Raw genomic sequence first — 56,583 nt, 5'->3', positions numbered from 1 at the left:
GGTTTTGTAGCGGCGGGCAGGCACTGGAAAGCTCCTTTTGAATAGCAAGCCGTGATTTTAACCTTAAAGAAGGGATACTTTCACAGCCTCGATGCCCACCCTACGAGTTAGAACTGGGCTACGCGGTTGATGAACTTGGCCGGGTCGACCGATTTGCCCCGGTGAAGGACCTCAAAGTGGACGTGCGGGCCTGTGGATCGGCCGGTACTGCCCATCAGGGCGACCACATCGCCTTTCTTGATCACATCGCCGACGTCGACCAAGAGCTCTTTGCAGTGGGCGTAACGGGTCACGTAGCCGTTGCCGTGGTTGATCTCGATGAGGTTGCCGTAGCCGTAACGGTCCGATGACCAGGTCACCACACCGGCGGCGACTGCAACGATGTTGGAGCCGTCCTTACCGGCGAAATCGACCCCGTCGTGCCAGGCGACCTTGCCGTTGAAAGGATCGTTCCGGTAGCCGTAGCGAGAGCTCATCCAGCCACGCTGGATCGGGCGACCGGCCACGAAGGTGGCGGACTGGATCTTGCGATCTCCCAACAGGGAGTTCAGGACGGATAACTGCTGCTCGCGATCGTCGATCAGGGAAGAGAGTTGATCGAGAGCGGTGACGAAATCGGGCGGGTTATAGTCGCCGGTGTCGGTTTCGGGGCCACCGACGGCGGGCGGTACGGCAAAATCGAACTCACCGTCTTCGAGTTCCGCCACATCCACCAGGCGCTCGCCCAGAGCATCCAGACGGGTCAGTCGGGATTGCAGTTCCGCCAGTTTGACGGTCAGGGCGCGGATCTGTTCTTCGGTGTATTCACGGGTGCGGGCCAGTTCTTTTTCCTGTCCGCTGATGCGTTTCTGCCACTGACTGACCGCATAAGGATCGATGATGCCATCGCCCCCCCGGGACTGAAGTTGCAGCGTCAACATGACGCCCAACGCAATCAAGCCCGCTAACAGCAGGCTTGCCAGAATAATCAATGCGGACAGTGAAATCGTTCGGGACCGACCATGGCGCCGGCTGACCAGAATGATGTTCATACTACGTCGCTACCTAGTTAGTGACCAGGACGGGTGCGTACGCGATCGGCACCGAGTCGGTATCATCCTCCTCAAAGGTAGCAAATTCCCAGGCATCTTCCTGCTTCAGCAATTCACGCAGCAGGAGATTGTTCAGACCATGCCCGGACTTGTGGCCGATAAACCGTCCGATCAGACTGTGGCCCAACAAGTAGAGATCACCGATGGCGTCCAACACCTTGTGTTTGACGAATTCGTCTTCGTACCGCAAGCCATCTTCGTTCAGGATCTTGTAATCGTCAACTGCAATTGCGTTATTGAAGCTGGCACCCAGCGCCAGATTATTGGCGCGCAGGTATTCGAAATCCCGCATGAAACCAAAGGTTCGGGCACGGCTGATCTCTTTGACAAAGGCTGTGGTGGAAAAATCAAGCTCGGCCGTCTGGGACCGGTCACGGAAGACCGGATGGTCGAAATCGATGGTGAAACGTACGGCGAAGCCGTCGTACGGTTCGAAACGGGCCTCTTTGTCGCCATCGACGACCGCGACCGGTTTCTTGATGCGAATAAATCGTTTGGCCCGGCTCTGCTCCTCGACACCCGCCGACTGCAGCAGGAAAACGAAGGGGCCGGCGCTGCCGTCCATAATGGGCACTTCAGCCGCGCTGACCTCGATGTAGGCGTTGTCCACGCCGAGGCCGGCGCAGGCCGACAGCAAATGTTCGACGGTGTCGATGCAAACGTCACCTTTAACCAGCGTGGTGGACAGCGTGGTATCGCCCACATTCAGGGCATGGGCAGGAATTTCCACGGCCGGATCAAGATCCGTCCGGACAAAAACGATACCCGTGTCCACGGGAGCCGGTTTCAATGTCAAATACACCTTCTTGCCGGAGTGCAGACCCACTCCCGTCGCGCGAATGGTGTTTTTCAGTGTTCGTTGCTTAACCATGGGGTAATTGACCCTATCATCGGTGCCAGCAGACTGGCCGTGCACCGTCAAACGTTGCTCAGAGGGCGAGCATTCTAGCAGAAGGCCGCCCCTGAACAAATGTTGCTGCCTTTGGAGTAATGTTCCATTTTTGTCAGTCCGCCTGGCGCCGCAAAAAGGCCGGAATGTCGAGATAATCCAGATCTTTCGCCGAGCGCACCGGCTTTCTGTCCTCTTCCGGTTCGGCCGCCTTGGCATTTCGCACCGCTGTGGGGCGCTCCAGGGCTTTGTAGTCCGGGCTACCGTCGGCCTTGCGGGTGTTGTCCACCGCGACCTTGGGCTTTTCGGCCCGGGCCACTTCCTGGCCGATGCCGGTGGCGACCACCGTGACGCGGATTTCATCCTTCAGTTCCGGATCAATAACCGTGCCAACTACGACCGTCGCTTCCTCGGAGGCGAATTCCTCGATGGTGTTACCCACCTCGGTGAACTCGTCCAGACCCAGATCGACGCCGGCGGAGATGTTGACCAGGATGCCACGAGCACCGTGCAGGTCGACGTCTTCCAGCAGCGGGCTGCGGATGGCCATCTCGGCCGCGCGCTGGGCCCGGTCCTCGCCGGAGGCGATGCCGCTGCCCATCATCGCCATGCCCATTTCGGACATCACGGTGCGCACATCGGCAAAGTCGAGGTTGATGGTACCGGGACGGACGATCAGGTCGGCCACACCCTGCACCGCGTTTTGCAGCACGTTATTGGCTTCGGAGAAAGCCTCCAGCAGCGTCACATTCTTACCCAGAACGGTCAGCAGCTTCTCGTTCGGGATGGTGATCAGGGAATCCACGTTTTCACGCAGCATATCCAGACCTTCCATCGCCACTTTCATACGGCGACGGCCCTCGAACGGGAATGGCTTGGTCACCACGGCCACGGTGAGAATACCGAGGTCCTTGGCGATTTCCGCCACGACCGGCGCCGCACCGGTTCCGGTGCCACCGCCCATACCGGCGGTGATGAACACCATATCGGCGCCCTTTAATACCTCGGCGATGCGCTCGCGGTCTTCCAGCGCCGCCTGACGGCCGATTTCCGGGTTGGCACCGGCGCCCAGACCTCGGGTAATGCCGTTGCCGAGTTGCAGTTGAGTGGTGGCTTCCACGCCGCGCAGCGCCTGAGCGTCGGTGTTGGCGCAGATGAATTCCACCCCGTCGATGTGGGACTCCAGCATATGCCGAACGGCGTTACCGCCACCGCCGCCACAGCCGAAGACCTTAATCACCGCCGATTGCGGCTGTTCGTCTACAAGCGTGAACATGTCACCTCCGTTCAGCTCTGGATCATAGTTGGACATCTTCCTGCTCCTTCCTTCGTTGTTATGAACGACCTCCGAAGAAGTCGCGCCCTGAATTCAGTTTCTTTTTATCGTGATGACCCCGCGCGGGGGCTCTCTCCTCTTTAAAAATTTTCCGCAACCCATTGCTTCAGCTTTGACAGGGCGCCCGGACCCTCTTTGGGTTTGCGCACCTTGGCGGCGGAAGCCGGCTGTTTGCCGCTTTGCATCTGTCTCAACCCGTACTGCAACAGACCGACACCGGTGGCGTGGATCGGGTTGGAGACCACATCCGACAGGCCGGACACACCCTGAGGTATGGCCAGACGAACCGGCACATGGAAGACTTCCTCGGCCAGTTCCACGGCCCCTTCCATCTTGGCGGTCCCGCCGGTCAATACGATGCCGGCCGGAATCATTTCCTCGAAACCGCTGCGGCGCAGTTCGGCCTTGATCAGGTTGAACAGCTCCTCGTAGCGTGGCTCGACCACTTCGGCCAGCGCCTGACGGGTCAGCTCGCGCGGACTGCGGTCGCCGACGCTGGGCACCTTGATGGTTTCGTGCTCGCCGGCCAGTTGTGACAGCGCGCAGGCGTACTTGATCTTGATTTCCTCGGCATGCTGGGTCGGCGTCGCGAACGCCATGGCGATGTCGTTGGTCACTTGGTCGCCAGCAATCGGGATCACCGCCGTATGGCGGATCGCGCCTTCGGTGAAGATCGCCATATCGGTGGTGCCGCCACCGATGTCGACCAGGCAGACACCGAGTTCTTTTTCGTCCTCGGTCAGTACCGATTGTGCCGAGGCCAGTTGTTCGAGAATGATCTGGTCCACTTCCAGACCGCAACGACGTACACACTTGTCAATGTTCTGCACCGCGTTTTGGGCGCCGGTCACCAGGTGCACCTTGGCTTCCAGGCGCACGCCGCACATGCCCAGCGGTTCCTTGATGCCTTCCTGGGAGTCGATGATGTACTCCTGCGGCAGAATGTGGAGGATGCGCTGGTCCGCCGGGATGGCGACGGCCTGGGCGGCGTCGATGACGCGCTCGAGGTCGGCGTCGATCACCTCCTTCTCTTTGATGGCGACGATGCCGTGGCTGTTGAGGCTGTTCACGTGACTGCCGGCGATGCCCACATAAACCGAGTGGATATCACAGCCGGACATCAGTTCGGCTTCCTCGACGGCGCGCTGAATGCTCTGGACGGTGGATTCGATGTTGACCACCACCCCTTTCTTGAGCCCGCGCGACGGGTGCGAGCCGAGACCGACGATCTCGATCCCGCCGTCGGCGGTCACGGTGCCGACGATGGCGACGACCTTGGACGTTCCGATATCCAGGCCGACGATCAATTTTCCTTTAAACGGCGATGTCATGGTTCACCTCATGCCGATGGTTCGGTGTTGTCGCGCTGGCCGACGGCCAGGCCGTTCGGGTAGCGCGCATCTATGTAATCAATCGTGTTCGGATCCAGTCCGCCGCGCTCCAGCAGGGCGACGACGCGACGGGTCCGTTCCAGCATGTCGCGCGAGCCCAACGCGACGTCGATGCCGTTATCCAATGTCAGATCCCAGGCTCCGCGCGGGTGCATGCGCACCCCTTTCAAACGGTATCCGGAGTCCGAAAAGACCCGCGAATACTGCAGATACTGCTCCATGACGCGTTTGGCCTGCCGGTCCGGCCCGTTCAGCTCCGCCAGGACCAGGTCGGCGACCGGTCGCGCCAGTGGTTCGCCATCGCTGTTCAACACCTGGTCGCCGTTCCAGCGAGCGACCGGCTCATGTTCACGCACGGCGATCAACAACCGGCTCGGCCAGGCCTTGGTCACCGTGGCCGCGTCGATCCAGGGCAGCGCTTCGACAGCGTCCTGGACCTCCCCCGGCGACAGCGTCAGCAAACTGGAGCCTTTAAAGGTCTCCAGAGTCGCGTCCAGACGGGCGCGATCCTCGTACACCAGAGTGCTGTCCACCTGCCAGCCGGTCAGTGCCATGGGCTGCCATTCAATGTCGAGTAACCAGCGCCCGGCGCTGATCACCACCGCCACTGCGATACCGCCGGCCAACAAGCGCATGCCCCGTCGCAGCGGTGTGCGCCAGTCGATCGGTTGGCGGCGCTTGGTCGCGCCGCGCTTGACGGGCTTCTTGCGCTTGGTCATTCACGACGCTCCGGTACGGTCGCCAGGATGCGGTGCATCAGTTCGGCCAGAGACCATCCGACCGCGTTCGCCGCCTTGGGTACCAGACTGTGATCGGTCATGCCCGGGATGGTGTTGGCTTCCAGCACCAGCGGTTGCCCGGCCTCGTCCATCATCAAGTCGACCCGTCCCCAACCTTCGCAACCCAGGGCGCGGAAGGCGCGCAAGGCCAGGTTCTGAACCTCGGTCTCGCGTGCCTCGCCCAGGCCCGAGGGCAGGCCGTACTCGGTGTCGTTCTTCTCGTACTTGGCTTCGTAGTCGTAAAAACCGGTGGCCGCCTTGACTCGGATAACCGGCAGTGCGACATCCCCCACCACCGCGACCGTGTATTCCTGGCCGGTGATGAATTGCTCGATCATCACCTCCCGGTCGTAGCGGAACGCCAGGTCGCAGGCGGCCTTCAGGCCGTCGGCGTCGTCCGCCCGGCTCATGCCGATGCTGGACCCTTCATGCACCGGCTTGACCATCACCGGATAGTCCACCTGATGTTCCAGCGCCGCGCGTTCCTCCTCGGAGCGGATCACGGCGAATGTCGGTGTCGGCACATTGGCACTGCCGAACACCCACTTGCTGCGCAGCTTGTCGATGGCCAGCGCCGACGCCAGCACGCCGCTGCCGACATACGGCAGGCCGCACCACTCCAGCAGGCCCTGCAGCACACCGTCTTCGCCGCCGCGACCGTGCAGCACCGGAAAGATGACGTCCGCTTTAACCTGACGCAGCCAATCCATCAGTCCGGCGCGGCTGGTGACATCGTGAGTCAGCACTTCGTAACCGGCGTCTTTCAGCGCCTGGATGACCGTCTCGCCGCTGCGCAGCGCCACGGCCCGCTCGGCGGATTCGCCGCCATAGACCACACCCACGGTGCGGAAACGTCGCTGTTCGGGTTTCAAAGTCGTCATTTGGCCAACCCCGTCATTTCTTGAAGCCCAGCTGGGCCTTGGCGATTTCGGCGGAAATCGTACCGATGTCGCCTGCCCCCTGGGTCAGCAGCAGATCCCCGTCCTGCAGCACATCCGGCAGGATCTCCAGGACCTTGTCCTTGTGTTCGATAAAGATCGGATCGACCCGACCACGCAACCGGATACTGCGACTCAGGCTGCGACCGTCGGCGCCGGCGACCGGCTCCTCGCCGGCCGAATAGACATCGAGCAACAGCAGGACGTCGACCTTGGACAGGACATCGACAAAGTCCTCGTACAGATCGCGCGTCCGGCTGTACCGGTGCGGCTGGAACAACACCACCAGCCGCTTGTCCGGCCAGCCCTTGCGAATGGCATCGAAGGTCACTTCCAGTTCGCGGGGATGGTGGCCGTAATCGTCGACCAGCATCACCTGACCGTCGGGGATCGGATAATCACCCTGCACCTGAAACCGTCGGCCGACGCCGTCGAAGGTGTTCAATCCTTCCCGGATGCCGTCGTCGGACACGCCCTCGTCGGACGCCACGGCGATCACTGCCAGAGCATTCAGCACATTGTGTAGACCCGGCATGTGCAGCACGATTTCCACTGGCGCCATGCCGCTCGGCCGGGTCACGGTGAACTCGGTCTTGATGCCTTTCTGACGGATGTCGACTGCCCGGTAGTCGGCTTCCTCGCTGAGCCCGTATGTCACGAACTGCCGGGACAGACGCGGCAGAATGGTGCGTACGTGTTCGTCGTCGATGCACAGGACCGCAAGCCCGTAGAACGGCAGGTTGTGCAAAAACTGGATGTAGGTGTCCTTCAGCCGCTCGAAGTCGCCCTCGTAAGTGCCCATGTGATCGGCGTCGATGTTGGTGACGATCGCAGTCATCGGCTGCAGATGCAGGAAGGACGCATCGCTCTCATCCGCCTCGGCGACCAGATAGCGACTGGTCCCCAGTCGCGCATTGGCGCCGGCACTGTTCAGCTTGCCGCCGATGACAAAGGTCGGGTCGAAGCCGCCCTTGGCCATGACCGACGCCATCAGCGAGGTCGTCGTGGTCTTGCCGTGGGTGCCGGCCACGGCGATGCCATGTCGATAGCGCATCAGTTCGGCCAGCATCTCGGCGCGGCGCACCACCGGCACGCGCCGGTCCAGTGCCCATTTCACTTCCGGGTTTTCCGGGTTGATGGCGCTGGAGACGACGACCACATCGGCCCCGGCGACATTGGCTTCGGCGTGATCGATAAAGATCTGAATCCCCAGCCCCGCCAGCCTATCGGTCACGGCGCTGCTCTTCAGGTCCGACCCACTGACTTCATACCCCTGGTTGTGCAGCACTTCGGCAATGCCGCACATACCGGCACCGCCAATGCCGATAAAATGGATCCGGCGGATGCGGCGCATCTCCGGGATCGGAAATTCTTGTCCCTGGTTCAGGTCCAGACTGCTCATGCGGCTTGCTCCAGTATCAATTCGTTAACAACCCGGACCACACGTTGGGCCGAGTCCCGAATGCCGCAGCGCCAAGCGGCTGTTGCACCCGATTTCAATGCGTCACGATGGCTGTGCCAATAGGCCAGCCGCTGGCCGAGTCGTTCGGCCGTCAATTCGTTCTGGTCGATCACTTCCGCCCCCTGGCAGTCCACCAGCCATTGGGCGTTGCGGTATTGCTGGCGGTCCTTGTGCCAGGGATAGGGCACCAGCAGGCTGTACAACCCGACCGAGGCCAGTTCGGACACCGTCGATGCACCGCTGCGGCAGATCACCAGGTCGGCCCAGCCATAGGCCTTGGCCATGTCGTCGACAAATTCGACCACGCTCGCCTCGACACCGGACTGGCGATAGACGGCCAGCGTCGGCTCCACCTTGTCGCGTCCGGCCTGGTGCCAGATCTCCGGCTGGTTCCCGGTCGTCATCGTCGCCACAGCCGGTCCGATCACCTCATTCAGGGCTTTGGCGCCCTGGCTGCCGCCCATAACCAACAATCTGAGACGCCGATGGCCGCCGACACCGCGCTTGGCCGGTTCCGGCAGGGAGCGCAGGGCTTCACGGACCGGGTTCCCGACCACTTCAACTTCGCCCGAAAAGGTGTCCGGAAAAGCCTGCAGCACCCGATCGGCCCGCTTGGCCAGACGGGCATTGGTCAGGCCCGGCACCCCATTCTGTTCGTGCAGGACCAGGGGTACCCGACACAGAATCGCGGCCAGGCCGCCCGGCGCGGAGGCGTAGCCGCCGAACCCGATCACCGCGACGGGCTTCAGTCGCTTCAGGATGCCCAGTGCCTGCCACAGGGCGGACACCAGATTGATCGGAGCCTTTACCTTGCGTACCAGGCCTCCACCCTGCCAGGCCGAAACGGCCAGGCCCTGAAAATCGTATCCGGCCTTGGGGACCAGTTCTTTTTCCATGCCCCGGTTCGCGCCCAGCCAGCTCACCGCGTAGCCCTCGGCCTGCAGTGTCTCGGCGACAGCCATGGCGGGGAAAATGTGTCCGCCGGTCCCGCCGGCCATGATCAACACCCGCTTCATGACTTCGCCTCCCCGGCCAGACGCAGGGTCTCGCCGTAAACGCGGTTCACCAGGGCCACCAGCGACAGACAGACCAGCAAACTGGTGCCGCCGGCGCTGAGGAACGGCAGCGTCAACCCTTTGGTGGGCAACAAGCCGGTGTTCACACCGATGTTGATCAACCCCTGGATCGCGAACAACAGCGCGATGCCGTAACAGACAAAGGCGCCAAACAGGTAATCCTTCTGCTCGGCCAGGCGACCGATGGCGAACATCCGGTACACCAGTACGGCGTAGAGCGCCAGAACGGTCAGTACGCCGATCAGCCCCAACTCTTCGCCGATGATGGCCAGGATAAAATCGTTGTGGGCTTCGGGCAGATAGAACAGCTTCTGCATCGAATTGCCGAGCCCGACACCGACCCATTCGCCGCGACCAAAGGCGATCAACGACTGGGTCAGCTGGTAACCGCTGCCGTACACATTTTCTTCGGACCAGGGATCGAGGAAGGCCAACAACCGCTGCACCCGGTAACTCTGCGAAAAGGCCATCGACGCCACAGCCCCGGCGGCGGCGATCACCGCGAGGAAAAACTGCCCGGCCTTGACGCCGCCCAGGAACAACATGCCCAGGATGGTGCTCAGAACCACGACCACGGTGCCGAAGTCCGGCTCCAGCAACAGCAACACCACCATGACCGACATCACCAGCAAAGGCTTCAGAAAGCCGGACCAGCGACTGATCACCTCATCCCGGCGCCGCACCAGATAGGAGGCGACGTAGAGAATGATGGCGACCTTGCCGAGTTCGGAGGGCTGAAACCCGACCGGACCCAGATCGATCCAGCGAAAACTGCCTTTGACTTCCTTGCCGATGCCCGGAATCAGGACGATGACGAGCAACGCCAGGGCGGCGAACAATAACAACCAACTGGTGGCCTGCCAGACCTTCATCGGCACCGTGGACAGAACCGCAGCGAGGCCGATGCCGGCGGCCAGATAAATCACGTGACGAATCACGTAGTGATAGGGCACTCCGAATCGCTGTTGACTGACGTCGATCGACGCCGAGGCAATCATCACCAACCCGAGCACCAGCAGCGCCAGGCAACTGCCCAGCAACCAGCGATCCGGTTGCCACAGCGGTTGGTACGCTTCGCTCAAGCGATCGGTCAGCAGGGGCAACGCTTTGGCTTGTGCCGTCATAAACGCCCCTCCACCCAGGTCCGGAACGCATCGCCCCGGTGTTCGAAATTACGGAACTGATCGAAGCTGGCGCAGGCCGGGGACAACAGAATCGTGTCTCCGGCTTCGGCCAGGTCGCTGGCCTGCTGCAAGGCTTCTTCCATCGTTGCGACTTTATGGGTGGTATCGCCCAGGGCATCGGCCAGCACAGCCTGATCTTCGCCATAGGCGAACACGGTCTTGCACAGAGTCCGGACCGGCTCGGCCAAAGCCGTGAAATCCGCATCTTTGCCCTGGCCACCCACCAGCAGGATCAGACGGCCGGGTGCTTCGCGACCCAGTCCGTCGACGGCCGCCAGAGTGGCACCGACATTGGTGCCTTTGGAATCGTTGACGTAGCGAACGCCGTCCACGGTCGCCACGAGTTCGCAGCGATGCGGCAGCCCCTTGAAACCACGCAACGATTCCAGCATCGCAACGCGCGGCAACCTGATGGCATCGCCCAGCGCCAGGCAGGCCAAGGCGTTGGCCAGATTGTGGCGACCGGGCAATGCCACCTCGGAAATCGGTAGCCAGGCATCGTTGCCGCGCGCCAGCCATTCGACCCCGTCTTTCTCGATCAGGCCGAACTGATTCGGATCCGGTGCATCCAGCCCGAATGAGGTGGTCGGCACATCGTTCGACACCAGCGGCGTGGTCAGTGCGTCTTCCCGGTTGAAGACCGCATGGCGGCAGCCGTGGTAAACGCGTTGTTTGGCCTGGTGATAGGCCTCAAAACTGGGGTAACGGTCCAGATGATCTTCGGACACGTTCAACACCGTGGCCACGTCGGCGTTCATCGCCGGCAGCAACTCGAGCTGGAAACTGGACAGTTCCAGGATCGCGAGATCGGCTTCCTGATCCAGCAGCGTCAACGCGGGTTGGCCCAGATTTCCGCCGACCACGAAGGACGCCTTGGCCAGACTCGCCATGTCCGCGAGCCAGGAGGTGACGGTGGACTTGGCGTTGGAACCGGTGATCAGTACCTTGCGTCCCTCGAACGCCCGGCTGAACAGTTCGATATCGCTGGTGATGCGTGCGCCCCGTTCGATCGCCGCGGCAATGACCGGCGTCGCCAGCGGCACACCCGGGCTCATCACCAGGACATCGGCGGTGGCGATCACAGCCTCGTCAAAGCCGCCGGTGTACACCGGCACCTCGGGCCAGGCCTGCGCCATCTCGGCGAGGCCCGGTGGTTGCTCGCGGCTATCGATCACGGACACCCGCTTGCCCTGTTCACGCAAAAAGCGCACGCAGGACAGGCCCGTCGCGCCGAGGCCGACGACCAGGTAATGTGTGTCCGCGGTAATCAATCCCATATCAGCGTATCTTCAACGTTGCCAAGCCAATCAAAACCAGGATCACCGTGATGATCCAGAACCGCACAATGACCCTGGGTTCGGGCCAGCCTTTCAATTCGTAGTGGTGGTGCAGCGGCGCCATCCGGAAGATGCGCCGGCCGGTCAACTTGAACGAGGCGACCTGTAAAATCACCGAGACCGTCTCGGCGACAAAGACCCCGCCCATGATGAACAGCACCAGTTCCTGTCGGATGATGACGGCGATTACACCCAGGGCCGCGCCCAGAGCCAGTGAGCCGACATCGCCCATGAATATCTGCGCCGGGTAGGTGTTGAACCAAAGAAACCCGAGTCCGGCGCCGACCAGGGCGCCGCAGAACACAATCAGTTCGCCGGCGCCGACCACATAGGGAATCTGCAGGTATTCCGAATACACCGCGTTCCCCGCCGCGTAGCAGAACACGCCCAGAGCCCCGCCGATCAGCACGGTCGGCAGAATCGCCAGCCCGTCCAGGCCATCGGTCAGGTTGACCGCGTTGGAGGTGCCGACGATGACGAAGTACGTCAACACCACGAAAAACACGCCCAGCGTGATCGCGATGTTCTTGAAAAAAGGCACATACAGCGTGTTTTCGACGCCACCGCCCGAGGTCAGGAACAACGCCAGGGCCGCGCCCAGGCCGATGACCGATTGCCAGGTGTATTTCCAGCGCGCCGGCAGGCCGCGACTGTTGCGCTGCACCACCTTGCGATAGTCGTCGACCCAGCCCACGGCACCGAAACCGGCGGTCACCAATAAGGTGATCCAGACATACCGGTTGCCGAGGTCGGACCAGAGCAAGGCCGAGACGATGATCGAAATCAGGATCAGCGCCCCGCCCATGGTCGGCGTACCCGCTTTGCTCAAATGGCTCTGCGGACCGTCGTGGCGAACCGACTGGCCAATCTGGTAATGACGCAGTTTTCTAATCAGCCAGGGGCCGACGATGAGCGACACGAACAGCGCCGTCAGAACACCGAAAATCGCTCTCAGCGTCAGGTACTGCAGCACCCGGAAGCCGGAATCGAGCTCAAGTAGGTATGGAGTCAACCAAACAAACATCAGGGTTTCCTTTTCAGGGTCTCGACGACCCTTTCCATGCCCGCACTGCGCGATCCCTTGACCAGTACTGCGGTGGTTTCAGTCAAGCGTGACGGCAACGCCGCCAACACAGTTTCCAAGGTATCGAAATGCCGACCGCCGAAGGCGTCGGCCGTGTGCCGGGACAGGGTCCCGACCGTCCAGAGATCACCGATTCGCCCCCGGGCATACTGCCCGACTTCCCGGTGCAGGGACTCGGCGAGATCTCCCAATTCGCCCATGTCCGCCAGGATCAACAAGGTGTCGTCACCCTGTTCGGCCAACACATCGATGGCCGCCTTGACGGCCGCCGGCGCGGCGTTATAGGCATCGTGAATCAACAGGCCGCCGTGCTGGCCGGCCATGGGTTCCAGCCGGCCCGGCTGGGGCTTCATTCGGGACAGGCCCTCGGCGATGTCGAGTGGCGACACCCCGGCGAGCCAGGCCGTGGCCGCCGCCGCGGCCGCGTTCAGGGCCATGTGCCGGCCGAGCATGGGCCATTCGACGGAAATATCCCCGTCCGGCAACGACAACGAGAACGCACTGCCGGCGTTCGTCGGTTGAAATTCGATCAGGCAGACATCGGCCCGGCTGTGCTGACCGAAGCTGATGATGCGCCGGTCACCGGCCCGCTTCAGCCAGGCCTGGTAGGCCGGATCATCGCGATTGAGCACACAGCCGCCTTCGCGGTCGGTCGCCTCCAGTATCTCGCCTTTCGCCTCGCGCACTTTCTCCAGTCCGCCGAAACCGCCCGCGTGTGCCTCACTGGCATTCAACAACAGGCTGATGTGCGGCCGGCTGAACCCGGCCGTCCAGGCGATCTCGCCAACGGCGTTGGCCCCCAACTCGAGCAACACCCGCTGATGCCGGTCGGTCAGACGGAACCAAGTCTTGGGCACGCCGATGTCGTTGTTGAAGTTGCCTTCGGTGGCCAGCAATCCCGGCTGCTGGCCGAAAATGTGTTGCAGCATGGCCCGCGTCGAGGTCTTGCCGGCACTGCCGGTTAACGCCACGACCTGCCCCTGGAAAGCCTGGCGCAACAGACCGGCCAGATGCCCCAGAGACTGGCGACCGTCCGGTACGATCACCTGGCTGATCGGACAGTCCGCCTGCGGCTGTTCGACCACCAGGGCGCTGGCCCCTTTATGCAAGGCCGTGGCGGCGTAGTTGTGACCGTCGAAGTAGTCGCCTTTCAACGCGACGTAGACATCGCCGGTTTCCACGGTTCGGCTGTCGGTCGATACCGTACCGATCACCTGGTCCTCGCCCTGCAATTCGCCGCCGCAGGCCCGGGCCCACTGACTCAAAGTCGGGTCACTCCACATACCGTTCCTCCTGCCACGCCAGTACCGTCTCCTGATCGGAAAAGTGGTGGCGCACGCCCTGAATCTCCTGATAGGACTCATGCCCCTTGCCGGCAATCAGGACCACATCGTCCGGCGAGCAGCGGCTTAGAGTGTCGAAAATGGCCTGTCGACGATTGGCGATTTCGACCACCTTCTCCGGCCGGGCGAAGCCCACCCGGGTATCGGCGATGATGTAGGCGGATGCTTCGCTGCGCGGGTTGTCGTCGGTCACCACGACAAAGTCGGCGCCGCGCTCGGCCGCGGCCGCCATTTCCGGCCGCTTGCCCTTATCGCGATCACCGCCGCAGCCGAAGATCACCCCCAGTCGACCCTGAACATGGTCGCGGCAGGCCCGCAGAGCTTTTTCCAATGCGTCCGGCGTATGGGCGTAATCGACCACCACCGTGGGGCCGTTTTTTATCAGCACCCGCTCCATCCGGCCTTTGACCGGATGAACATTGGACACAACCCGGGCCGCTGTGGATAACGGCACGCTCTCGGCCAAGAGGACGGTAAAGGCTGCCAGGGCATTGCTCAGGTTGAACACACCGAGCAACGGCAAATTCAGTTCGACCGCGCCCCAGGGCGTGCTGACCTGGGCATCCAGACCCGTCGGGCGACAGCGGTGGTCGGTGACGCGGACGTCGGCATCCCCGGCCAAGCCATAGGTGAGTACGGAATCCGCCCGGACGCTGTCCAAATGGGCACGTCCCCAGTCGTCATCCAGGTTGATCACAGCGTTGACCAGGCCCGGCCACTGGAACAGACGCCATTTCGCGGCACCATAGGCGTCCATGGTGCCGTGATAATCGAGGTGATCACGGCTCAGATTGGTGAAGACGGCGGTGTGAAAGCGCACGCCGTCGACCCGACCCTGATCCAGCCCGTGGGAGGAGACCTCCATGGCGCTGAACTGACCGCCCTGCTCCAGCTGCCGCGCCAGTTCGCGATGCAGGCGAATGACGTCGGGCGTCGTGTTCAGCGTTTCCTGCAGGGCACCCCACAACCCCTGGCCGTTGGTGCCGATGATGCCGCACCGTTTGCCCAGAAAATCCAGCGACTGGGCGATGTATTGGCAGGTGGATGTCTTGCCGTTGGTACCGGTGATGCCCACCATGGCCAGATGATCGGTCGGATTGTCGTAGAATCGGTGCGCCAACTCGCCCAGGCGGGTACGCAGGTCGTTCATGACGATGACGGGAACCGCTTTGTCACCGACTGAACGCTCGGCCAGAACGGCCGAAGCGCCGGCCGCGATAGCCGAGTCGATGTAATCGTGACCGTCGAAGGCGCGCCCGGACAGTGCGACGAAAACATCATTTCGCCCCACTTCGCGACTGTCCAGCGTCAATTCCCGAGCCTTCAGGCCCGCCAATTCGGGATGATCGGGCAACCAGTTCAGCAAGGATTTCATGAGTCACCTCCCAACCGGGCCTGGGGCGGAATCCGGTCCGGCTGCACGCCGAGCAACGGCAACGCCTGGGTCATGATGCCGCGAAACACAGGCGCGGCCGCCTCCCCGCCGAAATAGGCATCCGTCGGCGGCTCGTTAATGACGATCACAGCGACGATTCGGGGCTCATCCGCCGGAGCGATACCGACGAAGGACGCCATGTATTTTTCATCTTCATACCCCTGCGCACCCACCTTGTGGGTCGTACCGGTCTTGCCGGCGACGCTGAACCAATCCAGTGCCGCCCGGGTACCGGTACCTTTGGGCTCGACGACGGTTTCCATCATGCCCAGCACCTGGCGGGCCACGTCTTGCGGCACCACCTGTTCACCGATCACGGCGGGAGTATCCATCAGGATGCGGGCGTTAACCTGCCGTCCGTCGTTGGCCAGGGTGGCGTAGGCCTGAGCCAGCTGCAGCGGCGTGACCGCCAGGCCGTAGCCGTAGGACATCGCCGCTTTATCGACCGCATGCCAGTTCATCGGGTTGGGCAAACGACCGGCGGCCTCGCCCGGGTAACCGATCCCAGTGGTTTGACCGAAGCCCAGACCGTAGAGAGTCTCCCACATGCGCTGACCGTCCAGTTGCTGGGCAACCTTGGCGATGCCGACGTTGCTCGACTTGGTGATAATCCCGGTCATGTCGAGCACGCCGTAATTGCGGAAATCGCGGATGGCGTAGTCACCCACCCGCAAATAGCCGGGATTGGTATCGATGGTTGACGAGATGGAAAACTGCTGACTGGACAGCGCCACCGCCATGCTGATCGGCTTCATCACCGAGCCGGGTTCGGCCTGGTCGGTCATGGCTCTGTTGCGGGTCGCCGTCGGGTTCAACTGAGCCCGGTTGTTCGGATTGAAGCCCGGCTGGTTGACCATGGCGAGGACATCGCCATTGCGCACATCCATGATCACCACCGAACCGGCCAGGGCGTCCAGCTGGGTCACGGCTTTCTTCAACTCCCGATAGGCCAGGTATTGCAGGCGCAGATCGATCGTCAGACGCAGATCCTGACCGGCTTTCGGTGCTTCGATCAGCCCCACGTCCCTAACCGAACGTCCGAGCAGATCACGAATGACTTCTTTCTTTCCGGATTCGGAACGCAGCTGGTTTTCGAATGCCAGCTCCACCCCTTCCTGGCCATGGTCGTCGATATCGGTGAACCCGACGACATGAGCGGCCACTTCGCCGGCCGGGTAATAGCGCTTGTACTCGGTCAGACCGTAAACACCGCGAATATTTCGGGACAGAATTCGCTCGGCCTCATCCGGCGTCATGTGCCGGTTGATATACATGAAAGCCCGGTGCTGCTGGCGCCGGGCTTGGAGGGTTTTCGCGGAGACGTCGGCGGCTTCCGCCAGCCTAGGGATGTCCGCCTCCCGAAGCTCCCTCGGGTCGGCCCAGACCGAGACGACCGGGGTGCTGACCGCTACCGGTTCACCGTGGCGGTCGGATAACATGCCGCGCGGTGCGTTGATCACTTCCAGACGCTGCCAACGCGATGTCCCCTGCTCAATGAGGAAATCTTTTTCCAACACCTGCAAACCGACCACGCGCCAGACGACGATGGCGAGCAACGCCACCAGTACCGTCTGCACGAAGTAGAACCGCCAGTTTGCCAACATGTGGTGTTATCCCCTCTTCTTTATTTGGTGATGGGTCATGCCCACCCTATGGATCCCGATTCAGATCCAACCACCGAACCTGATCTGCCCCGGGTTCGGACATCTTCAACTCATCCCGGGCCAGTCGTTCCACTCGGGACGGGGAAGAAAACGCACTCTCTTCCAACAACAACCGCCCCCACTGCTCGTCCAACTGTTGATTGCGCTGGCGTAACTGCTCCAGTTCGGCGAACTGGACCCGGGTCTGATACGTCACCAGCACCACCGCGAAGGCCGATGCCAACACCAATCCCATCAACCCGACCGTCAACCAACGCGCCGGCCGGGTCATCAGGCCGCCTCCGTCTTCATAACTTCTCCGCCACCCGAAGCGTCGCGCTGCGGGAGCGCACATTCACGTCGATTTCCGCCGCGCTGGGCTTGATGCCTTTACCCACGCGTTTCATGGTGCGCCGGATCTCGGAATCCGGTACCGGCAGGTCCGGCGGCAGATCCGGCCCCTTTTCCTGGTTGCGGACAAACTGTTTCACCATCCGGTCTTCGAGGCTGTGAAAGGTGATCACCGACAGTCGCCCGCCCGGCGCCAACACGTCCACGGCATCGTTCAACAGCGCTTCCAGGTCGCTCAGTTCGCCGTTGATGAAGATGCGTATAGCCTGAAAACTGCGTGTGGCCGGGTGCTTGTTGCGCTCCCAGGCCGGATGCGCGACCTTGATGATCTCGGCCAGCTGCAATGTCGACGTTAGCGATTGCTCACCGCGCGCCTTGACGATGGCACGGGCAATGCGCCGACTGTGGCGCTCGTCGCCGTATTGATAGAGCACATTGGCCAGCGTGGTTTCATCCACCCGGCTCAACCAGTCGGCCGCGCTTTCGCCCTGGCTCGGATCCATGCGCATGTCCAGCGGACCGTCGGACCGAAAGCTGAACCCACGGGACGCGTCGTCCAGCTGCGGCGAGGAGACACCCAGGTCCAGCAGCAGACCCTGCACTTGCCCGACCAGGCCCAACTCAGCCAGACGCGTCTTTAATTCGGCGAAGCTGGCGTGACAGACAACAACCCGGTCATCCTCTTTCGCCAGAGCCTGCGCCTCGGCAATGGCCTGGGGGTCCTTGTCGAACACCACCAATTGACCGTCGGCCGCGAGTTGCTCAAGCAATAACCGGCTATGCCCGCCTCGCCCGAAAGTGCCGTCGACATAAACACCATCACCCACGCGCAACGCATCCACCGCTTCATGCAGCAGTACCGTTTCGTGGCTGAAGTCGGGCGCTGTCGCGCTTGTCCGATCGGTGCCTTTCTTCACAGTGAAATTTGCTCCAATTCGGCGGTCATGGCGTCGTCGTCGCCGGCCTCTTCCAGGTAGGCGTCGCGGGTTTCGGCCCATAGATCTTCGGACCAGAGTTCGAATTTATTGCCTTGCCCCAGCAGCACGACCTTCTTGTCCAGCTGGGCGTAGTCGCGCAGCGGTGGTGGCACCAGAACGCGACCGTTGCCGTCCATCTCCACATCGGTGGCATGCCCGATCAGCAAACGCTGAATGCGGCGCGCGGCCCGATTGAAGCTTGACAACGAGGAAATTTTTTCCTGAATCACTTCCCACTCGGGAAGCGGATAAATCAGCAAACAGCGTGCTTCGGTGTCGATGGTGATGACCAATTCACCTTCCGCCAGGGACTGCAGCGAAGACCGGTACCGGCTGGGCACGGCAAGACGACCCTTGGCATCGAGAGCCAGGGTGTGCACGCCCCTCAGCATGATGGTGTCTGTCGTCCGCGCCATGTGAATGGTGTCCGCTGTTATTGGTCGATGGGCGGCCTAGTCGCCCTGCCTGTCCTGGCCGGGTTAGCGGTCACTCACAGCCCCGATAACCCACTTTCTTCCACTTTTCTCCACTAGCCGACACTATAGGAGCCGTCTGCCCCACAAGCAAGTGGTCACTAGCCTGGGAGGCCAAAAAAAATCCTATAAAAACAGGCAGTTAGGAATTGGATCACAACTTTGGCAGGTAAAGTTAGCGAGTACTGACATACTAATTTCAAGCATCGCAAGCCACTTGCGATCAAGAGTTAAAGTAAGACTTTAAGTTAAAGATTTTTTTCGAATAAGGAATTAGACATTCAGGAAGGATTGGTTTTAAAAACGGCACGAACAGTGGTTAGATGTGACGAACCTCACAGAAAACCTCCGATTAAGGTTCAACAGAGGCTTGACTGACATTGCATTGTCCGGCTTTTCGAATTATCCACAAGCGCGGATAGGAAGGGCCGATGTAAGGAAGGTGAAAAGCCTAGAATGAACGATGCAACGATGAGCATGGGTAGGTCAAGGCTCGATCGTTGTGGTACCGACGGGTAAAGCAAGAGAGTGTGAGCCGGCCGGTAAGCCGGGTTCTGTCTTGGGCAATCATTCGTCTAGCCTTGAGGTCACCCTCAAGGTCAAGCAGCCTACCCGGTCCCAGCGCGGGCCACGCCTAATGGGACCCTATTTGGCCTTGCTCCGGGTGGGGTTTACCATCGCCAGCCCTGTTACCAGGACTGCGGTGCGCTCTTACCGCACCTTTTCACCCTTACCGCCCTTGCGGACGGCGGTTTCCTTTCTGCTGCACTTTCCGTCGGCTTTCGCCGCCCAGACGTTATCTGGCACCCTGCCCTGTGGAGCCCGGACTTTCCTCTCCTTCTTACGAAGCAGCGATTGCCTGGCCGACTCACGGGGCGAACCATAATGGTTTTCGTTCGATTCGCAAGCATTATCGTGGTTGGGATTGTTTCGTGCCTGTGGCCCGCGGCCGGAGGTGGGGTATGGCCCTGCCGGGGTCGCCGTGAATACGTCCATGTAGGCTAGGCCGCAGCATCCCTGCTGCGGACTACCCCTGCAGAGCCATACCCCACCTCCGGCCACTCACCCCCAGCCTCATAACGCTCTATTCCCTCTCCCTTGTGCGGTCCGACGCTTCGGGAGGGCTAGGGAGTACCTTTATCCAATCCCGTAATCAACTCATACCACTGCTTCTTCCTTCCCCCGATCAACTCCACCATCGCAGCAGCCGCCTGCTTCGGCGGCATCAGGGGCCCGAGTGTCTCGGCCAGTTTCCTCGGATCCAGGCCGAAATCCTCCGGCTCATCCGTGGTGCCTCCTACGACCAGCACAAATTCCCCCTTTTGCTGGTTCGAATCGCTCTCCACTTGTGCTACTACCTCTTCCAACGTGCCCCGCAACACGGTTTCGAAGGTTTTTGTCAGTTCCCGGGCCAGCGTGATCGGACGCTCGGATCCGAAGACGGTTTTCATGTCGTTCAGGCTGTCGAGAATGCGGTGGCTGCTTTCATAGAACACCAGGGTTCGGGTGTCACGGGCCAGTGTTTGTAGCCGTTTTTGCCGGGCACCGGTCTTGGCTGGAAGAAAGCCTTCGAAGACCCAGCGGTCGGTTGGCAGGCCGGAGACGCTGAGGGCGGTGATGACGGCGCTTGGGCCGGGAATGGGGTGGACAGTGTAACCGGCTTCGGCGACGGCTTTGACCAGATGGTAGCCGGGGTCGGAGATGAGCGGGGTGCCGGCATCCGAGATGAGTGCGACGGATTGATCATCCCGGAGTAAAGAAAGGATAAAGCCGGTACGGTCGCGTTCGTTGTGTTCGTGCAGGGAAACGAGTTTTGGGCGGGCGTTCAGGTGGTCGAGCAGGCGCTTGCTGTGACGCGTGTCTTCGGCACAGCACACGTTAACGCCCTGTAAGACGCGGGTGGCGCGCATGCTGATGTCGTCGAGATGGCCGATAGGGGTGGCGACGACGTAGAGAGCCGGGTGAAGGGTGACGCTGTCTGTCATGAAGGACCTGCTGGGTATTGGGTGAAGCGCGTTTCAAGGCGCGGGCTTTGTAGAGTAGAATGCCCGGTCACAGATTGTAACCAGCCCAGAGTCGATGTTGAAAATATCCTTTTGTAGGCGCTCGGTCCGGCTGTCGGCCTGGCTGATGGCCGCCCTGTTGGCCGGTTGCGCCGGTCAGGCAACGAAAACCGATCAGGCCGAGCCGGTCGAGGACGCGGCGAGCAGCGAAGCCTTGGTGACCGAGCGCCTGGACACCGCGCGCGACTTGATCGAGCAGCAACGTACCGAAGAGGCGGAAGTGGTTCTCAGTGCGCTGCAGTTCGACCGCCTGAACACAGCCCAGAAAACCGACTATGCGGAGTTGAAGGCGGAAATCGCTCTGATTCTGGGGGATGGCCAGGAAGCCTTGAACTGGCTGTCCGGCGACCGCGCCTATTTGTTCGACGGTCTGCCGATGGAGCGCCAGATTCAAATTCGCTTCAAGCGAGCCGAGGCGCACGAATACGCTGGAGAATACCTGGCTGCATCGCGCGAGCGCATTTTTCTGGCGCCGCTGCTCGACGGCGATCAGGCGACCTACAACCACGAGCAGATCTGGTTCGATCTGCAACTGGTGCCGGAGGAATCCCTGCGGACCCTGGCCGAGTCCGAATCCAGCCCGGACCTGACCGGCTGGCTGGACCTGGCATTGATCGCGCGTGAAAACGTGGAAGACGTCCGCCAACAGGTATTGGCCATCGATGACTGGATCAATCGCCACCCGAGCCACCCGGCGGCGCAACAATTACCGGGTGACCTGACGCTGCTGCGTCAAATCGCTCGCCAGCAGCCGCGGAACATCGCGGTGTTGCTGCCTCTGACCGGCCCGCTGGAGAAAGCCGGCAAGGCGATCCGTTCGGGCATACTGGCCGCCTGGTACGAGGCCCGGAGCCTGGGGCGGGAAACGCCGTCGCTGACCTTTTTCGATACGGCACTGAATCAGGATGCCTACAACGTCTATAAACAGGCGGTGTTCGAAGGCGCCGATCTGGTGATCGGCCCATTGGACAAAGCCAGTGTCCAGCGCCTGCAAAGCCAGGAAGTCTTGTCGGTTCCGGTGCTCGCGTTGAACTACAGCGATAACCGGAATGAGGCGCCGCACAGTTTTTATCAGTTCGGGCTGGCACCGGAAGACGAAGCGGAGCAAGTCGCCAACCAGGCCTGGCAACAGGGAATGCGACGGGCCATGGTACTGGCACCGGACAGCGACTGGGGTCGCAAGGTCAGCGACGCCTTTATCCGCCGCTGGGAAATCCAGGGCGGCCACATCACCAGCAAATCACTGTTCACCCGGCCCGACCAATACCTGAATACCGTCAAGCGGGCGCTGAACGTCCACGACAGCGAACAACGCCACCGCAATCTGCAACAAATCCTGGGGCGCAACATCGTGTTCGAACCGCGCCGCCGCGAGGACATCGATGTGGTCTTCATGGTGGCGTTCCCGTCCCAGGCCCGGCAGTTGAAGCCGGTGCTGAACTATCAGTTCGCGTCCGATCTCCCGGTCATGGCCACGTCTCACCTCTATGGCGGTTCGGACAATCCGGACCGGGACAAGGACCTCAACGGCGTGTCCTTCGTGGAAATGCCGTGGAAACTGCGGCAAACCCCGCTGGAAAACACCGTCGAGATCGCGTTCGACGAGCTCTATACCGGCTATGAGACCCTGGTGGCGCTCGGCGTCGACGCCTACCGGCTCTATCCGCGCCTGCCCCAGTTGCAGCGATTCCCGGATGCGCGCGTCTACGGTGTGACCGGCACCTTGCGGCTGGACGAGAAGCGCCGGGTTCATCGCGAACTGACCTGGGCCGAGTTCATCGAAGGTCGCGCGGAAACCCGGACCGGTCTGGACGATTCATTGTCTCCGGACACCTGGCGCTGATGGTTTGGCGGCCAACCAAAGGACAGGCAGCGGAAACACTGGCCGAGCAGTGGTGCGTTCAGCAGGGCTGGAGTCCGATCACACGTAACTTCCGGGTAAAGGGCGGTGAAATCGACCTCATCTGCCTCGACGATAATACCCTGGTCTTTATCGAGGTGCGCCAGCGTCGCAGCGAGCGCTACGGCGGTGCCGGCGCCTCGATCACCGCCGCCAAACAGCGTAAGCTGATCATCGCGGCGCAACAGTTTCTGCAGGGCCATCGCGAACACGCATCGCGCCCCGCCCGTTTCGATGTCATTACCCTGGGACGGGACGACGACCTGAACTGGATTAAAAGCGCTTTTACCGCCGGATGAAGATATTCCACCGGCTTGGGAGCCTCTGAATAATTAGGCGGATATGAACCCGGACGACATCATCTACGAACAGATCGGTCTGAGCCTGGAGACGTTTCAGTTGGCGGCCGAACAGCTCGACGAGCTGATGCACCACGGTGCCGACCTGCTGACCGATGCCTTGCTGAACGATGGCAAGATCCTGGTGTGCGGCATGGGCACCTCGGCCGCCAATGCCCAGGGCTTCGCCAGCCGCATGCTCAGCCGATTCGAACGCGAGCGTCCGGGATTACCGGTGCTCGCCCTGTCCGGCGACGGTACATTAATGAGCGGCATCGCCCACGACACCAACCCGAACGATATCTATGCCCGACAGGTACGCACCCTGGGCCATGAGCCGGACGTGTTACTGGCGATTTCCGCCACCGGTAATGCACCGGCGGTGATCAAGGCCGTACAGGCCGCCCACGAAATGGGGCTGTGCGTCGTCGCACTGACTGGAGAAAACGGCGGTGACATCGCGGCACTGCTGGAAGAGAACGATGTTGAGTTGCGCGTGCCGGCCGATAAACTGGGTCTGATTCAGTTGACCCATCATCTGTTGTTGAATTGTCTGGGCGAATTGATCGAACACCAACTTTTTGGAAGCGAACTGTGATGAAAATTCTGAGCTCACTGTTGCTGGTATTGATGCTGACCGGTTGCACCACCCTGATGGGCAGCGCCACCGGAGACAAACCCATCACCCCGGACCCCGAAGGCCGTAGCATGGGGCAAGTCATCGATGACAATGCCCTGGCCACCCGCTTGACGGTCAACCTGACCAAGATCGACACGCGCTTCGATCAGGCGCAGTTCGATGTCCACGTGAATGATGGCGTGGTTTTGCTGGTCGGCCAGGTCCCCGATGGTTCGATGATCCCCAAGGCCACCGACATGGCCCGAAACGACCCCCAGGTCGAAGCCGTACACAACCATCTGGAAGCGGCGACGCCGACCTCGGCCGGCGTTCGCGCCAATGACACCTGGTTGGCGGTCAAGGTCCGCTCGCGCATGTTCACCACCGACCATTTCCCGTCCTCCAACGTCAATATCATTGTCGAGGAGGGCGTGGTGTATCTGATGGGTCGCGTCGGCGAGGCTACGGCAAAACAGGCGGTCAAGCTCGCCGCCGAAGTGAATGGCGTGCAGAAAGTGGTCACCGTCTTCACCCTGGTCCAATAGTCGGACAGCGTTCGCCGGTGACTGGGCGATTTGCTCCCCAGGGTCTACGCTTTAGGCATGACACTGACGTCGACCCTTGGGAGAGTCGCCATGTTTGCACAAAAACACATCGTGGTTCTGATCGATCCGGCCGAGGAAAGCGCTCTAGCCGTGCGCAAGGCCAGCCGCCTGGCCCGCATTGACAAGGCGCGCCTGACCTTGTTCGCCAGTGGCTACAACGCGACCCTGGCGTCCAATCACCCGCTCAATCCGGACACCGCCGACCAGGCCAAGGACGCCTATATGCGACGTCTGATGGAAGGCCTGGAAACCATCGCCGATATCGCTCGCAACGACGGCGTGGAGGTGACCACCAAAGGCGTCTGGGACAAACACGCCGGTCCGGCGTTGATGAACTTCATCGAGGAAGAACCGGTCGACATGGTGGTCAAGGCCACCCACCACCAGAACGTCATTCAACGGACCTTTTTCAGCCAAACCGACTGGGAACTGATCCGCCACTGTCCGGTACCGCTGTTGCTGACCAAAGCCAACGCCTGGAACGACCCCATCCGACTGACCGCCGCCGTCGATCCGGTACAGGCCAATGACAAACCGGACACCCTGGACGAACACATCGTCCGCTGGGGCAAGGATTTCGCCACTCATCTGGGCGGCCGACTCGAACTGCTCCACGTCTACGACCCGACACCACTGCTGATCTACCTCGACCAACCGACGATCGACAGCGCCGACATCAGCGAGGAGATTCGCGAACAACACGAGCAGGCGCTGGCCAAGCTGGCACAGGACCATGACATCCCGAAAGACCAGACTGTGCTGGAAACCGGCTCAACCCTGTCAGTCATCCCGGAACACCTGCATCAGACCAACACCGACATGGTCATCATGGGGGCCGTCGCCCGCAGTGGCCTGGAGCGTTGGCTGCTCGGGCATACGGCGGAGAAGATTCTCGACCGCATCACGGTGGACATCTTAATCGTCAAATAACGCAACACTATTATTCAGGTCGTTGCCCTGGATGCAAGATGACCCCAAGCTGGCGTACAATCGGGTAATCGGACCCACCCAGAACATGGATCATCATGCACAGCCTGACGCTTCCACACCTCACGCACGCCCGGGGAGAGGTTACCATCCCCGGTTCCAAGAGTTTGTCCAATCGCATTCTGCTGCTGGCCGCCCTGGCCGAAGGCACCACGACCGTCACCAATTTGCTGGTCAGCGACGACATACGTCACATGCTCACCGCCCTGAAGTCCCTCGGGGTCGACTATCGACTCAGCGAAGACGGTACCCGCTGTGAACTGACCGGTTTGGCCGGCCCGCTGGCGCGCGGCCAGGAACTGAGTCTTTTTCTGGGCAACGCCGGTACAGCCATGCGCCCCCTGACCGCGGCGCTGTGTATCGGTAATGGCACCTTCGAGATGACGGGCGAACCGCGCATGGCCGAACGGCCGATTGGCGACCTGATCGACGCCATGCGCCCCCTGGGTGCCGAAGTCGACTACCTGGGCGAACCCGGTTTTCCGCCCCTGAAGATTCAGGCACAACACCTCAGCGGCGGCACCGTCAGCATCGACGGACGCATTTCCAGTCAGTTTTTAACCGCCCTGTTGATGGCCGCGCCGCTGCTGAACGACGACCTGACGGTTCAGGTCAGCGGCGAGCTGGTCTCCAAGCCATACATCGAAATCACGCTGGATGTCATGCGCCAGTTCGGAGTCGACGTCCGCCACGACAATTACCAATCGTTCCACATCCGAGGCGGACAGCACTACGTGAGCCCGGGCGACATTCAGGTTGAAGGCGACGCCTCCAGCGCCAGTTATTTCCTGGCGGCCGGCGCCATCGGCGGCGGACCGGTCCGCGTACACGGCACCGGCAAGGCCTCGGTCCAGGGCGATGCCCGGTTCGCCGAAGTGCTGGAACAGATGGGGGCCCGGGTGGTCTGGAGCGATCACTGGATCGAAGTATCGCGCCAGGGCCCGCTCAAAGCCGTGGATGTCGACCTGAACCACATTCCGGACGCGGCCATGACCATCGCCACCACGGCCTTGTTCGCCGAGGGCACGACCTGCATTCGCAACATCTACAACTGGCGCGTGAAGGAGACCGACCGGCTCAGCGCCATGGCCACCGAACTGCGCAAGCTCGGTGCCGAGGTGGACGAGGGTGAAGACTATATCGCCGTCACCCCTCCGGTCCGGACACAGCCCGCGGCGATCGATACCTACAACGACCATCGCATCGCCATGTGCTTCTCGCTGGCCGCCTTCGGCGACGCCGAGATCACCATCAACGACCCGGGCTGCACCTCCAAGACCTTCCCGGACTACTTCGAGCGTTTTGCCGGCATAACCGAATAGTCAGGAGGCTGTCCGAGAATAGCGGTTTCGTGGCTGGGTTTGCCCCTGAGGCGGGGGTAGCCCTCCCTGGGGCCGCCATGAACCCGTCTATGGGGGCTTGACGGCAGCAGTCCCTGCTGCCCACATCCCCCGGGAGGGCTACTCCCGCCGCAGGGGCTTGCTGCCATGCCAAGCACCAGCTCCCTCTCCCTTTGGGAGAGGGACTGTTTTCGGACAGCCTCCTAGCTGCATTGCACCCGGTCAGTCCGTATAATGACCGACCCTTGAATACGCTGGCCGGGCCCGTCCCGGCCGACATGAAACTCGACTTAAGTGAGGCCCATCGATGAGCTACTCCCAGATCCCAGCCGGCAAGGACGTCCCGAACGACGTCTTCGTTGCCATTGAAATCCCGGCCAACGCCAGCCCGATCAAGTACGAGATCGAGAAAGACTACGACGCCCTGATGGTCGACCGGTTCATGGCCACCCCCATGTTCTACCCGGCCAACTACGGCTACATCCCGAATACTCTGGCCGACGACGGCGACGCCGTGGACGTTCTGGTCGTCACACCGTATCCGGTGGTTCCGGGCTCCGTTATTCGTGCCCGTCCGGTCGGCGTACTGGAAATGACCGACGAAGCCGGTTCCGATGCCAAGGTCGTCGCCGTCCCGCACAGCAAATTGACCGCTCTGTACGACGACGTGCAGGAAGTCACCGACCTGCCGCCGCTGTTGCTGGAGCAGATCAAGCACTTCTTCGAGAATTACAAGGATCTGGAGAAAGGCAAGTGGGTCAAGGTCGATGGCTGGGACAATGCGGCCCGTGCCAAGGCGATCATCGAAGAGTCGGTGAAGGCGTATGACAACCAGTAATACGGCTTGCTCGAATGCGAAAAGCCCGGCCATGTGAGCCGGGCTTTTTATGAGTGGACGATGGATAGTGGCCGGGCTTCTATAAGTTGTTGGATTACGCGCTCTCGCGCTAATCCAACCTACGCAACTTAATCCACCATGAGCTGCATCACAGGTAGGTTGGATTAGCGCGCAAGCGCGTAATCCAACGATACTGCCCGTACCCTCAACCGGTCGCCAGCAACTCCCGCAGGTCGATCAGTGCCGCATTGGCCCGCGAAATATAATTCGCCATCACCAGGGAGTGATTGGCCAACACACCAAAACCACTGCCATTGAGCACAATGGGTGACCACAGGGTCCGCTGCGTCGCCTCCAACTCCCGAATGATCTGCTGCAGGCTTACCCGGGCGTTCTTGTTGTCCAGAATGGCGCCGAAATCGGATTCGATCGCCTTCAGGATGTGCAACAGCGCCCAGGACGCGCCCCGCGCTTCGTAAAAGACGTTGTCGACCTGCAGACGCGGTGTCTTCACCTGCTGCTCGATGCCCGACGGAGTCGACTGGTCGGCGGGCCGGTCGAGATTGAGCCGTTGCTCGGTCACCGAGGCGCTGAGACGCTGCGACAGGGAGCCCAGACGGGTTTCCACATCACCGAGCCAGCGATTCAGGTTGTCCGCGCGGGCGTAAAACTGCGCCCGGGTGTTTTGCGGATCGGACAACCGCAACAAATAGGATTCCACGTACTCGGCCCCTCGCCGATACTCGCCTTCGGTGGAGGGCAACATCCAACTGGCGTGATCGAAATGGAACAAGGGTTCGGCCCGCGACAAGTCAGGATCCTCGGTCGACTGGGACTGGGAGCGACTCATATCGCGCCGCATCGCCCGGCTCAGGTCACGCATCTGGATGATCACCCCGAACTCCCAACTGGGCATGTTGTCCAGCCACAGCGAAGGCGGTGTGACGTCGTTGGACAGGTAGCCCCCGGGTTTTTCCAGCAGGGTTCGAGTCAATTCCATCAGCGTGAAGGTGGTTGCATACCCCACCACCAGCTCACGGTTGTTCTCGCTGGCATGCTGCTCGGCCATGGCGACAACATCCAGTTCCTCCGGTTCGTTACTCCAATACCAACCGATCAATACCAACACCACGAACACAACCAGGACGGCGGCGCCCGCCCATTTGCCGCCCCGGCGCCCCGGCACCAGACGCCTCAATACCCGACCCAGGCCGGACAGACGTTCACGCAACATGTTGTTTACTCCCTGCAAAATTCCCACTCAGCTTAGTCATACGACCGTTCGAAACCAAGGGACATCAGTCATATTCGTGGAGAAGCCTTAAAACACGGGTCGGCCGACAGGATCGGATCCCGCTTAAATCGCAATAAATCGCGAAGCTTATTGAATAAAATTCACAACTAAAATTCGCCCTTCCAGTTGTTCGACGCATTTAACACCACTATCGTCTACATTTCCGTGCATATTACCGGATATTGATCACCTGACTCGGACATCGGCATGGCGAAACTCCTGTTACTGAACGGACCCAATCTCAACCTGCTCGGCACGCGCGAGCCCGAGGTCTATGGGAACACCACCCTGGCCGATATCGAACAACACCTGACCGAAGCCGCCACCAAGCTGAAACACGAGCTTGATTGCCTGCAAAGCAACCACGAAGGTGTGTTGATCGATCGCATTCACGACACGGCCCCTGACGGTACCGACTTCATCCTGATCAACCCCGGAGCCTTTACCCACACCAGTGTCGCATTGCGTGATGCCCTGGCCGGGGTCGCCAAGCCCTTCATCGAACTGCATCTGTCCAACGTACATGCCCGGGAGTCGTTCCGGCAACATTCCTATCTCGCCGACCTCGCCGTCGGTGTGATCGCCGGTTTCGGCCGGCACAGTTACGATCTGGCCCTGCAGGCCGCCCATCACCATCTTTCGCGCTAGAGGACACCACCATGGACATACGCAAGGTCAAGAAACTGATCGAGCTGCTGGAAGAATCCGGCATCGATGAAATCGAGATTACCGAAGGCGAGGAAGCCATCCGCATCAGCCGCACTTCCCGCTCGCTGAGTGCACCGGCGGCGCCGGTTCACTATGCGGCCCAGCCCGCTCCTCAACCGGAAGCCGCGCCCGCCCCGGCCGCCGCTTCAGCGCCCGAAGCCGATCCGGAACCGTCCGGTCACGCGATTCGCTCGCCCATGGTCGGCACCTTCTACCGCGCCCCCAGCCCGACCAGTCCGTCCTTTGTTGAAGTCGGCCAACAAGTGAACAAGGGCGACACTGTCTGCATCGTTGAAGCCATGAAGATGATGAACCAGATCGAGGCGGACAAGAGCGGTACCGTGGAAGCCATCCTGGTCGAAAACGGTCAGCCGGTCGAATTCGATCAGCCGCTGATCACCATCAGCTAACGAGGCCCGTCATGCTGAAAAAAGTCCTGATTGCCAACCGCGGCGAAATCGCCTTGCGCATCCTCCGGGCTTGCAAGGAGATGGGCATTCAGACCGTCGCGGTCCACTCGGTCGTCGACCGGGATCTCAAACACGTCAAACTCGCGGACGAATCCGTCTGTATCGGCCCCAACGCTTCCGCCGGAAGCTATCTGAATATCCCGGCCATCATCGCCGCCGCCGAAGTAACCAATGCTGACGGCATCCACCCCGGTTATGGTTTCCTCGCCGAACGCGCGGATTTCTGCGAACAGGTCGAGAAATCCGGTTTCGCCTTCATCGGCCCTCCCGCTCACGTCATCCGCTTGATGGGCGACAAGGTCTCGGCCATCGAAGCGATGAAAAAAGCCGATGTTCCGACCGTCCCCGGCTCCGACGGCCCGCTGCCGGACGACCCGGAAACCTGTCTCGGCATTGCCCGGCGTATCGGTCTTCCGGTGATTATCAAGGCAGCCGCTGGCGGTGGCGGACGCGGTATGCGCGTCGTGCACGAGGAAAAAAACCTGCTCGGCGCCATTCAGGTGACCAAGTCCGAAGCGGCCTCGGCCTTCGGCGACGGTACCGTCTACATGGAAAAGTTCCTGCAGAATCCGCGTCACGTGGAGATACAGGTGCTGGCCGATACCCACGGCAATGCCATTCACCTCGGCACCCGGGACTGCTCGCTGCAACGCCGCCACCAGAAGGTACTCGAGGAAGCCCCGGCCCCGCACATCGACCAAGAGGCCAATGAACGGGTACTTCAGGCCTGTATCGATGCGTGCAAGGAGCTCGGCTACCGCGGTGCCGGTACCTTCGAATTCCTGTACGAGGACGGTCATTTCTATTTCATCGAGATGAACACCCGGGTTCAAGTGGAGCATCCGGTATCGGAGATGATAACCGGCGTGGACATCATCAAGCAGCAATTGCTGATCGCCTCGGGTGAGCCATTGTCCTACACCCAGGATGAGATCATTTTCAAAGGCCACGCTTTCGAGGCCCGGATCAACGCCGAGGACCCGCGGACCTTTATGCCCAGTCCGGGCAAGATTACCCAGTTCCACTCGCCGGGCGGCCTGGGTGTCCGCTGGGATTCCCACATCTATGCGGGCTATTCGATCCCGCCGTTCTACGATTCAATGATCGGCAAACTGATTACCTACGGCGATTCCCGCGAGGAGGCCCTGGCCCGAATGAAGTCGGCCCTGGACGAACTGGTGGTCAGCGGCATCAAGACCAACACACCACTGCACATGGACCTGGTCAACGACGAGGGCTTCAAACGCGGCGGCGTCAACATCCACTACCTCGAACACAAACTGGCCGAGGAACAATAGTGGCAAGGCCGGGTAAATTGCCCATGGTCCGCGCTTGGTGGTGGGGGTAGGGGCCTCGAGGGTCGCCGTGAATACATCCATGTAGGCTTGGCGGCAGCACCGAAGCGTCGGACCGCCTTGCTGCCGACATCCCTCGACACCCCTACCCCCACCACCAATCGCTCGAATCCGTGGTTAAATACTCAATCTTTTCCCTAGAACCTTTTAGTTGATTGATATCCATCGGTTCCTGGTAGCCACCTCCATCTCAGCTCATTTAGTAATTGAACGTAGGGTGGGCACTGCCCACCATCGACCTACCACCACAGGCGCTTTAATAAATATTCAGTCAGAAGAAATTACAGAAATTAAGCCCAGGTTAGTGATACGAGCACCACGGATGCGAGGTCTGGAGGTAGGGGTATACCTACGCAGGGGAGTCCGCAGCATGGATGCTGCGGTCTAGCCTACATGGATGTATTCACGGCGACCCGGAGTAGGTATACCCCTAGCTCCAGACCGGACCCAAGCACGAAACAAAAAACAAACCACTCCAACAAGACACCGGCACCCAACTGGTTTAACCTCCGCCCAAAACCCAACCACCGCACCGAACGACTGGATACTCAAGCATGCCCTGGCTACAGATTCGAATTCCCACCCTGCCGGAACACACCGACACCCTTGAAGATGCCCTATTACTGGCCGGGTGTCAGGCCGTCACCCTGGTCGACACCGAGGACAAGCCGGTGTTCGAGCCGATCCGGGGGACCACGCCGCTGTGGCAGCACACTACCATTCAGGGGTTATTCGACCATGAACTCGATGCCGAGGAACTGAAGGCAACGCTTGGCGAGTTCATGGCCGCCGAGGGCATTGAGCCTCAGGGGCCGATGGTGACCGAGATTCTGGAGGACAAGGATTGGGAGCGGGCCTGGATGGACAATTTCAAGCCCATCCAGTGTGGGCCACGCCTGTGGATATGCCCGTCCTGGATCGAACCGCCGGACTCGCAAGCCATCAATTTACGGCTGGACCCGGGTCTGGCATTCGGCACGGGGACGCATCCGACGACGTTTTTGTGCCTGGAATGGCTCGACCGGGAAACCGTCTCCGGCGATTCTGTACTGGACTACGGCTGTGGCTCAGGCATTCTGGGGCTGGCGGCGCTGCTACTCGGAGCGAACCGAATGGACGGCCTGGATATCGATCCGCAGGCGCTGGACGCCACACGGGCCAATGCCCGCAACAACGGTATCGATGAAGATTGTTTCCGGGTCATGCTGGACGACCGCGATTTGGAGCCGCAGTACGATGTGGTCGTGGCCAATATTCTGGCCGGCCCTCTGTGCGACCTGGCCGAGTCGATCTGCCTGCGAACCAGGCCTGGCGGCAAGTTGGCATTGTCGGGAATTCTGGCCCATCAGGCCGAGGCGGTGCGCAAAGCGTACACCCCCTGGATCGAATTCGACCCCCAAGCCGAGCAAGATGGCTGGGTGCGATTAAACGGGGTGAGAACCCGTTAGTTGTGCTGTTGCGCAAGCTTTCTTACACTTGGCGGTTACGCCGAATGCGGCGGAACCTCTGTTATTGACGCATGGATGCCCGGACTCAGTTGACCATGGCCGAAACCTTTATTACTCAATGCCCGCACTGCGGAACCTCTTTTCGCGTTAAAGAAGAGCACCTGGCCATCGCCAATGGCTCGGTGCGCTGTGGCGCCTGTCTGCAGGTGTTCAGTGCGCGCAATCACATCGTTTCCAGCAAGCCGGGCGCGCAACCCGCCGCCAAGCAGGCCGCCAAAAAGCCGGCTCAACCGGCCGCACCCAAACCGGCGACCCCGAAAGCCAAGACACGTCCCGCGCCGCCGGTCGAGCCCCCCTCGACAAAATCCGGTTTCGCCGCCGATGACGACGACGATGCCGATTTCCTGTTCGACGATGGTCCGGACGAGGAAGAAGAATTCATTTTCGAGGACAAGGACGACGATGATCTGTTCGAGGACGGTCATGACGAAGAAGAACTCGGTGAGTTCAGCGACCACTTTCTGAATCTGGGCAGTCAGCAGACTTCCACCACGGAGCAGGCCAATCCCTTTCAGCGGGAAACGTCCGAATTCGAGGGCGAGGCGTTCGAGGAGGACGACAGCACGGACGAGAGCTGGGCCGAGTCGATTCTGGAAGAGCTGGAACGCGAGGAGAAACAACAGCAGAAAAGCGCACCCAAGTTCGAAGCCCGGGAACCGGCCCCGGATCACCGGAGAAAGGGCCAGCCCAAGCGGGAGCCGGAACCCGACCCCGAACCGGAGCTTGAATCGTTCGCCGTACCGGAGCCGAAGTCCTCGGGGTCATCGGGCAGCAAGGCGTCGCAACTGGTCCGCCAGATCAATCACGAAATCGATCTCGACTTCAACGCCGAGGGCCGATTCGCTCGCTGGCGCTGGCTCGGCGGGGTCGCCATCCTGGTGCTACTGGTCACCCTCGCCGCCCAGTTCGCCTGGATGCAGCGCGACACCTACGCCAAGATGGACCAGTGGCGCGGACTCTACCAGAGCGCCTGTAACGTCCTCGGCTGCACGCTGCCTGCGCAGGAAGACCTATCCCGCATCCGGACATCCAACGTCCTTGTGCGCGACCACAAGGTGCTGGACAACGTCAAACTCGTCGACGCCGTCCTCACCAACCGCGCGCCCTTCAAACAGCCGTTCCCGGTATTGATCATCCAATACACCGACGTCAACGGCGAGTTGGTCGCCGACCAGGCCTTCCGCCCCGAAGACTACCTGCGCGGTGAGCTGACCGGCAGCACCCTGATGCCGATGAACACCCGGGTGTACGTATCCATCCCGATCCGGGATCCCGGCCAGCGAGCGGTGAACTACCAGTTGGTGATGGCACCGGCTTAAAGCTCAAGTTTCGGTGTTCGCCACGGAGACAAGCGGCGGATGCCGGGGATGCCCCTGTGGGGAAGTCCGCAGCAGGGATGCTGCGGTCTAGGCTCCATGGATGGATTCACGCCGACCCCACAGGGGCATTCCCGGTAGCCGACGCGGACCACCGCTTCCCTGCCGAACCGAACTCCGAAACTTGAGCCAAAGTTGGCGCAGTTATACGCCCCCAAAAACCTGATCAAACAATCGACAAAGAAAGATAAATGTCAATCTTTAATCTCACCCCGAGAGCCAGTATCATTCCCCGCCCCTGATCTGAGCAATTTTTAACCGATACCCGTGTTCACCATCGGCCCTTACAGCATCGAGCAGCCCACGGTCCTGGCCCCTATGGCCGGTGTGACCGACCGCCCGTTTCGAACCCTGTGCCGGCAGCTTGGCGCCGGTCTGGTCGTGTCCGAGATGGTGACCAGCGACACCCGCCTGTGGAACAGCAACAAGTCCAAATGGCGGCTCGATCACCGGGGCGAAGCCGGGCCGATCAGTGTGCAGATCGCCGGTGGCGACGCCGACATGATGGCCGGGGCGGCTCGGGCCAACGTCGACAACGGCGCCCAGATCATCGACATCAACATGGGGTGCCCGGCCAAGAAAGTCTGCAACAAGGCCGCCGGCTCCGCACTGATGCGCGACGAACCGCTGGTGCGGGAAATTCTGGAAGCCGTGGTCGGCGCTGTGACCGTTCCGGTGACCCTGAAGATTCGCACCGGTTGGTCGCCCGAGCACAAGAACGCCGTGCGCATTGCGCGCATGGCCGAGGACATCGGCATTCAGGCGTTGGCCGTGCACGGTCGCACCCGCGCCGACGCCTACAAGGGCGAGGCCGAGTACGACACCATCGCCGCGGTCAAACAGGCCGTCGGAATCCCGGTGCTGGCCAATGGCGACATCGACAGTCCGGAACAGGCGGCCCGGGTCCTGGCGTACACCGATGCCGATGGCGTCATGATCGGTCGTGCGGCCCAGGGCAACCCCTGGATTTTCCAGGCGATCAACCGGTACCTGGCGGACGGGACCCTACTGGCCGAACCCAGACTGGCCGAGGTCAAGTCAACGCTCGGTCAGCATCTTCAGGCCCTGCATCGGTTTTACGGGGAATACATGGGCCTGCGCATCGCGCGCAAGCATGTGGGCTGGTACCTGAAGGCACACGACGTAGACCGGGCCACCCTGAAAGCTTTTAACACACTGGAGACGGCGGAAAGCCAGCTCCAGGCTCTCGACACACTTTTTCAACGTTTGACATCGTTAAAGGATCAAGCAGCATGACCATCGATACCGTTGCCCAGGAATACCCCAAGCACGACCCGCACGAATCCCTGCAGGTCCCGTCGTCATCGTCATCCGAGCATCCCCAGACCCTGCGCGACAGCGTCGAGATCGCCATGCGGAACTACTTCGCCCACCTCGAGGGGCAGGAAGTCGCCAACGTCTACCAGATGGTGCTGAGCGAGGTGGAAGCCCCCATGCTCGAAGCGGTGATGCGCTTCAGCCGGGATAACCAGACCAAGGCCAGCCAGGTCCTCGGCCTCAACCGGGGCACGCTGCGCAAGAAGCTCAAGCAGTACGGCCTGCTCTGAGCAACACGAGAGGCGACCAAAGGGTCGCCTTTCGCGTTTTTGGGACCCTGAAAAGTTTGACCGAACGAACCATTTTCCTTTGACGCCGCCCACCGTGGCTTCCCCTAGATTCGCTTGAGGACAGCATGACCAAGACCCCGCAACGCGCCCTGATCAGTGTTTCCGACAAAACCGGCATCGTCGACTTCGCCCGCGCCCTCAATGAGCGTGGCGTCGAACTGCTCTCCACCGGCGGCACCTACCGCCTGATCACCGAAGCCGGCATTCCGGTCACCGAAGTCTCCAGTTACACCGGGTTCCCGGAAATGATGGACGGTCGCGTCAAGACGCTGCACCCCAAAGTCCACGGCGGCATCCTGGGTCGGCGCGGCACCGACGATGACGTCATGGCCGAACACGGCATCGACGCCATCGATCTGGTGATCGTCAACCTCTACCCGTTCGAACAGACCGTCAGCCGGGAAGACTGTGTACTGGCCGACGCCATCGAAAACATCGACATCGGCGGGCCGACCATGGTTCGTTCCGCCGCCAAGAACCACAAGGATGTCGCCATCGTCGTCAACAGCGGCGACTACGATGTTGTCCTCAAGGAATGGGACGAGACCGGCGGTCTGAGTCAGGCCACCCGCTTCCGTCTGGCCCGCTCCGCCTTCGAACACACCGCCGCCTACGACGGCATGATCGCCAACTATCTGGGCAGCGTCGATGAAGACACCCCGGCCGACAGCGTGCCAGAACGTACCGCTTTCCCGCATACCTTCAACCAGCAGTGGAATCTGAAGGATGTCATGCGCTACGGCGAGAACCCGCATCAAAAAGCGGCGTTCTATGTCGATTCCGATCCGCGTGAAGCCAGTGTCGCGACCGCTGTCAGCCTGCAGGGCAAGGCGCTCAGCTACAACAACATCGCCGATACCGATGCCGCCCTGGAGTGCGTCAAGGCCTTCGAGGCACCGGCCTGTGTCATCGTCAAACACGCCAACCCGTGCGGCGTGGCGACCGGCCAGACCATTCAGGAAGCCTACGACCGCGCCTTCCAGACGGATCCGACCTCGGCGTTCGGCGGCATCATCGCCTTCAACCGCGAACTGGACGAAGCGACTGCACAGGCCATCGTCGAACGTCAGTTCGTCGAAGTCATCATCGCGCCCCAGGTCAGCGAAGCGGCGGCCAGGGTTATCTCGGCCAAGAAGAACGTCCGCCTGCTGGCCTGCGGCCAGTGGCAGGCGCCGGTGCCCGGGTTCGACTTCAAACGGGTCAACGGCGGCCTGCTTGTGCAGGACCGCGATCTCGGCCGGGTTCGCGCCGACGAACTGAAGCTGGTCACCAAAACGGCGCCGACCGACGCCCAACTGGCCGATCTGCAGTTCGCCTGGTCGGTGTGCAAGTTCGTCAAGTCCAATGCCATCGTCTACGCCAAGAGCGGCCAGACGGTCGGCGTCGGCGCCGGTCAGATGAGCCGGGTCTACAGCGCCAGGATCGCCGGCATCAAGGCTGCCGACGAAGGCCTGGAAATCGCCGGTTCCGTTATGGCCTCCGACGCCTTTTTCCCGTTCCGCGACGGCCTCGACCAGGCCGCCGAGATGGGCGTGAAAGCGGTCATCCAACCGGGCGGCAGCATGCGCGACGACGAAGTCATTCAAGCGGCCGACGAACATGGCATCGCCATGGTCTTCACCGGCATGCGTCATTTCCGGCACTGAGGGAGGTTGCGGCATGAATATTCTGATCATCGGCAATGGTGGCCGTGAGCACGCACTGGCCTGGAAAATCCGCCAGAGCGACAAAGCCAGCCTCGTTTATGTGGCTCCGGGCAATGCCGGGACCGAGCGTGAACCGGGCGTCGAAAACGTCAACCTCGATGTGCTCGACTTGGAAGGCCTGGCCGATTTCGCCGAAGACCACCAGGTCGGCCTGACCATTGTCGGCCCGGAAGCGCCGCTGGTGGCCGGCGTGGTCGACCTGTTCGAACAGCGCGGACTGCCCATTTTCGGCCCGACCCAGGCCGCGGCCCAGCTCGAAGGGTCCAAAGCGTTCACTAAGGAATTCCTGCACCGCCACAATATCCCGACAGCGTTTTACGGCGTCTTCACCGACCCGGGTGAGGCCAGCGCCTATGTCCGGGAAAAAGGCGCACCCATTGTGGTCAAGGCCGACGGCCTGGCGGCCGGCAAGGGCGTGGTCGTGGCGCAGACCGAAAACGAAGCCATTGCCGCGATCGAAGACATGCTCTCCGGCAATAAATTCGGCGATGCCGGTGCCCGTGTCGTGGTCGAACAATGCCTGACCGGCGAAGAAGCCAGTTTCATCGTCATGGTCGACGGCGAAACCGTCGTCCCCTTCGCCTCCTCCCAGGACCATAAAGCGCGCGACAATGGCGATACCGGCCCCAATACCGGCGGAATGGGTGCCTATTCGCCGGCACCGGTGGTCACCGACGAACTGCACCGGCGCATCATGGACGAGGTCATCCTCCCGACCGTCAAAGGCATGAACGCCGAGGGCAACCGCTATCGCGGCTTTCTCTACGCCGGCATCATGGTCGCCGAGGATGGCACACCCAACGTTCTGGAATACAACTGCCGTTTTGGCGACCCGGAAACCCAGCCGATCATGATGCGCCTGCGGTCGGATCTGGTGGAGTTGTGCCTGGCGGCCGTCGAAGACCGACTGGACGGTCTGAAAACCGATTGGGATCCGCGACCGGCGCTCGGCGTGGTCATGGCTGCCGGCGGCTACCCGAACAGCTACCGCAAGGGCGACGTGATCCGTGGTCTGGATGAGGACTTCGGCTCCGACTGCAAAGTCTTCGAAGCCGGCACCAAACTGGACGACTCCGGCGAGACCGTCACCAACGGCGGCCGCGTGCTGTGTGTCACGGCTCTGGGCGATTCCATTCAAGCCGCCCAGGAACGAGCCTACCAGGCGGTTGAGCGGATCGACTGGAACGACGTCTACTTCCGCACCGATATCGGCCACCGTGCCATCAATCGCTGACCAGCTACAGGGTGTCGGGGCCATTGTTCCCCGGCGCCCTGATGTATACTCTCTCGGCTGTAACTACGAATTCCAACAAGGACCACCCACCGGCCCGGCAATCCCGACCGGTGATGACCGAGAGAGACAGGAATGATCAAACGTCTGCCCCTGCTGGCCCTGCTTTGGCTGACTTTCCAGGCCTGCGCCGATTCCCCCATCCTGTTGAATCAGGATGAATTCCGTCGCAACGTGCTGCCTCACGCCGACTACCTGTTCGATTCCGACAACGCCTTCTCCGTGTACCAATTGCAACAGGAAGGATTGGCCAACCGCTTCGCCCCGGTTCACAAGCCGCTATTGCGCAACGGCTTTTTCGATGGCGCCATGTGGCTGCGTGTCCCGGTCACCAATCCGGATGGCCAGGCGCGCACCTACTACTTCTATGTGGACAGCCACGCCAATCACCGGATCGACGTCTTCAGCCCGAAGCCATCCGGGCAATACAGCCAGGTGCGATCGGGCGCCGCCATTCCGCTCAACCAGCGCCCGGAACCACTGGGTACCTATGTTCTGCCGGTCACCGTCCAGCCGGGTACCCAGATGCTGTTCCTCAAGCTGCAATCGCTGGACCCGCTCAATACCGCCGTGCTGTTGATGGACAACCGTTCCCTGAATCTGATGCTGGCTTCGGAAATCGCGGTGCATTCCGCCTTGCTGGCGCTGCAGGTCCTTCTGTTGGTCCTGACGATCACCTGCCTGGTTCGCCATCATCACATGGCGCTGGTCTGGGCCACCCTGTTCAACCTGGGGCTGATCGCCTTTAATCTCGGCTGGAACGGCCTGACCTCCTTTCTGCTGCCCACCTTGAGTTATGTCGACATTCACGCTCGCAACGCCGGCGGGTTGCTCACCGTTGTCGCGCTGGCGGGACTGCTGGTCAACGTCAGGGAAGACCGGGTCCCGGCCTGGCTGCGGGAGAGCCTGACCTGGATTCTGCGCGCGCTCGGGGTATTGTGCGCCGTAGCCCTGTTACCGTTCGCGGTCAGTCTGAGTCCGATCCTGCTGACGCTGATTCCGATTCTGCTGCTCCTGACCGGCAGCCTGTGGATCTATCAACGCGAGCGCTCGCCGCACGATCACTGGCTGCTGGCCGGTTTCGGCGGCACCGTTCTGCTCTATCTGCTCCTCACCGTCGCCAGCCTGGGGCTGATGCGCAGCGTCTCCTTCCATGCCGCCATCTTGCATGCTGTCTCCCTGGTGGCCATGGTAGCCGTCAGTTGGGCGGCGTATCGCTTCGTTCGTCAAAAGGACTCGCGCCTCGCTGTAGACGGGCTGAACCTGCCCAGTCTGCACTGGCCGTTGCTGCGCAAGCTCAACCATGAAATGCGCGGCCCCATCAACGGCGTGCTCGGCATGGCCGAACTGCTGCAGGACACCAGTCTGTCCGCGCACCAACAGGAGTACGTCAATACCGTCCAGGCAGCCGGCTTCTCGCTGTTGCGCCAGGCCGACCAATTGCAGAACCTGGTTCGCATCGGGTTGAACCGGTTGCCGGACAGCGAGGACGAATTCGACCTGTACGACCTGCTCGAAGACGCCATCCAGCCCTATTCGCGGCTGGCCCACGCCAAACAACTGGAACTGGTGATGGACGTGGCGCCGGAATTGCCGACGCGCTATCAGGGCAATGCCCAGATCATCGCCCAGATCATCAGCAACCTGCTCGACAACGCCCTGAACTACACCGACAGTGGCGAAGTGCTGATCCAGGTGAAGCCCTGGAACAATCAACGGGTCCGTTTCAGCGTCACCGACACCGGCCCGGGCCTGCCCAAGGAACTGAAAAACACCTTGTTCGACTTTCCCGCCGCCCCGTCGGAAGAGCCCCTGTCGCCGCGCGAGGTCCGGTTGGGCCTGCCGATCACCCGTGTTCTGGTGGGCTTGCTGGGCGGCCAGTTATCGTTCAGCAGCGAGCTGCGCATGGGCACCACCTTCTGGATCGACCTGCCGCTTGAAGAAGTGAGCGAGACCGGCGGCGTCGACGACTATTCGACCCAGGACCTGGATCAGATCCGGCTGATGGTGGTCGACGACAACCTGACCTGCCGCAAGGTGATCGAGCATCTGGGCATGAGCTGGGGCATGGACGTGTTCAGCATGAGCAATGGCCAGTCGGCGCTGGCCAACCTGCACAACGAATACCACAAGGGCTCGCCGATCGATGTGCTGGTCCTCGACCAGAACATGCCCGGCATGACCGGCACCGAACTGGCCGAACGCATCCGCTCCGACGACGCACTGAACCGGGATATCGTTATCATTATGCTGACCGGAGTTGACGTCGGTCATGTCGATCTGGACGAAACCCGGCTTAACATTCAGTACCTGCTGACCAAACCGGTATCGGGCCGGGCTCTGCGACAAACGCTGATGCAGGCCATGCCCGATATTCTGAACAACCGGGAACACCACCATGTTAAGAAATCTTTCTTTTACTGACCGGATTCTGTCCCATCTGGACAACGCCCTGAAGACTCTGACACCGGGCGCCGTTCACGCGGCGCACCCGTCGCCGGGCCGGGATCGGGAAGCGCCGTCTCTGGAAAGCGACGACCAGCGACACATCGCCGGCCTGATGCGCATCAACCACACCGGCGAGGTGTGCGCCCAGGCGCTTTACCAGGGCCAGGCATTGACCGCCCGACTGCCGGACGTGCGCGAATCCATGGAACAGGCCGCCGACGAGGAACTGGACCACCTGGCCTGGTGCGAACAACGCCTCAATGAACTGGGCAGCCGAACCAGCCTGCTCAACCCGGTGTTCTACTTTACGTCCTACAGTCTCGGCGCCGTTGCGGGCCTCGCCGGAGACCGCTGGTCGCTCGGCTTCGTCGCGGCCACCGAGGATCAGGTCAGCCAGCACCTGAACGATCACCTGGAGCAGATTCAGGACCGGGACCCGCGCAGCCGGGCGATTCTGGAGCGGATGCTGGAAGATGAACAGAGACATGCGCACAACGCATTGGCGGCGGGCGGTCAGGCGTTCCCCGAGCCGGTGAAGCGGTTGATGACCGGGGTGTCGAAGTTGATGACGAAGTCGGTGTATCGGGTGTGAAGGTTTGACCCTCACGCCTTGGAAGTAGGGCAGAAGAGCCGAAGGCGTTATCTGCCAGTTTGTCCGCTGGCAATGGAATGAATCGAGGCTGGGCATCTTCCCGTGGCAGATAACGCCCTTCGGGCTCTTCTGCCCTACAATACCAGCCCCATAGTGCCTACTGGCAGAGGGTCGTTCCCTACCCCCGCGCCTCCGGCGTCACCCGGAACACTTCCTCGGGGGTGGTGACCCCGGCAGCCACTTTCCTGGCCCCCGACAATCGCAGACTCAACATCCCGCCCTTGATCGCCTCCTTCCGGAACACCTGCGGATCACAGTCGTCCGTGACCAGCAAGGCCAGATCGTTGCTCATCTGGAAGCTTTCATACAGACCGGTTCGGCCCAGGTAGCCGGTATTTCGGCATTCCAGACACCCGACCGGCTTGTGGAAGTGCTTGGGCTGGCTCGCGGTCCAGGGGCGGACCAGTTGCTGCCAGACCGACTCGTTCGGCTCGGTTTTCGCTTTGCAGTGCGGGCACAGGGTCCGCACCAGGCGCTGGGCCATGGCGCCGAGGACCGTGGCCTTGATCAGATAGGACGGGATGCCCAGATCGAGCAAACGGGTAATGGCGGTCGGGGCATCGTTGGTGTGGACGGTCGACAGCACCAGGTGTCCGGTCAGGGCCGCCTGAACGGCCATTTGTGCGGTTTCCAGATCCCGGATCTCACCGATCATGATGATGTCCGGGTCCTGACGCATCAGGGCGCGAACACCGTCGGCGAAATTCAGATCGATGTTGTGCTGCACCTGCATCTGGTTGAAGGCGGGCTCGACCATCTCGATCGGGTCTTCAATGGTGCAGACGTTGACCTCGGGCGTCGCCAGAGACTTCAGCGTCGAATACAGGGTCGTCGTCTTACCGGAACCGGTCGGACCGGTTACCAGAATGATGCCGTTGGGGTGACGAATCATCTGCCGCCAGTTGTTCAGGTCCTCGTCCTGCAACCCCAGGTCGGTGAAACTCTTGAGCAAAACGTCCGGATCGAAGATCCGCATCACCAGCTTCTCGCCAAACGCCGTCGGCAGGGTCGACAGACGCAACTCCACTTCCTGGCCGTTCGGCGCCTTGGTTTTCACCCGCCCGTCCTGGGGTTTGCGTTTTTCGGCGACGTTCATCCGCCCCAGGATCTTGATGCGGCTGACCACGGCCTGGCCGACCTGTATCGGCATCTGATAGACCGGGTGCAGGACGCCGTCGATGCGAAAGCGGATATGGGCATAGTCGCGGCGCGGCTCGACGTGTATGTCGCTGGCGCGCTGGTCGAAGGCGTACTGGAACAGCCAGTCGACGATGTTGACGATGTGCTCGTCGTTGGCCTCGACATTCTGCAGGTTACCCAGCTCGATCAACTGCTCGAAATTGCCGATGCCGACGCTGGACTTGCGTCCGGTAGCGCCACTGACCGACCGGTTCAGCGCGTAGAACTCAAGCGCGAAACGCTCGATGTCCTCGGGATTGGCCACCACCTTGCGAATGCTGCGTCGCGACACCTGCTCGATGGCGTCTTCCCAACCGCTCAGCAAGGGCTCGGACGTGGCGATCTCCACCACGGTCTCCTCGATAGCGAGCGGCAAGAGGTTATAGCGACGGGCGAACTCGTAGGACATGACATCGGTGATGCGGGTCACGTCCACCTTCAGCGGATCGATGTTGCGGAACGGCAGACCGACGTGCTCGGACAGCCACTGGGTCAGTGCGGTCAGGGTCAGCTTGCGTTCGGGGTCCGCCTGGTCCGGCAGTTCCAGCGCGGCCAGGCGAATCAGCGGATGGTCCTTACCGGGGCGGACCTGGCGTCGGGCGCGGTCGCTCTGTTCGGATGACAGCCGGCCGTCCTCGACCAGCGCCCGGAGCACCGAATCCAGGTCGAGCCGACCCGGCAGCAAGGTCGCCGCGCCCAAGCTTACACCTCCAGCGCGGTATCGCGGGACTCGAACAGCCGGCCGGCCAACTGCTTGATGTCCCGCAGCAGTACGGTCTGGCTGCGCGTCCAGCTGTAGACCGACGCCTGCTGTTCCAGGGGCAGCTCATCCAGCCATTCACGCAATCGGCTGACCACGTCCATGGCCGACAGCTTGGACAGGTTGTCCTCCAGCGCCTGCAACTCCTCACGGTAGTGATTCAACTCGGCACCGTAGAGGGTGTTGAAATACTGGCACAGCATCAGCAACCGATGCACGGCCGGAAACTGGCTCAAGGCGTGACTGGTGCTGCCGGCGAACTGGTCCGGCTTGAATGCCTGCCAGGCCGAGGACAGCGACCGGTCGAGCCCGTCGCTGACGGCCTCGTCGGAAGCCCGGCGGTGATCGTCGGTCTGGTCATGACGCCAGGCGCGCAGGTGCAACCAGCGCGTCAGGGACATCAGCGTATTGCCGAAGCGCGGATTGTGCGCCAGTGCCTCGATACCGTCCAGCGCGCGAATGGCCTTAGCCTGCTGCAGGCTGACGGCAATGTTCTCGGGCTCGCTGCGGGCTTCCTGGCTTAACGCGAAACAGGCCGGCCACCAGGAAACCAGCGGGCGTATCGTCTCGTCCAGCCACAGCACCCAGGCGGAGACTTTCTCCAGGTGGGCGTCCGGCAGAATGTCGGCAAACCATTCCAGTTCCGTCTGCAAGTTACCCAGCGTCACCAGCATGGCCTGCATGTGACGCCACTGCTGACTCATCCAGAACACTTCCCACTGACGCTGCAGGCGTTCCAGTTCGTAGCCCATCAGCGCGCAGAAGGCACTTTCCATACTTTGCTGGGCGACAATCGCCGGCAGCGGCACCTCGACCGAGGCGTTGCCGTCGAGCAGACGGTAGCCCCGTTCAGCCTTGGACATATCGGACGGCACCATCGGGACCCTTTCGGTCAATTGCAACGACAAGTCGAGCAAGGCGCTCAGTTGACCGGTTTTCAGCTCCAGCTCGACCTCGCTGATTGGCTGTTCGGTGTCCTGGGTCAGAATGCGGCCTTCGTCCAGCACCACTTCGATGCTGGCCCCCTGATAATCCAATAACCAGCGATGACGATTGAAATGGGTTCCGAACAGCGGCTGCAGCCGGTCGACCGTCAGACCGTCCGGCAAAGCCGACGCGGGCAGCTCGGACAGATCGATGCGACCGTCCGGCCGCTCGAATTCCCATTCATCGCGCTGGTGGAGACCGCCGATGTTGGAGCCCCGTGTCTTCAGAGTCTGAACACACCGGCCTTCATCGCGTCGCAACCGCAGAGCGGCGCCGGCGGCCGTCAGTTGCTGATCGGGCGTGTCGAAATACTGGTTTTCCAAATAGTGGGATTGTCCCGAAACCGAATCCAACAGTGGATGCGCCTTGAACACCTCCACCGAGTCGGGACGAATACTGAGTTTGAGTTCGATTTCCTGACCCATAGCACTACCCATTCCGCTACTGCTTATCGTTATTATTTATCGCCCACGCATGACTGTGGGCGCTCGCTTCGAGTTTACCCTGTCCTGGGGCCGGTTTCACAAGGGATTTGGCGATACCAGTCACAAAATGTTGCTTGATGTTGGGGTTTTGTACAGAAATCGACCAATAATACGGCCAGGCGTGTGCCTGACCGTGTCGATACAAGGAAGGATCAGACCGGTGCGGGGCCGTTGCTCATGTTGCGTGAATAGAAAATCTCCTGCATTTCACGCCACAAGGCCTTGGTGATGCTGTCGAGTTCGTCCTCGCTGAATTCGCTCACGCTGCGACCGAACAGATAGTTCTCAATATTGAACTCCTTCAGCAGCATCTTGGTATGGAAGATGTTTTCCTGGTAGATGTTCACATCGATCATCTCGTAGATCTGTTTGGTGTCTTCGGCCAGGAAGTTCTGGATCGAGTTGATCTCGTGATCGATGTAGTGCTTGCGACCATCGACGTCGCGGGTGAAGCCGCGGACCCGGTAATCCATGGTCACCACATCGCTGTCGAAGGAATGAATCAGAAAATTCAACGCCTTCAGCGGCGAGATAACGCCGCAGGTGCTGACGTCGATGTCCGCCCTGAAGGTGGAGATACCGCTGTCGGGATGGCTTTCCGGATAGGTGTGCACCGTGATGTGGCTCTTGTCGAGATGGCCCACGACGGTTTCCGGCATGGGACCGGGAGAAGCCTGGGAATAATCCTCCTCGCCCTCGACCGGGTATTCCGAAATCAGAATCGTGACGCTCGCTCCATGCGGTTCATAGTCCTGCCGGGCCACATTGAGTACATTGGCACCGATAATGTCGGTCACCTGGGTCAGAATCTCGGTCAGCCGGTCCGCGTTGTACATCTCGTCAATGTAGGCGATGTACTCGTTCTGGTGCTGCTCGGTTTTGGCGAAATTAATGTCGTAGATATTGAAACTGAGCGACTTGGTCAGGTTATTGAACCCGTGTAACCGCAGTTCGTCATTCATAGGTATCTTCCCCCATGACAGGCCGGCTGTATGAAAGATGGCGGAGAAAAGAGCAGTCCCCGCCATCGGGCGGCCGCGTATTATGCGGATAGCGTCCGGCCATGCCCAGTGATTTTTGGGTGAATGGACGAGTTTCTCAATCCGCCTCGACGATCTCGAAACTGTGGCTGATTTCGACACCGCCACGCTCCAGCATCAATGAGGCGGAGCAATACTTCTCGGCGGACAGTTTGACGGCCCGCTCGACCTGGGACGGCTTCAGACTGTGACCGGTCACGACGAAGTGGATGTGAATCTTTGTGAAGACCGCCGGCACGCTGTCCGAGCGTTCCGCGTCGAGCTGGGCGACGCAATCAACCACGTCCTGGCGGCTCTTGCGCAGGATATTGACGACATCGTAGGACGTGCACCCGCCCAGGCCGCAGAGAATCAACTCCATCGGGCTTGGACCGCGACTGTCGCCACCCTCTTTGGCGGCGCCGTCGACAAAACCCCGATGACCACTATTGGATTCGTACGAAAAGGCCTTCTCTCCGGCCCACTGGATCTTGGCTTTCAATGCGGATTGACTCCTGTACAAGGGTGTTTATTTCGCTAGGATGAGGCTTAAAAGCCTTAAAACAACGGACATTGGGCCACAAAACGGGATCCAAGTCATACAAATCGGGCTCTGACGTAGCCAGAGCTTGGTGTATACCCCATAATGGCCGGATGCCTTGGTTATTTCGAGGGGCGAACATTCTGCCCCCAAGGCCAAAATTGATGTCTATACTCGCACAGGCGACGGTCAGTTTCCGCCCGGATGATAATCGGCCCAGGCAGGGCCACCCCGGGGACAGGATGCAGTCACTGGTCAGGCCGCTCGTCTGTCAAGGAGCCACCGGGTCGCGAATGTCGGGCCGGGGCACAAACGCTACACTGGAACGCTTACGATCATGGTCAATCAGTCAATCGAACATACGCATCTCGACTATTTTCTGTCGCAGTGCCACCGTCGTCGCTACCCGTCTAAAACCACCCTGATCTACGCGGGTGACAAAAGCGACTCGCTGTACTACATCATCAAGGGCACCGTCTCCGTCATCATCGAGGATGACGACGGTCGCGAGATGATCATGGCGTACCTCAACGCCGGCGATTTCTTTGGGGAGCTCGGCCTTTTCGACGCCATGGACTCCCGTTCCGCCTGGGTCAAAACCAAGACGGAATGCGAGGTGGCCGAAATCTCCTACACCAAGTTCCGGGAAATCACCCAGGACGACCCGCGCATCCTGTACTTCATCGGCGAACAGATGGCGACCCGTCTGCGCGCCACGACGCGCAAGGTCGGCGATCTGGCGTTCCTGGATGTGACCGGTCGCGTCGCCCGCACCCTGCTCGACCTGTGCCAGCAGCCGGATGCCATGACCCACCCCGAAGGCATGCAGATCAAGATCACCCGCCAGGAAATCGGTCGCATTGTCGGCTGTTCCCGCGAGATGGTCGGCCGTGTGCTGAAAAACCTGGAAGAACAGGGGCTGGTCAGCGTCAAGGGCAAGACCATGGTGGTGTACGGCTCGCGGGAATTCTTCCAGCAACAGCCGTAATCGGGTCGCAACACTGAAGCATGGAGAGTAGCGCACACCCGTGCGCGACCATGCTCCCACTCCGGGGCAATCCTTCCCGATTGTGTACGGCGCCACATGCCGATCGTGGTTCCCGCCGTCCCAAACTTTTGACCTGAGTCAGCATCCCGTCATTCCTGTTCCGGTAAGCTGCCATTCCAATCAGCAATACACCGGAACAGGTAACACCGAATGACCCCCTTCCAAGTCGATGACATTCGTTGGAACGATCGTCTGATTCGCAAGTACGACATCCAGGGACCGCGTTACACCTCCTACCCCACCGCCGTCCAGTTTCACGACATCGACCGGGAAGACGTTGAACGCCACTATGCCGAGCTCACCGGCCGCCAGGATCCGTTATCGCTCTATATCCACATCCCGTTCTGCCGGCACCTGTGCTACTACTGCGCCTGCACCAAGGTACTGGCCAAGAATCGCGACCGCGCCGACGACTATCTGGCGCGCCTGGGCACCGAAATGGCCCTCAGTGCCCGTCATTTCGGCACACGGCCGATCACTCAGCTGCACCTTGGCGGCGGTACCCCGACCTTTTTGACGACCAACCAGATGACCCGGATGCTCGACTGGTTGGAGATCTATTTCAATTGGGATCCGACCAATCCCGAAGGCGAATACTCCATCGAGCTCGATCCACGCGAAACCTCCGCGGACATGCTGTCCCTGTTGAGGCACCGCGGCTTCAACCGGGTCAGCTTCGGCATCCAGGACTTCAACGAAGCCACCCAGATCGCCGTCCATCGCGTCCAACCGCGAGAACTGGTCGAACCTCTGGTGCGCCAGGCCCAGGACCTCGCATTCGACTCGATCAACTTCGACCTGATTTACGGCCTGCCCTACCAGACCCTGACCACACTCGAAGACACCCTCGACACCGTCCTCGACCTCGGGCCTGACCGCATCAGCTTCTACAACTACGCCCACCTGCCCGACCGTTTCCCCTCGCAAAAGCGCATCGCCGCCCACGCCCTGCCCGGCCCCGAGGACAAGCTCGACCTCATGCGCTACGGCATCGAGCGGCTGCAGCAGGCCGGCTATCGTTACATCGGCATGGATCACTTCGCCCGCACCGACGACACCCTCAGCCAGGCCCTCGCCGAAGGCACCCTGCAACGCAATTTCCAGGGCTACTCCACCCAGGCCGAGACCGACATGCTGGCGCTCGGTATGTCCGGCATCAGCCAGATCGGCGGCGCCTTCCTGCAAAACACCGCCGACCTCGACACCTACGAAAGCCAACTGGATAACGGCCACTACGCCACCCACCGTGGGTTCTGGCTCAGCGACGACGACACCCTTCGCCGCGACGCCATCAGCCGCCTGGCCTGCCAGGGTCGACTGGACCTCGACGACCTGGGGCAACGCCACAACATCGTCGGCCCGGACTACTTCGCCAGCGAATGGGACCGGATGCAGGCATTCGAAGCCGATGGACTGGTAACGCTGGACAACCACACCATCAACGTCACCGCGACCGGCCGGTTGTTGCTGCGGCCGATTTTGATGGCCTTCGATGCGTACCTGGGGGATGTGCCGACATCGCGGTTTTCGAAGGTATTGTGAAAAGGGTTGATAGCAATATAACGAGTACCGGTTATCGGTGAGACCCTGGAAGGGACATCCGAGTCATGGATGGCGAGGCTAAGCGCCCAGGGATGGGTTCACAGCGGTCCCTGGAAGGGTCTCACCGATAATCGGTACGGACCACTGGCAAACACACCCGGATCAACCTCGAACCCAGCCCATACACTCTGGCTCCAAAACCCGCCTGAATCCTGTATCATGGCCGCCTGCACAGGAGGCCCGACTTGACCGACTTCGTATCCATCTTCCGCAACAGCGCACCCTACATCCACGCCTACCGGGGTAAAACCGCCGTCGTCTGGTTGCGAGGCAAGGTCCTGAGCCGATCCTCCGTGCATGCCCTGGTCAGCGACCTGGCCCTGCTCAACAGTCTCGGCCTCAAACTGATCGTCCTGTTCGATGCCGACGACCAGGTCGAAGACGTCCGTCTCAACGAAAACGCCGTCATCGACCCGAACACCATGGACACCATCCTCAACCGCATCGGCCACTGGCGCAGCCGGCTCGAAGCCCAGTTCACCCAGGGGCTGGCCAACTCGCCCATGCACGGCGCCCGCGTCCGAGTCATCGGCGGCAACTTCGTCACCGCCCGTCCGGAAGGCGTCGTCGACGGCATCGACCTCCAGGCACAGGGGCGTGTGCGTCGCATCGACCACCTTGCCATCCGCCAGCACCTCGACGACGGCAACATCGTCCTGCTGCCGCCACTCGGTTATTCGGTCACCGGCGAAGTCTTCTATCTCGCGCCGGATCACCTGATCATCGAAACCGCGCGCCGCCTCGACGCCGACAAAATCGTCATCGTCGGCGACGACCCGCATCCGATAACCGGCGGACAAAAAGAACTGACCGCCTTCGAACTCAGCCACTGCCTCGGGCAACAACCCAAGGACCATCCCGGCATGCGCGAACTCAATACCGCCCTGGCCGCGAGCGAGGCCGGCATCCCGCGCTGCCATGTCATCGACGGCCACCAGGACGGAGCCCTGTTGGGCGAATTGTTCACCCGGGACGGCGTCGGCACTCTGATCGCCCGCGACCGGTACGACACCTTCCGTGTCGCCCGAACCGATGACATCAACGGCATCCTGGCCCTGCTCGGTCCATTGGAAGACAAAGGCATACTGGTGCGTCGCAGTCGGGAAAAACTGGAAAACGAGATCGACCATTTTTACGTCAACGAACGCGATGGCATGATCATCGGCTGCGCCGCCCTCTATCCGATTCCGGAGACCGAACCGAGCGTGGCCGAACTGGCCTGCGTTGCCGTTCATCCGGATTATCGCCAGTCCGGTCGCGGCGACGCTCTGTTACGCGCGCTGGAAAAACGTGCCCGTGAACAGGCCGTGCGGCGGCTGTTCGTATTGACCACCCAGACCGCCCACTGGTTCGCCGAACGCGGCTTCGAGCAGGCACCGGTCGGCGAACTGCCGCCCCAACGGCAGGACCTCTACAACTTTCAACGGAATTCAAAGGTGTATTTCAAAACCTTGTAGCTCACCACCACAGACACTCGGGGAGACTCGCATTGACGTTTATCGAACAGCTCAGACAGCGCTGGCAGGCCGGCACCCAGGTGTGTGTCGGTCTGGACCCCTTCCTGGACCGGTTCCCGGCCCGATTCGAAGGCGATAATCTCGCCATCTTCCACTTCAACCGGGACATCATCGACGCCACGGCCGACCTGGTCTGCTGTTTCAAGCCCCAGTTCGCCCACTACGCCGCGGTTGAAGCCGAAGCCGAGCTCAAGGCCACCATTCGCTACATCAAGGACGTCCATCCGGACCTACCGGTCATTCTGGATTCCAAACGCGGCGACATCGGCTCCACCGCCGGCATGTACGCCCGTGAAGCCTTCGAACACTACGGCGCCGACGCCGTTACGGTGAATCCGTACATGGGGTCCGACACCGTACTGCCGTTCGCCGAGCACGCCGACAAGGGCGTCATTCTGTTGTGCCGCACCTCCAATCCCTCGGCCGCCGAGTTCCAGAACCTGGAAATCGACGGTGAACCGCTCTACATCCACGTCGCCCGACGCGCCCAGCAACACTGGAACGCCAACGGCAATATCAGCCTGGTGGTCGGCGCGACCGCACCGGAGGAAATGGCCCGAATACGCGACGTCGCCCCGGACTTGCCGTTCCTGGTACCGGGCATCGGCGCCCAGGGTGGCGACCTGGAAGGAACCGTACGCAACGGCCAGACAGCACCCGGTGAAGGCCTTATGATCAACTCATCGCGGGGTGTGCTGTACGCCAGTCAGGGCGAGGATTTTGCCGAGGCGGCGCGGGAAGAGGCTTTGAAATTGAGAGACCGGATTCGGGCGTTAAGTGGCGTGTAACCACATCCCCCCCCCTGTAGGTCGGATTAGCGCGCGGCGCGCAATCCGACAAACTGACTCTCCCTCAAAGAGGACAGACCGCCCCGGTTCCCTTCAACCCGCAATACCCCATCGGGTTCTTGTACAAGTATTGCTGATGATAGGTTTCGGCGAAATAAAACGTCGGCTTAGCCGCCAATTCGGTCGTGATCTCGCCCTTACCCTGCTTGCTTAACTCCTCCTGAAACCGCGCCGCGGTCTCGCGCGCGACCGCCAACTGCGCCTCATCCCCGTATATCGCCGATCGATACTGGGTGCCGATGTCGTTGCCCTGACGCATACCCTGGGTCGGGTCGTGGGCTTCCCAGAAGGACTTCAGTAACTTGGACAGCGGCACTTCATTCGGGTCGTACACAACCCGAACGATTTCGGTGTGACCTGTTTGACCACTGCAGACTTCTTCATAGGTCGGGTTCGGGGTCTGGCCCCCCGCGTAACCAACCGCCGTGTTCACCACGCCGGGCAGTTGCCAGAAATGCCGTTCGGCGCCCCAGAAGCAGCCCATGGCCAGCAGAATCTCCTCACATCCGGGAGGTGTCTCGCGCATGTCGATATCCAGCACGATGTTGTGATAGTCGATCGCCAGGGGTTCATCCCGGCCGGGCAACACCTGGTTGGGTGTCGGCATGTCGGTGGATCGTGCCATGGGTCGTCCTCCAGAGGTCGGAAACGGCGATTGAGCGCCGCCCGAATACGTTTGCAGCAAAGATGAGCGCACACTATAGTGATTTCAATGTCCGTTGGGGAGATCTTGATGAGAGACGATCAACGCCGCTTCCATCGCATCGAATTCGATGCCCGCATCCAGCTCGACCTGGCTGGCCAGAGCTTTCCCGGTATTTTGCGCGATATCAGCCTCAAAGGGGCGTTGGTGGTACTGGGCGATCTCGGCCAGCCGATCGAGGAAGGACAACAGGGCCGGCTCATCGTTCGTCTGGACGAGGGCTCGGTGGAAATGCAGATGGACGTCCAGGTGGCCTATTTTCACCCCGTCCGACACGCCTGTGGCCTGAACATTCAGACCATGGATGTGGACACCGCCTCCCACCTGCGCCGCCTGATCGAAGTAAATCTGGGCGATGAAGATGCCCTGCAACGTGAACTCAGTAACCTGATCGATGTCATGGAAGATGAACATGGCTGACCAAAATCGCACCAATACAGTGCACATCAACCTCAAACAGCACCGTTTCCGGCCAGGCCGTTGTTGAAAATCCTCCCTTAAAAGCGGCTATTTTCGCCGAAAATTCAGCAAACTGTGATCCACTCCTCTTTTTAATATAGACTCCCCGGCCAAGTTGTGTATTTTGAAAAACATCGTTGATGTTTCTGAATAGTTGTGCCAACTTCTTGCACTCGACCAAGGTGTCAGATTTTTAACATGGAGCTGACACCGGGTGGCACCCATTTTGCTCAGCGGGATACCGACAAATACACCTGGTGCCGGCCCAATGTATCGTTGCATCCGTCGTTCAACGTTTTAAGGCAATCGTGACAAGGGAGATCCCAATACATGAAACCACTGTCTGCCGATTGGCGTTTCACGCTAGCCGCAGCATTGATCTCTGCCGTGTCCATCGCCGGCTGCAGCCAAGGCGAGCAAGAGGCACAAAACCAGACACAGTCCCAATCCTCTTCCACCACTCAAGCCGAAGACAGAGCGCCGGAGAACACCCATCCGGTCACCGGTGAAGCGCTGGCCGAAGAACAGGTGTTCACCTACCGGGCACTGGATGAAGCATCCTCGCTCGACCCGCAACTGGTTGAGGATGTGGACGGCTCCTACATTGTTCGCGATCTGTTCGAGGGTCTGTTGAACACCGACGACCAGGGCAATCTGGTTCCCGGCGTGGCCCAACGCTACGAATCCGCCAACGAAAACCGGACCTGGACTTTTTATCTGCGCGAAGACGCCCAATGGTCGGACGGCAAGCCCGTTACCGCCGGAGACTTCGTGTATGCCTGGCGTCGCGCGGTCGATCCGGAACTGGCCTCACCCTACGCCTGGTACATGCAGTTGATGTCGATCGAAAACGCCGAAGGCATCATCAACGGAGAGGCCGAACCCGATACCCTGGGTGTGGAGGCTGTGGACGACTATACCCTCAAGGTGGAACTGACCCGTTCCATCCCCTACTTCCCCCAGATGGTCACTCACGCCACGACCTTTCCATCCCCGCAATGGGTGATCGAAGAGCACGGTGAAGAGTGGACCAAGCCGGGCAACCTCGTCGGTAACGGCGCTTTCACCCTGACCGAACACGTCATCAACGAGCGCCTGGTTCGCGAGCGTAACGAGCGTTACTGGGACAACGAAAGCAATCTGCTGGATCGTGTGGTAACACTGGTCATTAACGATGAGAACCAGGCTCTGAACCGCTATGACGCCGGCGAAGTGGACAAAACCGAAGTACCGGCCGGCCAGTACCCGAGGCTGGAGGAAGAACGGCCGGAGGAAACGCACATCATTCCGCGTCTGTGCACCTATTACTACAACTTCAACAACGAGGTTGAGCCTTTCGACGATGCCCGTGTCCGCCGTGCGCTGTCCTATGCCATCGACCGGAACATCATCGTCAACAACGTGCTTCAAGGGGGGCAATATCCGGCCTACACCTTCACTCCGGAGTTGACCGCGGGCTTCACACCGCCCGAGGTCGCGTTCGGTCAGATGACGCAGGAAGAACGTGACAACCGCGCTCGAGAATTGCTGACCGAAGCCGGTTATGGACCGGACAACCCGTTGAGCACCACCATCCTGTACAACACCTCCGAAGCCCACAAAAAGGTCGCCATCGCCATTCAGCAAATGTGGAAACAAAAACTGGGCGTTGAAACCACTTTGGAAAACCAGGAATGGAAAACCTTCCTCTCCACCCGCAGCGAGGGCAACTACGAGGTGGCCCGCGCCGGTTGGTGCGGCGACTATAACGAGGCGTCCACCTTTCTGGATCTGATGCAGTCGGAGTCCGGTTATAACGACGCCAATTACGAATCCGAGGAATACGACCAGCTGATCGAGCAGGCCAGAACCATGGCCGACCCGTCTTCGGTATACACCGAAATGGAAGAGCTGATCGCCGAGGACATGCCCAACGCGCCGATCTATCACTACACAGATGCGATTCTGCTCAAACCGTTTGTGAAGGGTTGGCCGTTCGAGGACGTACAACAGAACATTTACAGCAAGAATCTGTATATCGTCGAGCACTGAGTTGTCGCTCCGGTGGTCACCTCCGGGTGACCATCGAAGCGAGTGCTCGCCCCGGCGTATGTTCTGAAACAGGGAAAGCAACCGACTGGTTAACCTCCCGACCAGACATATCCGACCGGTTTGGTGACAGCCGTCAAGGCAGCCATTCCCAGGGTCTTTTTGACTTTGGAAACACGGGCCAGGGATGCCCGCTGTCACCCCCAGTACAACAGTAAACTTAGCGTTACACCCCTTTCGCGGGGGTGCTCGTTGATGTTCACTTCAAGGTAGGTAACTTACCCGTTGTGCTGTCTGACTGGAAACAGTCGAGTCCCAAACGTGGACTGAACACTGAGAACTAAAATAATGATTAAAAAAAGAGGGCTTACAATGAAAACTCTGCATAAAACCCTGGCTGCTACGCTGGTTTCCGCCTCTCTGATGGGCGCCTCCGGCATGGCATTGGCGGAAGACCGTCACCCTGAAACGGGCGAAATGCTTGCCGAAGAGCAAGTGTTCACCTACCGCGCTCTGGATGAATCCTCCTCTCTGGACCCGCAAGTTGTTGAAGATGTCGATGGTTCCTACATCGTCCGCGACCTCTTCGAAGGCTTGCTGAACTCCGACGAAGAGGGCAACCTGGTTCCCGGCGTCGCCGAGCGTTATGAATCCAACGAAGACAACACCGTCTGGACTTTCTACCTGCGTGAAGACGCCAAATGGTCGGATGGCGAACCGGTCACCGCTCAGGACTTCGTATACGCCTGGAAACGCGCCGTGGATCCGGAACTGGCGTCTCCGTACGCCTGGTACATGGGCTTGATGTCCATCGAGAACGGCGAAGCAATCATTGCCGGCGACGTGGACAAGTCCGAATTGGGCGTTGAAGCGATTGACGACTACACCTTCCGCGTCAACCTGTCCCGCTCCCTGACTTATTTCCCACAAATGGTTACGCACGCCACCACTTTCCCGTCACCCAAATGGGTTATTGAAGAGCACGGCGAAGAATGGACCAAGCCGGGCAACCTGGTTGGTAATGGCGCCTTCGTTCTGACCGAGCACGTTATCAACGAGCGCCTGGTGCGTGAGCGGAATGACCTGTACTGGGACAACGAAAACAACATGATGGACAAGGTCGTCACCTTGGTCATCAACGACGAGAACCAGGCCCTGAACCGCTACGATGCCGGTGAACTGGACAAGACCGATGTACCGGCCGGTCAGTACCCTCGCCTGGAGAAAGAAAGCCCGGATGAGGCTCACTCCATTCCTCAGCTGTGCACCTACTACTACAACTTCAACAACGACGTTGAACCGTTCGACGACGCTCGCGTCCGTCGCGCCCTGTCCTATGCCATCGATCGAGATGTCATCGTTAACAACGTTATGCAGGGTGGCCAGTTCCCGGCTTACACCTTCACCCCTGAGCTGACCGCTGGCTTCACACCGCCGGATGTCGCCTTCGGAGAGATGACCCAGGCCGAACGCGACGCCAAGGCCAAAGAAT

The 56,583-nt window shown here is 60.7% G+C and carries 50 protein-coding genes and 1 other RNA gene (1 of these 51 running past the window's edge); 25 read left to right on the top strand and 26 right to left on the bottom strand.

Features of this window, described 5'->3' with window-relative positions; all coding sequences use genetic code 11:
* Nucleotides 1-107 precede the first annotated feature (107 nt).
* The 19 genes from IE111_RS06145 to rsmI form a co-directional block, all read right to left on the bottom strand.
* Entirely contained in the window at nucleotides 108-1,031 is a 924-nt protein-coding gene (locus tag IE111_RS06145; protein ID WP_189607608.1) for a M23 family metallopeptidase, read from the bottom strand.
* A gap of 13 nt (nucleotides 1,032-1,044) precedes the next feature.
* Nucleotides 1,045-1,962, bottom strand: coding sequence for a UDP-3-O-acyl-N-acetylglucosamine deacetylase (gene lpxC / locus IE111_RS06140; RefSeq protein WP_189607607.1), 918 nt, complete (start codon nucleotides 1,960-1,962; stop codon nucleotides 1,045-1,047).
* Between the two features lie 133 nt (nucleotides 1,963-2,095).
* On the bottom strand, nucleotides 2,096-3,256 hold the full coding sequence (ftsZ, locus tag IE111_RS06135; RefSeq protein WP_189607643.1) for a cell division protein FtsZ: 1,161 nt from the start codon (nucleotides 3,254-3,256) through the stop codon (nucleotides 2,096-2,098).
* Between the two features lie 140 nt (nucleotides 3,257-3,396).
* The gene (ftsA, locus tag IE111_RS06130; protein ID WP_189607606.1) at nucleotides 3,397-4,647 is read right to left on the bottom strand and encodes a cell division protein FtsA; all 1,251 of its coding nucleotides are present in this window, start codon (nucleotides 4,645-4,647) and stop codon (nucleotides 3,397-3,399) included.
* 8 nt (nucleotides 4,648-4,655) lie between these two features.
* Nucleotides 4,656-5,426, bottom strand: coding sequence for a cell division protein FtsQ/DivIB (locus IE111_RS06125; RefSeq protein WP_189607605.1), 771 nt, complete (start codon nucleotides 5,424-5,426; stop codon nucleotides 4,656-4,658).
* A complete protein-coding gene (locus IE111_RS06120) occupies nucleotides 5,423-6,367 on the bottom strand; it encodes a D-alanine--D-alanine ligase (RefSeq protein WP_189607604.1) in 945 nt (314 codons plus the stop codon). The genes IE111_RS06125 and IE111_RS06120 overlap by 4 nt, the downstream gene beginning before the upstream one ends.
* 13 nt (nucleotides 6,368-6,380) lie before the next feature.
* Nucleotides 6,381-7,826, bottom strand: a complete 1,446-nt coding sequence (gene murC / locus IE111_RS06115) for a UDP-N-acetylmuramate--L-alanine ligase (RefSeq protein ID WP_189607603.1) — start codon at nucleotides 7,824-7,826, stop codon at nucleotides 6,381-6,383.
* Entirely contained in the window at nucleotides 7,823-8,902 is a 1,080-nt protein-coding gene (murG, locus tag IE111_RS06110) for an undecaprenyldiphospho-muramoylpentapeptide beta-N-acetylglucosaminyltransferase (protein WP_189607602.1), read from the bottom strand. Before murG ends, murC begins: the two co-directional genes overlap by 4 nt.
* Entirely contained in the window at nucleotides 8,899-10,086 is a 1,188-nt protein-coding gene (gene ftsW / locus IE111_RS06105; RefSeq protein ID WP_189607601.1) for a putative lipid II flippase FtsW, read from the bottom strand. Before ftsW ends, murG begins: the two co-directional genes overlap by 4 nt.
* Nucleotides 10,083-11,423 (bottom strand): UDP-N-acetylmuramoyl-L-alanine--D-glutamate ligase, encoded by a 1,341-nt coding sequence (gene murD / locus IE111_RS06100; protein WP_189607600.1) that lies wholly within the window; start codon nucleotides 11,421-11,423, stop codon nucleotides 10,083-10,085. The genes ftsW and murD overlap by 4 nt, the downstream gene beginning before the upstream one ends.
* Before the next feature lies 1 nt (nucleotide 11,424).
* Nucleotides 11,425-12,507 (bottom strand): phospho-N-acetylmuramoyl-pentapeptide-transferase, encoded by a 1,083-nt coding sequence (gene mraY / locus IE111_RS06095; RefSeq protein ID WP_189607599.1) that lies wholly within the window; start codon nucleotides 12,505-12,507, stop codon nucleotides 11,425-11,427.
* A complete protein-coding gene (locus tag IE111_RS06090) occupies nucleotides 12,507-13,850 on the bottom strand; it encodes a UDP-N-acetylmuramoyl-tripeptide--D-alanyl-D-alanine ligase (protein ID WP_189607598.1) in 1,344 nt (447 codons plus the stop codon). The genes mraY and IE111_RS06090 overlap by 1 nt, the downstream gene beginning before the upstream one ends.
* A complete protein-coding gene (locus IE111_RS06085; protein ID WP_189607597.1) occupies nucleotides 13,840-15,285 on the bottom strand; it encodes a UDP-N-acetylmuramoyl-L-alanyl-D-glutamate--2,6-diaminopimelate ligase in 1,446 nt (481 codons plus the stop codon). Before IE111_RS06085 ends, IE111_RS06090 begins: the two co-directional genes overlap by 11 nt.
* Nucleotides 15,282-16,949 carry a peptidoglycan D,D-transpeptidase FtsI family protein gene (locus IE111_RS06080; protein WP_189607596.1) on the bottom strand — a complete coding sequence of 556 codons (1,668 nt, stop codon included), beginning with the start codon at nucleotides 16,947-16,949 and terminating at the stop codon, nucleotides 15,282-15,284. Before IE111_RS06080 ends, IE111_RS06085 begins: the two co-directional genes overlap by 4 nt.
* 46 nt (nucleotides 16,950-16,995) lie before the next feature.
* Nucleotides 16,996-17,280 (bottom strand): cell division protein FtsL, encoded by a 285-nt coding sequence (gene ftsL / locus IE111_RS06075; protein ID WP_189607595.1) that lies wholly within the window; start codon nucleotides 17,278-17,280, stop codon nucleotides 16,996-16,998.
* Nucleotides 17,281-17,296: 16 nt separating this feature from the next.
* Entirely contained in the window at nucleotides 17,297-18,256 is a 960-nt protein-coding gene (gene rsmH / locus IE111_RS06070) for a 16S rRNA (cytosine(1402)-N(4))-methyltransferase RsmH (protein ID WP_229805246.1), read from the bottom strand.
* Nucleotides 18,253-18,732 (bottom strand): division/cell wall cluster transcriptional repressor MraZ, encoded by a 480-nt coding sequence (mraZ, locus tag IE111_RS06065; protein ID WP_505973608.1) that lies wholly within the window; start codon nucleotides 18,730-18,732, stop codon nucleotides 18,253-18,255. Before mraZ ends, rsmH begins: the two co-directional genes overlap by 4 nt.
* Before the next feature lie 584 nt (nucleotides 18,733-19,316).
* Nucleotides 19,317-19,660, bottom strand: an RNA gene (gene rnpB, locus IE111_RS06060) — RNase P RNA component class A.
* A gap of 253 nt (nucleotides 19,661-19,913) precedes the next feature.
* Nucleotides 19,914-20,774, bottom strand: a complete 861-nt coding sequence (gene rsmI / locus IE111_RS06055) for a 16S rRNA (cytidine(1402)-2'-O)-methyltransferase (RefSeq protein ID WP_189607593.1) — start codon at nucleotides 20,772-20,774, stop codon at nucleotides 19,914-19,916.
* A gap of 94 nt (nucleotides 20,775-20,868) precedes the next feature.
* Between rsmI and IE111_RS06050 the strand changes: the two genes are divergently transcribed.
* The 7 genes from IE111_RS06050 (at nucleotide 20,869) to ppa (ending at nucleotide 27,479) form a co-directional block, all read left to right on the top strand.
* On the top strand, nucleotides 20,869-22,695 hold the full coding sequence (locus IE111_RS06050) for a penicillin-binding protein activator (protein WP_189607592.1): 1,827 nt from the start codon (nucleotides 20,869-20,871) through the stop codon (nucleotides 22,693-22,695).
* Entirely contained in the window at nucleotides 22,695-23,051 is a 357-nt protein-coding gene (locus IE111_RS06045) for a YraN family protein (RefSeq protein WP_189607591.1), read from the top strand. Before IE111_RS06050 ends, IE111_RS06045 begins: the two co-directional genes overlap by 1 nt.
* Before the next feature lie 43 nt (nucleotides 23,052-23,094).
* Nucleotides 23,095-23,688: a D-sedoheptulose-7-phosphate isomerase gene (locus IE111_RS06040; RefSeq protein ID WP_189607590.1), complete on the top strand. Its 594-nt coding sequence runs from the start codon at nucleotides 23,095-23,097 to the stop codon at nucleotides 23,686-23,688.
* On the top strand, nucleotides 23,688-24,254 hold the full coding sequence (locus IE111_RS06035; protein WP_189607589.1) for a BON domain-containing protein: 567 nt from the start codon (nucleotides 23,688-23,690) through the stop codon (nucleotides 24,252-24,254). Before IE111_RS06040 ends, IE111_RS06035 begins: the two co-directional genes overlap by 1 nt.
* Before the next feature lie 90 nt (nucleotides 24,255-24,344).
* Nucleotides 24,345-25,244 (top strand): universal stress protein, encoded by a 900-nt coding sequence (locus tag IE111_RS06030; RefSeq protein WP_189607588.1) that lies wholly within the window; start codon nucleotides 24,345-24,347, stop codon nucleotides 25,242-25,244.
* Nucleotides 25,245-25,339: 95 nt separating this feature from the next.
* Nucleotides 25,340-26,623, top strand: a complete 1,284-nt coding sequence (gene aroA / locus IE111_RS06025; protein ID WP_189607587.1) for a 3-phosphoshikimate 1-carboxyvinyltransferase — start codon at nucleotides 25,340-25,342, stop codon at nucleotides 26,621-26,623.
* Between the two features lie 325 nt (nucleotides 26,624-26,948).
* A complete protein-coding gene (ppa, locus tag IE111_RS06020) occupies nucleotides 26,949-27,479 on the top strand; it encodes an inorganic diphosphatase (protein ID WP_189607586.1) in 531 nt (176 codons plus the stop codon).
* Nucleotides 27,480-27,684: 205 nt separating this feature from the next.
* Here ppa and IE111_RS06015 read toward each other — a convergent pair whose 3' ends face one another.
* On the bottom strand, nucleotides 27,685-28,713 hold the full coding sequence (locus IE111_RS06015) for a DUF2333 family protein (RefSeq protein WP_189607585.1): 1,029 nt from the start codon (nucleotides 28,711-28,713) through the stop codon (nucleotides 27,685-27,687).
* Nucleotides 28,714-28,980: 267 nt separating this feature from the next.
* Here IE111_RS06015 and aroQ point away from each other — a divergent pair, with 267 nt between their 5' ends.
* The 11 genes from aroQ to coq7 all read left to right on the top strand — a co-directional run bounded on the left by aroQ (nucleotide 28,981) and on the right by coq7 (nucleotide 41,855).
* On the top strand, nucleotides 28,981-29,421 hold the full coding sequence (gene aroQ, locus IE111_RS06010; RefSeq protein WP_189607584.1) for a type II 3-dehydroquinate dehydratase: 441 nt from the start codon (nucleotides 28,981-28,983) through the stop codon (nucleotides 29,419-29,421).
* 11 nt (nucleotides 29,422-29,432) lie between these two features.
* Nucleotides 29,433-29,891 carry an acetyl-CoA carboxylase biotin carboxyl carrier protein gene (gene accB / locus IE111_RS06005; RefSeq protein WP_189607583.1) on the top strand — a complete coding sequence of 153 codons (459 nt, stop codon included), beginning with the start codon at nucleotides 29,433-29,435 and terminating at the stop codon, nucleotides 29,889-29,891.
* A gap of 11 nt (nucleotides 29,892-29,902) precedes the next feature.
* Entirely contained in the window at nucleotides 29,903-31,249 is a 1,347-nt protein-coding gene (gene accC, locus IE111_RS06000) for an acetyl-CoA carboxylase biotin carboxylase subunit (protein WP_189607582.1), read from the top strand.
* 611 nt (nucleotides 31,250-31,860) lie between these two features.
* Nucleotides 31,861-32,754 carry a 50S ribosomal protein L11 methyltransferase gene (gene prmA, locus IE111_RS05995; protein WP_189607581.1) on the top strand — a complete coding sequence of 298 codons (894 nt, stop codon included), beginning with the start codon at nucleotides 31,861-31,863 and terminating at the stop codon, nucleotides 32,752-32,754.
* 95 nt (nucleotides 32,755-32,849) lie between these two features.
* Nucleotides 32,850-34,133 (top strand): DUF3426 domain-containing protein, encoded by a 1,284-nt coding sequence (locus IE111_RS05990; RefSeq protein ID WP_189607580.1) that lies wholly within the window; start codon nucleotides 32,850-32,852, stop codon nucleotides 34,131-34,133.
* 324 nt (nucleotides 34,134-34,457) lie between these two features.
* On the top strand, nucleotides 34,458-35,447 hold the full coding sequence (gene dusB, locus IE111_RS05985; protein WP_189607579.1) for a tRNA dihydrouridine synthase DusB: 990 nt from the start codon (nucleotides 34,458-34,460) through the stop codon (nucleotides 35,445-35,447).
* The gene (fis, locus tag IE111_RS05980) at nucleotides 35,444-35,758 is read left to right on the top strand and encodes a DNA-binding transcriptional regulator Fis (protein ID WP_189607578.1); all 315 of its coding nucleotides are present in this window, start codon (nucleotides 35,444-35,446) and stop codon (nucleotides 35,756-35,758) included. The genes dusB and fis overlap by 4 nt, the downstream gene beginning before the upstream one ends.
* Before the next feature lie 125 nt (nucleotides 35,759-35,883).
* Complete coding sequence (purH, locus tag IE111_RS05975) at nucleotides 35,884-37,464, top strand: bifunctional phosphoribosylaminoimidazolecarboxamide formyltransferase/IMP cyclohydrolase (RefSeq protein ID WP_189607577.1); 1,581 nt, start codon at nucleotides 35,884-35,886, stop codon at nucleotides 37,462-37,464.
* A 13-nt stretch (nucleotides 37,465-37,477) separates the two neighbouring features.
* Nucleotides 37,478-38,758, top strand: coding sequence for a phosphoribosylamine--glycine ligase (gene purD / locus IE111_RS05970; protein WP_189607576.1), 1,281 nt, complete (start codon nucleotides 37,478-37,480; stop codon nucleotides 38,756-38,758).
* 132 nt (nucleotides 38,759-38,890) lie between these two features.
* Nucleotides 38,891-41,239, top strand: coding sequence for a hybrid sensor histidine kinase/response regulator (locus IE111_RS05965; protein ID WP_189607575.1), 2,349 nt, complete (start codon nucleotides 38,891-38,893; stop codon nucleotides 41,237-41,239).
* Nucleotides 41,214-41,855 carry a 2-polyprenyl-3-methyl-6-methoxy-1,4-benzoquinone monooxygenase gene (gene coq7 / locus IE111_RS05960; RefSeq protein WP_189607574.1) on the top strand — a complete coding sequence of 214 codons (642 nt, stop codon included), beginning with the start codon at nucleotides 41,214-41,216 and terminating at the stop codon, nucleotides 41,853-41,855. Before IE111_RS05965 ends, coq7 begins: the two co-directional genes overlap by 26 nt.
* Before the next feature lie 178 nt (nucleotides 41,856-42,033).
* Here coq7 and tfpB read toward each other — a convergent pair whose 3' ends face one another.
* From tfpB to IE111_RS05940, 4 genes are all read right to left on the bottom strand, one after another.
* Nucleotides 42,034-43,794, bottom strand: coding sequence for a type IV pilus assembly ATPase TfpB (tfpB, locus tag IE111_RS05955; protein ID WP_189607573.1), 1,761 nt, complete (start codon nucleotides 43,792-43,794; stop codon nucleotides 42,034-42,036).
* Nucleotides 43,795-43,796: 2 nt separating this feature from the next.
* Entirely contained in the window at nucleotides 43,797-45,266 is a 1,470-nt protein-coding gene (locus tag IE111_RS05950; protein ID WP_189607572.1) for a CYTH domain-containing protein, read from the bottom strand.
* A 212-nt stretch (nucleotides 45,267-45,478) separates the two neighbouring features.
* Entirely contained in the window at nucleotides 45,479-46,288 is an 810-nt protein-coding gene (gene speD, locus IE111_RS05945; protein ID WP_189607571.1) for an adenosylmethionine decarboxylase, read from the bottom strand.
* A gap of 136 nt (nucleotides 46,289-46,424) precedes the next feature.
* Nucleotides 46,425-46,847, bottom strand: a complete 423-nt coding sequence (locus tag IE111_RS05940) for an OsmC family protein (protein WP_189607570.1) — start codon at nucleotides 46,845-46,847, stop codon at nucleotides 46,425-46,427.
* Between the two features lie 376 nt (nucleotides 46,848-47,223).
* Between IE111_RS05940 and crp the strand changes: the two genes are divergently transcribed.
* The 4 genes from crp (at nucleotide 47,224) to pyrF (ending at nucleotide 51,841) form a co-directional block, all read left to right on the top strand.
* On the top strand, nucleotides 47,224-47,874 hold the full coding sequence (gene crp / locus IE111_RS05935) for a cAMP-activated global transcriptional regulator CRP (protein ID WP_189607569.1): 651 nt from the start codon (nucleotides 47,224-47,226) through the stop codon (nucleotides 47,872-47,874).
* A gap of 210 nt (nucleotides 47,875-48,084) precedes the next feature.
* Entirely contained in the window at nucleotides 48,085-49,476 is a 1,392-nt protein-coding gene (gene hemN / locus IE111_RS05930) for an oxygen-independent coproporphyrinogen III oxidase (RefSeq protein ID WP_189607568.1), read from the top strand.
* 245 nt (nucleotides 49,477-49,721) lie between these two features.
* Nucleotides 49,722-50,993 (top strand): amino-acid N-acetyltransferase, encoded by a 1,272-nt coding sequence (argA, locus tag IE111_RS05925; RefSeq protein ID WP_229805244.1) that lies wholly within the window; start codon nucleotides 49,722-49,724, stop codon nucleotides 50,991-50,993.
* A gap of 32 nt (nucleotides 50,994-51,025) precedes the next feature.
* Complete coding sequence (pyrF, locus tag IE111_RS05920; protein WP_189607567.1) at nucleotides 51,026-51,841, top strand: orotidine-5'-phosphate decarboxylase; 816 nt, start codon at nucleotides 51,026-51,028, stop codon at nucleotides 51,839-51,841.
* Between the two features lie 64 nt (nucleotides 51,842-51,905).
* Here the strand turns inward: pyrF and msrA are convergent, their stop codons facing one another.
* The gene (gene msrA / locus IE111_RS05915; protein ID WP_189607566.1) at nucleotides 51,906-52,526 is read right to left on the bottom strand and encodes a peptide-methionine (S)-S-oxide reductase MsrA; all 621 of its coding nucleotides are present in this window, start codon (nucleotides 52,524-52,526) and stop codon (nucleotides 51,906-51,908) included.
* 108 nt (nucleotides 52,527-52,634) lie between these two features.
* Between msrA and IE111_RS05910 the strand changes: the two genes are divergently transcribed.
* Complete coding sequence (locus IE111_RS05910; protein WP_189607565.1) at nucleotides 52,635-53,024, top strand: PilZ domain-containing protein; 390 nt, start codon at nucleotides 52,635-52,637, stop codon at nucleotides 53,022-53,024.
* On the opposite strand, the gene IE111_RS05905 is transcribed toward IE111_RS05910, so the two are convergent.
* The gene (locus IE111_RS05905) at nucleotides 53,002-53,226 is read right to left on the bottom strand and encodes a hypothetical protein (RefSeq protein ID WP_189607564.1); all 225 of its coding nucleotides are present in this window, start codon (nucleotides 53,224-53,226) and stop codon (nucleotides 53,002-53,004) included. The genes IE111_RS05910 and IE111_RS05905 overlap by 23 nt on opposite strands.
* Before the next feature lie 167 nt (nucleotides 53,227-53,393).
* On the opposite strand from IE111_RS05905, the gene IE111_RS05900 reads away from it, so the two are divergent.
* Both IE111_RS05900 and IE111_RS05895 read left to right on the top strand, forming a co-directional pair.
* Nucleotides 53,394-55,094 (top strand): peptide ABC transporter substrate-binding protein, encoded by a 1,701-nt coding sequence (locus IE111_RS05900; RefSeq protein WP_189607563.1) that lies wholly within the window; start codon nucleotides 53,394-53,396, stop codon nucleotides 55,092-55,094.
* A 369-nt stretch (nucleotides 55,095-55,463) separates the two neighbouring features.
* Nucleotides 55,464-56,583, top strand: the 5' portion of a protein-coding gene (locus tag IE111_RS05895) for a peptide ABC transporter substrate-binding protein (RefSeq protein ID WP_189607562.1). Its footprint extends 506 nt past the window's final position; 1,120 of the gene's 1,626 nt are visible here — the first part of the coding sequence; it begins with the start codon at nucleotides 55,464-55,466; the stop codon falls past the right edge of the window.

The organism is Saccharospirillum salsuginis, from assembly GCF_014651855.1.
In the GTDB taxonomy this organism is placed as follows: Bacteria; Pseudomonadota; Gammaproteobacteria; order Pseudomonadales; family Natronospirillaceae; genus Saccharospirillum; species Saccharospirillum salsuginis.
The sequence above is the reverse complement of the archived record's forward strand: the minus strand, read 5'-3'. Positions and strand labels throughout refer to the sequence as shown.

Bases quoted from the DNA above. Each gene is read 5' to 3' on its own strand.
- ftsZ (WP_189607643.1), bottom strand. From the start codon at position 3,256: ATGTTCACGCTTGTAGACGAACAGCCGCAATCGGCGGTGATTAAGGTC.
- aroA (WP_189607587.1), top strand. From the start codon at position 25,340: ATGCACAGCCTGACGCTTCCACACCTCACGCACGCCCGGGGAGAGGTT.
- IE111_RS06015 (WP_189607585.1), bottom strand. From the start codon at position 28,713: ATGTTGCGTGAACGTCTGTCCGGCCTGGGTCGGGTATTGAGGCGTCTG.
- purH (WP_189607577.1), top strand. From the start codon at position 35,884: ATGACCAAGACCCCGCAACGCGCCCTGATCAGTGTTTCCGACAAAACC.
- murC (WP_189607603.1), bottom strand. From the start codon at position 7,826: ATGAGCAGTCTGGACCTGAACCAGGGACAAGAATTTCCGATCCCGGAG.
- msrA (WP_189607566.1), bottom strand. From the start codon at position 52,526: ATGGCACGATCCACCGACATGCCGACACCCAACCAGGTGTTGCCCGGC.
- IE111_RS06050 (WP_189607592.1), top strand. From the start codon at position 20,869: ATGTTGAAAATATCCTTTTGTAGGCGCTCGGTCCGGCTGTCGGCCTGG.
- IE111_RS06030 (WP_189607588.1), top strand. From the start codon at position 24,345: ATGTTTGCACAAAAACACATCGTGGTTCTGATCGATCCGGCCGAGGAA.
- fis (WP_189607578.1), top strand. From the start codon at position 35,444: ATGACCATCGATACCGTTGCCCAGGAATACCCCAAGCACGACCCGCAC.
- IE111_RS06040 (WP_189607590.1), top strand. From the start codon at position 23,095: ATGAACCCGGACGACATCATCTACGAACAGATCGGTCTGAGCCTGGAG.
- IE111_RS05900 (WP_189607563.1), top strand. From the start codon at position 53,394: ATGAAACCACTGTCTGCCGATTGGCGTTTCACGCTAGCCGCAGCATTG.
- ftsL (WP_189607595.1), bottom strand. From the start codon at position 17,280: ATGACCCGGCCGGCGCGTTGGTTGACGGTCGGGTTGATGGGATTGGTG.
- rsmI (WP_189607593.1), bottom strand. From the start codon at position 20,774: ATGACAGACAGCGTCACCCTTCACCCGGCTCTCTACGTCGTCGCCACC.
- crp (WP_189607569.1), top strand. From the start codon at position 47,224: ATGGTCAATCAGTCAATCGAACATACGCATCTCGACTATTTTCTGTCG.
- ppa (WP_189607586.1), top strand. From the start codon at position 26,949: ATGAGCTACTCCCAGATCCCAGCCGGCAAGGACGTCCCGAACGACGTC.
- aroQ (WP_189607584.1), top strand. From the start codon at position 28,981: ATGGCGAAACTCCTGTTACTGAACGGACCCAATCTCAACCTGCTCGGC.
- accC (WP_189607582.1), top strand. From the start codon at position 29,903: ATGCTGAAAAAAGTCCTGATTGCCAACCGCGGCGAAATCGCCTTGCGC.
- ftsA (WP_189607606.1), bottom strand. From the start codon at position 4,647: ATGACATCGCCGTTTAAAGGAAAATTGATCGTCGGCCTGGATATCGGA.
- accB (WP_189607583.1), top strand. From the start codon at position 29,433: ATGGACATACGCAAGGTCAAGAAACTGATCGAGCTGCTGGAAGAATCC.
- mraZ (WP_505973608.1), bottom strand. From the start codon at position 18,732: ATGGCGCGGACGACAGACACCATCATGCTGAGGGGCGTGCACACCCTG.
- IE111_RS06035 (WP_189607589.1), top strand. From the start codon at position 23,688: ATGAAAATTCTGAGCTCACTGTTGCTGGTATTGATGCTGACCGGTTGC.
- IE111_RS05910 (WP_189607565.1), top strand. From the start codon at position 52,635: ATGAGAGACGATCAACGCCGCTTCCATCGCATCGAATTCGATGCCCGC.
- IE111_RS05950 (WP_189607572.1), bottom strand. From the start codon at position 45,266: ATGGGTCAGGAAATCGAACTCAAACTCAGTATTCGTCCCGACTCGGTG.
- ftsW (WP_189607601.1), bottom strand. From the start codon at position 10,086: ATGACGGCACAAGCCAAAGCGTTGCCCCTGCTGACCGATCGCTTGAGC.
- lpxC (WP_189607607.1), bottom strand. From the start codon at position 1,962: ATGGTTAAGCAACGAACACTGAAAAACACCATTCGCGCGACGGGAGTG.
- IE111_RS05990 (WP_189607580.1), top strand. From the start codon at position 32,850: ATGGCCGAAACCTTTATTACTCAATGCCCGCACTGCGGAACCTCTTTT.
- murD (WP_189607600.1), bottom strand. From the start codon at position 11,423: ATGGGATTGATTACCGCGGACACACATTACCTGGTCGTCGGCCTCGGC.
- murG (WP_189607602.1), bottom strand. From the start codon at position 8,902: ATGAAGCGGGTGTTGATCATGGCCGGCGGGACCGGCGGACACATTTTC.
- mraY (WP_189607599.1), bottom strand. From the start codon at position 12,507: ATGTTTGTTTGGTTGACTCCATACCTACTTGAGCTCGATTCCGGCTTC.
- IE111_RS06085 (WP_189607597.1), bottom strand. From the start codon at position 15,285: ATGAAATCCTTGCTGAACTGGTTGCCCGATCATCCCGAATTGGCGGGC.
- IE111_RS06120 (WP_189607604.1), bottom strand. From the start codon at position 6,367: ATGACGACTTTGAAACCCGAACAGCGACGTTTCCGCACCGTGGGTGTG.
- IE111_RS06045 (WP_189607591.1), top strand. From the start codon at position 22,695: ATGGTTTGGCGGCCAACCAAAGGACAGGCAGCGGAAACACTGGCCGAG.
- IE111_RS05965 (WP_189607575.1), top strand. From the start codon at position 38,891: ATGATCAAACGTCTGCCCCTGCTGGCCCTGCTTTGGCTGACTTTCCAG.
- purD (WP_189607576.1), top strand. From the start codon at position 37,478: ATGAATATTCTGATCATCGGCAATGGTGGCCGTGAGCACGCACTGGCC.
- hemN (WP_189607568.1), top strand. From the start codon at position 48,085: ATGACCCCCTTCCAAGTCGATGACATTCGTTGGAACGATCGTCTGATT.
- coq7 (WP_189607574.1), top strand. From the start codon at position 41,214: ATGTTAAGAAATCTTTCTTTTACTGACCGGATTCTGTCCCATCTGGAC.
- IE111_RS06125 (WP_189607605.1), bottom strand. From the start codon at position 5,426: ATGACCAAGCGCAAGAAGCCCGTCAAGCGCGGCGCGACCAAGCGCCGC.
- speD (WP_189607571.1), bottom strand. From the start codon at position 46,288: ATGAATGACGAACTGCGGTTACACGGGTTCAATAACCTGACCAAGTCG.
- IE111_RS06090 (WP_189607598.1), bottom strand. From the start codon at position 13,850: ATGTGGAGTGACCCGACTTTGAGTCAGTGGGCCCGGGCCTGCGGCGGC.
- IE111_RS06145 (WP_189607608.1), bottom strand. From the start codon at position 1,031: ATGAACATCATTCTGGTCAGCCGGCGCCATGGTCGGTCCCGAACGATT.
- prmA (WP_189607581.1), top strand. From the start codon at position 31,861: ATGCCCTGGCTACAGATTCGAATTCCCACCCTGCCGGAACACACCGAC.
- IE111_RS06080 (WP_189607596.1), bottom strand. From the start codon at position 16,949: ATGTTGGCAAACTGGCGGTTCTACTTCGTGCAGACGGTACTGGTGGCG.